The following is a 57,671-nucleotide window of genomic DNA, read 5'->3' on the forward strand; positions in this document are numbered from 1 at the left end:
TGCGCGAGCACCGCCCCGAGCCGTCCGCGCAGCCGGGACATCGCCGCCCGCACGGTGACCGTCCGGGTCGGGTCGCCGAACAGATCGTGGGCGAGCTGCGCCGCCGTGCGCCCCTCGGGGTGCGCGGCGAGCACCAGCAGCAGTTCGGCGTGGCGGGCGCTGAGCCCGTGCGTCCAGACGCCGGAGGGGCCCGAGAACGTCAGCGACCAGTGGTGCGGATGCATGACGTCCAGCACCAGGTGGCCGGATCCGGCGGGCGCCGCCGGGGCGCCGTCCTCGCCGTCGAGCACCCGCAGCAGATGGCCGCCGGGCAGCGGCTCCACCGCGCAGGTGCCGAGCGAGGGCAGCCAGACCGGCCCGTACGGTGCCTCCCGCGCCGCCTTCGGCAGCGGCAGCCGGTGGTCCCGCGGGCTGAACCCGGTCACGGCGGCGACCCAGCCGTGCCGGTCCACCACGGCGGCCTTGCCCGGGATGCGGGCGAGGACGGGCGCGGCGAGGGCGCGCAGCGCGTCCAGTTCGCGGCTGTGGGCCCGCCGCAGTTCGCCCTCGGCCCACCGGGCCGTCGCCGTGACCAGGGAGAGCACGGTGGGGTGGGCGGTGGGGGCAGGCCCGCTGATGTCGATGACGCCGAGCAGCTGCCCGTCCCGGGGGTCGTGCAGCGGCGCGGCGGCGCAGCTCCAGGTGTGGAAGGCGCTGACGAAGTGTTCCGCGGAGTGCACCCGCACGGGCGCCCGGACGGCGAGCGCGGTGCCGATGCCGCTGGTCCCGGCGGTCTCCTCGGCCCAGTGCGCGCCTTCGGTGAGGGCGATGCCCTCCGCGTGCCGCCGGACGCCTCGGTGGCCGTCGATCCAGAGCACCCGGCCGTCGGCATCCGCGATGATCATGATGTGGCAGGCCGCCTCCGCCGCCTCCAGCAGCCCGCTGTGCAGGGTGGGCAGCACATCGGCCAGCCGGGTCGCCCGCCGGCGCCGCTCCAGTTCGTCCAGGCTGAGCAGCCCCCGGAGGTGGCCGCGGTCCGGGTCCAGACCCAGCCGCAGCATCCGGTCCCAGGACTGGCCGATCACCGGGCGCGCGGGCAGCGGGAGCCTGCCGCGGCTCAGCGCGGCCTCCCGCATCACCGCCATCAGCCGGGCCGACTCGGCGGGGCTCAGTGCGGCCAGTGAGTCGCAGGAACGCGTGGCTTCAGTTCGCATGCAGTGCGGCCTTTCGTTCCGCCGCGGGGCCCGCCACGCCGGCGGGCGGCGGCGTCCGCCTGACGCCGCATGCCATGGTGCAGCCTCACGTCCGTGCCGAACAGGGCTTCCGGCCGCCGATTGTAGTGAAGCCGGACGTCCCTCACGGACCTGAGGCGTGCGGGCGGGATCAGCCGTCGGCCGGGGGCAGGGACTGCTCCGCCCAGATCGTCTTGCCGGTGCCGGTCTGCCGGGTGCCCCAGCTCTGGGTCAGCTGAGCCACCAGCAGCAGCCCGCGGCCGCCCTCGTCGAAGGTGCGGGCCCGGCGCAGATGCGGCGCGGTGCCGCTGCCGTCGGACACCTCGCAGATCAGCGTGCGGTCGTGGATCAGCCGCAGCTGGATGGGGGCCTTGGCGTGCCGGATGGCGTTCGTGATCAGCTCGCTGACCACCAGCTCGGTGGTGAACACGGCCTCGTCCAGGCCCCACGCCTCCAGCTGTGCGGAGGCGTCCCGGCGGGCCTGCCCCACCACGGAGGGGTCGGCCGGCAGGTCCCAGGTGGCCACGTGGCCGGCGTCCAGGGCGCGGGTGCGGGCGAGCAGCAGCGCCACGTCGTCCGCCGGGCGGCCGGGCAGCATCTTGCTGAGCACGATGTCGCAGGTGGCTTCCAGCGACTCGGTGGGCTGGGCCAGCGCGGAGCGCAGCGTGTCCAGCGCCCGGTCGACGTCCTGGTCGCGGGACTCGAGCAGACCGTCGGTGTACAGGGCGAGCAGACTGCCCTCCGCCAGCTCCACCTCCACCGTCTCGAACGGCAGACTGCCCAGCCCCAGGGGCGGGCCGCCGGGCAGATCGAGCAGGTCCACCGAGCCGTCGGGGGCCACCACCGCGGGCGGCGGATGCCCCGCCCGGGCGATCGAACAGAGCCGGGAGACCGGGTCGTACACCGCGTACAGGCAGGTGGCGCCGATGTCCCCGCTGGTGGCCCCCGCGCCCGCCGGGCCCTGGGCGCTCTCCGCCTCCGCCGAGAGATGGTTGACCATGTCGTCCAGGTGGGTCAGCAGCTCATCGGGGGCCAGATCGACATCGGCGAGGGTACGGACCGCCGTGCGCAGCCGTCCCATGGTCGCCGACGCCTGCACCCCGTGGCCGACCACATCGCCCACCACCAGCGCGACCCGCGCCCCGGACAGCGGGATCACATCGAACCAGTCGCCGCCCACCCCGGCCTGCGGGCCCGCGGGCAGATAGCGGGAGGCGACGTCGACGGCCGCGCTGCGCGGCAGGGTCCGCGGCAGCAGGCTGCGCTGCAGGGCCAGCGCGGTGTTCCGCTCCCGGGTGTAGCGGCGGGCGTTGTCGATGCAGACCGCCGCCCGCGCCGTCATCTCCTCGGCGAGCAGCAGGTCGTCCTCCTCGAACGGCTCGGGGCGCTGGTGTCGGGAGAACGTCGCCACGCCGAGCGTGGTGCCGCGGGCGCGCAGCGGGATCGCCATCGTGGAGTGGAAGCCGAACTGATGGATCGACGCGGCCCGGTCCGGGGCCTCCGCCGCCCACCGGGAAACCGCCGGGTCCGTCACCCGGTTCAGCAGCCCCCGCTCCAGCTTCAGGCATTCGGCGGCGGGGGAGAAGTCGGGGTACGCGGCCACCTTCCCCACCTCCACCACAGCCTCCGGGGTGCCCGCGAACACCGACCGGGCGGCGACCCGCCGCAGCATCACATGGCCGCTGAGGGGGCCCGGGCGCGGTTCGCTCCCGCCGTGCACCGAGGGCAGCAGATCGAGGGTGACGAAGTCGGCCAGCTCCGGGACCGCCACATCGGCCAGCTCCTGCGCGGTGCGGTCGATGTCCAGGGTGGAGCCGATCCGGATGCTCGCCTCGTTGAGCAGCAGCAGCCGCCTGCGGGTGGTGTGCTGCGGGGTCCGGTCGTGCGCGGACAGCATCACGGCCGCCACCCGGCCCTCACCGTCCCGCAGCGGGGCCAGCGAGGTCGACCAGGCGACCGGACGGTCGCGCCCGGGCATCCGCAGGAACAGCTCGATGTGCTGCTCCTCGCCGGTCTCCAGCACCCGGAGCATCCGCTCCTCGGTCTCCTCCGCCTCGGGCCCGGGGGTGATCTCCGGCACCCGCAGCCCGCGGATCTCCTCCTGGGTGAGGCCCAGTACCCGCTCCATGTCCTGGTTCGCCCACCGCAGCCGCAGCCCGGTGTCGTACACCGCCATCGTGCACGGCCCCTGGGCGAAGCAGCGCTTGAGCAACTCCTCGTCCGCCAGCGGCCGTTCCGGCCGGGGCAGCGGGGAGACGACGAGCCATTCGGTGGCCCCGCCGGGCGCGGTGACGCGGTGTGCCAGCAGCCCGGCCGTGACCCGGGAGCCGTCGCGGCTCAGCAGCGTCACCCGGCCGCGGAACCGGTCGGGCGGATTCAGCGTGCGCAGGGTTTCGGCCACCGACCGCGGATTTGCCTCGTCGGCGAGCAGACCGGCCGCCGACCTGCCCACGATCTCCTCGGACCGGTATCCGAGCAGCCCTTCGGCCCCCTCGTTCCACTGGGTGACGATGCCGTGCTCGTCGACAGTGGCCCTGGCTGTGGACGCCTCGTCGATGAGGTCGTCCGACCGGACGGGCTGCTCGCGCGGCGGCGTGTCCGGTCGCGTCATGTGGTCATCTCACCTTGCCCTCGGACTTCCGCCATGGGCAGATGACGGCCTCCACCGCCGCGGCCCTGGCGGGGAGTGAACCCATTTGGTCGCGCGTTCAAGTATGCCATCGGTGGCCGAATATCGGCATACGCGGAACGGGATCGACGATAACGCTCAGCAGCCGGTCGCCACCCTACCGCCCGCCCCCTCCGATGGGCCGACCGGCTGACGCCGGCCGGCCGGGGTGCGGCCCAGGATCGACCGAGGGGGAGTGAGCGGGGCAAAGAGAGGAACTGGAGGGAGGGAGAGAACGGACGAAAGGCGAGACCACCTCATGAGCAGGGCAGCGAGCAACGGAGCCGACGACACGGCCCACGACGGCGACGGAACGGGGCCGCACCCGGGCGCCACCTCCCGCGGCCACCCCCACAGCTCGCACTGGGGCGCCTTCGAGGCCGCCCTCCGCCCGGACGGCGGCCTCGACGTCACCCCCGACCCCCGCGACCCCCACCCCGCCGCGCTGCTGCGCAACGTGCCCGCCGCGCTCGGCCCCCGCGACCGGGTGCTCACCCCCTACGTACGCCGCGGCTGGCTGGAACACGGCCCCGGCCCCGACCCGGCCCGCGGCACCGACGGCCATGTGCCCGTCCCCTGGGACGAGGTGATCCCGCTGCTGGCCCGCGAACTCGACCGGGTCCGCACCACCCACGGGAACCGGGCCATCTTCGGCGGGTCGTACGGCTGGGGCAGCGCGGGCCGCTTCCACCACGCGCAGAGCCAGATCCACCGGTTCCTCAACTGCCTCGGCGGCTACACCCGCTCCGTCAACTCCTACAGCCTCGGCGCGGCCCACCCCCTGCTGCGCCATGTGGTGGGCGACGACGCCCCGATCAGCAACCCCACCCCGCTGTCCGTGCTGGCCGAGCACACCGGCCTCTTCCTCTGCTTCGGCGGGATGCCGGCCAAGAACACGCAGGTCAACGCGGGCGGCATCAGCCGCCACCGGGCCGCGGGGCTGCTGAGCGCGGCCCGCGACCGGGGCGCCCGCTTCGTCCTGGTGAGCCCCCTGCGCGACGACCTCGCCGCCGAACTGGACGCCGAGTGGCTGGCCCCCGTCCCCGGCACCGACACCGCGCTGATGCTGGCGCTGTGCCATGTGCTGATCGAGGAGGGCCGGTACGACGCGGACTTCTGCCGCCGCCACTGCGAGGGCTTCGACACCTTCGCCGGTCACGTCCTCGGCCGGGACGGCTCCGCCGCCAAGACCCCGCACTGGGCCGAGGAGATCTGCGGCATCCCCGCCGCCCGGATCGCCGCCCTCGCACGCGAGCTGACCGAACACCGCACCATGATCTCCCTCAGCTGGTCGCTCCAGCGAGCCCACCGCGGCGAGCAGCCGCTGTGGGCGGGCATCGCGCTGGCCTGCCTGCTCGGCCAGATCGGGCTGCCCGGCGGCGGCTTCGGCCACGGCTACGGCGCCACCGGCGGCACCGGCGCCGGAACGCTCCCGTACAAGCTGCCCACCCTGGACCAGGGCACCAACCCGGTCCCCGACTTCATCCCCGTCGCCCGGATCGCCGATCTGCTGCTGCACCCGGGCGAGGAGTTCGAGTACGACGGCGGGCGCCACACCTATCCCGACATCCGGCTCGTCCACTGGGCCGGCGGCAACCCCTTCCACCACCACCAGGATCTCGGCCGCCTGCGGCGGGCCTTCGCCCGCCCCGACACGGTCGTGGTCCACGAGCCGCACTGGACGGCCACCGCCCGCCACGCCGACTTCGTGCTGCCCGCCACCACCACCCTGGAGCGCGACGACATCGGCGGCGCCAAACAGGACACCGCGCTCATCGCCATGCACCGCGTCGCCGACCCGGTGGGCGAGGCCCGCGACGACTACCGGATCCTCAGCGACCTGGCCACCGAACTCGGCACCGGCCACGCCTTCACCCAGGGCCGCGACGCGCGCGGCTGGCTGGAACACCTCTACGAGAGCTGGCGCCGGGGCCTGCCGCCGGAGTACGCGCCCGAGGAGGACTTCAAGACCTTCTGGAGCGCGGGCCGCGTCCCGCTGCGCGCCCTGCGCGAACAGCGCATTCTGTACGCCGGGTTCCGCGCCGACCCCGAGGGCGCGGCGCTGCCCACGCCGAGCGGCCGCATCGAGCTGTACTCGGCCACCATCGCCTCGTACGGCTACGACGACTGCCCCGGCCACCCCGCGTGGCTGCCGCCGGAGCCACGGGACGCCGATGACGCCGACGACCCGGGCGCGTACCCCCTGTACCTGATCGCCAACAACCCGCCCACCCGGCTGCACAGCCAGCTCGACCAGGGCGAACTCAGCACCGCCTCCAAGGTCCGCGGCCGCGAACCGGTCCGGATGCACCCCGGCGACGCCGCCGCGCGCGGCGTACGCGACGGCGACGTGGTGCGGATCCGCAGCACCGTGGGCAGCTGCCTGGCGGGGGCCGTGCTCAGCGACGTGGTGCGGCCCGGCGTGGTCCAGCTCTCCACCGGCGCCTGGTTCGACCCCTCGGCGCCCGAGGTGGCCACCTGCGTCCACGGCAACCCCAACGCGCTGACCCGCGACATCGGCACCTCCCGGCTCGCCCAGGGCTGCACCGGCCAGCTCGGCCGGGTCGAGGTCGAACGCCACGACGGACCGCTGCCCGCCGTCCGTGCCCACGACCTGTCACATTGAGCGGGCATGGACGAAGCACTCCCGGGGAATCGGAGCGGTCTTGTTGCCATCTTGCGGACAAAAGGCAGATCGGGGTCGTCCCGGCGCTAAGTTAGTCGGTCTGGTGGTCGTCATCCGAGGCTCGGTGTGCCCAGTGGCGGTTGTAGTGCTGTGCGTACTCGCTGACGACGAGGTGGAGGTGTCGTTGTCCGGTGACAGGATGCGGTCGACTTCGCGGTGGCATGATCCGATCCAGCGTTCTGCGATGACGTTCATCCGGGGAACCTGGGGCAGTGTCGGAATGACGTGCACATCGATGGCCTGAAAGACGGCGTCGAAGCTGTTCGGTGAAGTAGGCGATGCGGTTCCGGACGAGGAACCTGACCGGCTCGGTCATGTCGCCGAGGTCCATGAGGCAGTTTCGGGCTCGCTGAGTACCTGTTTTCGGAGGTTGGCCTTGCCCCTGGTTCTCCCACACCCGTTCCGGCACGCTGCCACCACAGCAACCGGACCCACACGAAAGCAGGCACACATGCGCAAGACACGCACCGCCCTCACCGTCCTCGCCCTCTCGCCCGCGACGCTGACAGGCACGACCACCGGCGCCGCCGCCACCGACAACTTCTCAACCAGCCGTGCGGCCGCGGCTCCGTGCACCGTGCCCGACGCGTTCTGCGCCACCAGCGGCAGCGGCGACCAGCTCGTCCTGCACTGCGGCGAGTCCGCATTAGTGCCTTGGAGCGGCGTCGGATACTGGCCTGTCCACCGGGAAAAATAATGTGCCAAGCGGCGCAATGCGCCGTCAGCCCGCCGCGTCGACGGCCGGGGCCGTCCCGCCCGGCGCCGGTTTCACCTCGTACGCATGCGGCAGATCGCGGCGCCGCCGCATCGGTCCCAGCGCCAGGATCAGCCAGCAGGGGGCCAGCACCCCCGTCATGATCCAGATGGTGGGGCGCGGTCCGAGCGTGTCGCCGAGGAGTCCGCCGAGCAGCGAACCGAGCGGGATGGTGCTGTGGTTGAGCATCATCGTCGTCGCGACCACCCGGCCCAGCAGCTCGGGCGGGCAGTAGCGCTGCCGGAAGCTGCCCAGCACCACGTTGCACACCGCGACGCCCGTCCCCACCGTGAACCAGCCGACCGCGAAGAGCAGCAGCCCGGCCCCGGGCGTGGTCAGCGGCATCAGCAGGGCGAACGGGCTGGTGACCGCCTGCAGGACGAGCATGCCGCGGGCGGATCCGAAGCGGCGGCCGATGGCCGTGGCGAGCAGGGCGCCGAGGATGCCGCCGAGGCTGCCGGACATGATCAGGACACCGACCGTCGCCTCGGACACCCCCACCGTGCGCACGAGGAACACGATCTGCACCGCCTGATATCCCATCAGCGCCATGTTGAGCACGGCCCCGTACGTGACCATCGGCCGCAGATACGGGTCATGGCGGACGAAGCGCAGCCCCTCGCCGATCCGGCGGCGCAGCGTGGCCGTTGCGTCGGGGGCCGGCGGGGCCGGTTCCCGGACCCGGATCATCAGCAGGCACACCGCCGAGACCATGAAGGTCAGGGCGTCGATCAGCAGTCCGGCGACCGCGCCGAACGCCTGGGCGATCAGCCCGGCGGTGCCGCTGCCGACCACGCGCGTACCGGCCTCGCTGCTCTGGAGCTTGGCGTTTCCCTCCAGCAGATCGCGCTCGTCCAGCACCGCGGGAATGTACGCGTGGTACGCGGTCTTGAAGAACACCGCCGACACCCCGCACATCACCGCCACCGCGAGCAGCTGGGCCAGCGTCAGCACATCGCACCAGGCCGCCACCGGGACACTCACATACAGCGCCGCCGACACCAGATCGCAGGCGATCAGCAGCGGCCGCCGCCGGACCCGGTCCACCCAGGCCCCCGCCGGGAGCCCGATCAGCAGCCACGGCAGCCACACCGCGGCGGCGAGCAGGCCGACTTCGAACGCGCCGGCCCGCAGCTCCACCACCGCGACCAGGGGCAGCGCCACCGTGGTGATGCTGGCGCCCAGCCCGCTGGTGGTCTCGCCCAGCCAGAGCAGCCGGAAGTCCCGTTGCCTCAGCACCCCGAGGCGCCGTCCGGCCCCCGGGGTATCACTCGTCGTGTTCATGGCCTCTTGATACGGGTCCGGGCAGGGCCCGTCACCTCATTTGATCGTGGCGGCACGGGCCCAACTGCCCTGCCCGGCCCGCCGGAAGAGCCCGAACCCGGCGGTGGCCACGAGGAGGTACGCGGGCACCAGCAGCACCGCGTCCGGTGCCGTCGCCTCGACGGGCCAGCCCGTGTGGCGTCCGCCGCCGTCCAGCGCGATCCGGTTGACGGTCAGAAACGTCAGATGGGTGCCGATGGCGGCCCACAGGGGTGCCTGCCGCACCGCTGTCCTCGCCGCGACCAGCGTCAGCCCGAAGACGGTCAGCAGGATCAGGTAGTCCACCGGGTGCTGCCCGTCCGGTGCCCAGCCGACCGGCCCCGGTTCGCCGCCGAGGAGCCGTACGGTCGCGGCCTCCACCACCGTGGAGGCGCCGGGCACCAGCAGGAACACGCCCGTTGTGCCGAGCGCCGCCACCGCGCCGCCGAACCGCTGCCGCAGTGAGAACCAGGCGTAGCCGCGCAGCGTCGTCTCCTCCGGCAGCGCCTCGAGCAGCAGCGCCACCACCGCGTTGGAGAGGAGGAAGCGGGCGAGGTCGAGGGGGTCGGCCTCGGACCAGCGCAGCATGCCCGCCGCCGTTCCCGCCCCCAGCACCAGGGCGGCCGCCCCGGCCGTCACCCCCGCCCCGGTCAGGAACGCCCGCGCGCTCGCCCGCGCGCCGCCGAACCCCAGCGATGTCAGCGGCCGCCCCGCCCGCCGCGTCAGCAGCCACACCACGGGTACGGCCACACCGCTCACCAGCGCGGCCGGTGCCGCCCGACCCAGGAAACCGCTCACCTGGGCCGTCGCGCCCACCCCGGTTCCCACCCCCAGGGCCACGGCCATCACCAGCCCGCCGAGGAGGGCCCGGCCGAGGGCGAGGGCGGTCGAGGGGGCGGGCGGGGCAGGGTGAAGCCGGGGCATACGGGGATCCTCGAGCGCTGCGTCGGGCCGTGGACGATGTCCCCGTCATCCTCATGCCCCACGCCGCCCGGGGCCTCGTGATCGATGATGAAAGGCCGGTACATCCTTCGATGTATAAAGCGGCTGCGTACGCGCCCCTTTCGCGAGGTGCCGATCCTCCGGGCGGACGGCCTCGCTTTCTTACGTCTGTATGAAACCGAGGGGGTCGATGCGTGACGTCTGTCGATGGCCGGGGTCTGGTGGGACACCTAGATTCCACTGAACCGCAACCCGCCCCACACCCGCCTTCACCGGGCTCAGGTCCTGTTCGGGGCCCCTTTTCGTGTCACCGATCGGGGACACGGCTCACCACCGGTGACGCCTTCCGCGCGCCCCCACAGGGGTGCGTCCGCGCGCGCCGGCTCCCGCCGTCATGAAAGACGAGGAACGATCATGAGCGCCCAGAAGCCGATCACCACGGACGCCCGCGCCCCCGGTGGCGCCGAGTCGCCACCGGGCGAGGCCCCGCCCGGTGCCACCGGATCCGGCTCCGGTGCGGGCGAGGGCCTGCAGGCCGGGCTGAAGAACCGCCATCTGTCGATGATCGCCATCGGCGGGGTCATCGGGGCCGGGCTGTTCGTCGGCTCCGGTGCGGGGATCGCCGCGGCGGGGCCCGGCATTCTGCTCTCGTACGCCCTGGTGGGCGCCCTGGTCGTGCTGGTGATGCGGATGCTCGGCGAGATGGCCGCCGCCGATCCGGTCTCCGGTTCGTTCTCGTCGTACGCGGACCGGGCGCTCGGCCGCTGGGCGGGGTTCACGATCGGCTGGCTGTACTGGTTCTTCTGGGTCGTGGTGCTGGCGGTGGAGGCCACCGCGGGGGCGGCCATTCTCACCGGCTGGGTGCCCGCGGTGCCGCAGTGGGCATGGGCGCTCATCGTGATGGTGGTGCTGACCGCCACGAACCTGTTCTCCGTCGGCTCCTACGGGGAGTTCGAGTTCTGGTTCGCGGGCATCAAGGTGGTCGCGATCGCCGTGTTCATCGTGGTCGGCGGGCTCGCGATGTTCGGACTGCTGCCGGGTGGCTCCGACGGTGCGGTCGGTGCCGCGAATCTGACCGGTCATGGCGGTTTCCTGCCGAACGGTCCCGGCGCGGTGCTCACCGGCGTGCTGATGGTCGTGTTCTCGTTCATGGGCAGTGAGATCGTCACGCTCGCGGCGGCGGAGTCCGCCAATCCGCGCAAGGCGGTCGCCCGCGCCACCAACAGTGTGATCTGGCGGATCGCGGTCTTCTACCTCGGTTCGATCCTCATAGTGGTGACCCTGCTGCCGTGGGACTCCCCCGCGGTGAAGAAGAGCCCGTACGTGGCCGTGCTGGACCACATCGGCATCGCCCACGCCGGTCAGCTGATGGACGTGATCGTGCTGACCGCCGTGCTCTCCTGTCTCAACTCCGGTCTGTACACGGCCTCCCGGATGGCGTTCTCGCTCGGCGGGCGCGGAGACGCGCCGAAGAGCTTCAGCCGCACCACCGGGCGCGGTGTACCGGCCACGGCGATCCTCGCCTCGGTCGTCTTCGGATTCGTCGCGGTGTTCTTCAACTACGCCTACCCCGACACCGTGTTCCAGTTCCTGCTGAACTCCTCGGGCGCGGTGGCGCTCTTCGTCTGGCTGGTGATCTGTTTCTCCCAGCTGCGGATGCGCCGGGTCCTGGAGCGCGAGTCCCCGGAGCGGCTGACGGTGAAGATGTGGGCGTACCCGTATCTGACCTGGGTCACCATCGGCATGATCGTCTTCGTGGTCGGCTACATGTTCACCGACCCGACCGGCCGTGAGCAGATGGTTCTGTCGCTGCTCGCCGCGGCCGTCGTGCTCGGTGTCGCGCTGGTGCGCGAGGTGCGGCGCAAGCGGACCGAAAAGGATCTGGCGCGGCGGTAAAAGACCATGTGCACGCAGGATGGGCGGAGTGGCTCATTCCGCCCATGATGCGGCCATGGAAGTAAAACTGACGCGTCGTCACTTTCTGGGGCTGGCGGCCCTCCAGACGGCCGCCGCCCTCGGAGTCACCCGAATCGGCCTCACCCCGGCGGCCGCCGCCGAGAGCGCCGACTACGCCCCCGCCCTCGTCATCGGATCCGGCTACGGCGCGGCGGTCGCCGCGCTGCGGCTGGGCGAGGCGGGCATCCGCACCCTCGTCATCGAGATGGGCCGGCTGTGGGAGGCGCCGGGCCCCGACGGGGCGGTGTTCTGCTCGATGACCGCCCCCGACCAGCGCTCCATGTGGTTCAAGCGCAGAACCGAGGCGCCGCTGTCCACGTTCCTGTGGCTGGACGTCATCAACAAGGACATCACCCCCTATCCCGGTGTCCTGGACCGGGTACGGCACCCGAACATGTCCGTCTACGTCGGCCGCGGGGTCGGCGGCGGATCACTGGTCAACGGCGGTATCGCGGTCACCCCGCCCCGCGCGTACTTCCAGGAGATACTGCCGGGCGTCGACGCGGACGCGATGTACGGCACGTACTTCCCGCGTGCCAATCGCATGCTCGGCACCTCCCCCGTCCCCACCGACTGGTTCGAGACCACGGAGTGGTACCAGTACACCCGGGTCGCCCGGGCCCAGGCGGCCGCGGCGGGGCTGAGGACCGTCTTCGTGCCCAGCGTCTACGACTTCGACTACATGCGGCGCGAGGCCGCCGGGACCGCCACCAAGTCCGCGCTCGCCCAGGAGGTCATCTACGGCAACAACCACGGCAAACGCAGCCTCGACAAGACCTATCTCGCGGCCGCCCTCGGCACCGGGAACGTCACCATCGACACGCTCAGCCGCGCCCGGGCGGTGCGGCGGGCCGCCGACGGCACGTATGTCGTCACCGTCGACCGCCTCGACACCACCGGCGCGGTCACCGCGACGGACGAGATCGGCTGCCGCTCCCTCTTCCTCGGCGCGGGCAGCCTCGGGACGACCGAACTCCTGCTGCGCGCCCGCGAGACCGGCGCGCTGCCGGGGCTGAACGCGGAGGTCGGCCGGGGCTGGGGCGGCAACGGCAACGTCATGCTGGGCCGTGCCAACCACATCTGGAACCCCACCGGGGCCCATCAGTCCACGATCCCGGTGATGGCCGTCGACGACTGGTCCAATACCGCCAATCCGGTGTTCGCCGAGATCGCCCCGCTGCCGGCCGGCACCGAGACCTGGGCCAGCCTCTACCTGGCGATCACCAAGAACCCCGAGCGCGGCACCTTCACCTACGACGCCGCCAAGGACGCCGCCGTCCTGAACTGGACCGCCGGGCAGAGCGCCCCGGGCATCGCCGCCGCGAAGTCCCTCTTCGACCGGGTCAACGCGGCCAACGCCACCATCTACCGCTACGACCTCTTCGGCGACACCCGCGCCTTCGCCGCCGACTTCTGCTACCACCCGCTGGGCGGCTGCGTGCTGGGCCGCGCCACGGACGCGTACGGCCGGGTCGCCGGTTACCAGCGGCTCTATGTGACCGACGGATCCCTCATCCCGGGGTCCCTCGGCGTCAACCCCTTCGTGACGATCACGGCCCTGGCGGAACGCACCATGGCCCGTGTCATCGCCGAGGACAACGTGGGCCGCTAGCGGCGGACACCACGCGTACGCCGGGACGCCCCGTACCGCGCCCCGGCGCATCACCTCATCCGTCCGGCGTCAGGTGCTCAGCAGGGAGTCGTCCTGGACGCGAGCGCCGGGGAGCCGGTGGCGGGCCGCGATCAGGGCGGTGTCCACATCCCGGGTCCCGGTGGCGACGCACAGGGTGTAGGCGACATCGTCCATGCGCTGCCGCACCTCCGGGCTGCCCACGTCGGCGTGCAGAGCGTGCAGGGTCTCGTACTGCTCGATGAGATTGCGCAACACGGCGGGGTGGGCCATCAGCATGGGGGCTCTCCTCGGGTGATGAGACTGCCGGAGATCGGCTGGTCGGGCATGCGTGTACCCGACACACGAGCCCTCATGCACGGAAATCGCCGGCCCGCCGCGGGCTCAGGTCTCCGCGGGCTCAGGTCTCCGCGGGTGTGGCGGGCCTCCCGGCGGTGGCGGGCGCGGCCGCCTCGGCGTCGGCCGGACGCTGCCCGGGGAGGAAGGCGGCGAGGACGAAGGCGAGGAGCGCGGCCCCGGCGCCGACGGCCATGACCACCCGGAAGCCGTTCTGGGCGGGGAGGGCGACGGAGCCGAGCGTGATGGTCATCTCGGCCAGGACGACGCCCGCCACCGCGCTGGAGACCGAGGTGCCGATGGACCGCATCAGGGTGTTGAGGCTGTTGGCCGCGGCCGTCTCCGACACCGGCACGGCCGCCATGACGAGCGCGGGCATGGCGCCGTAGGCGAGCCCGATCCCGGCGCCGATGATGCTGGAGACGAGGACGAGGTGCCAGATGGCGGACATCAGCGCGATGTTGAGCCCGTAGCCCGCGGCGACCACGACGGCGCCGAGCATCAGCGTCACCTTGGGGCCCTTGGCCTTCGAGACGCGTGCCGACAGCGGCGCCATGGCCATCATCACCAGACCGGACGGCGCCAGGACCAGGCCGACGGTCAGCATCGTCTCCCCGAGGCCGTAACCGGTGGCCTCCGGCAGCTGGAGCAGCTGCGGCAGCAGCAGGGACATCGCGAACATGGAGAAGCCGAACGCCGCGGAGGCGAGGTTGGTGAGCAGCACCTGACGCCGCGCGGTGGTGCGCAGGTCCACCAGCGGCCGCGCGGAGCGCAGCTCCCACCGGCCCCACAGCGCCAGCGTGACCGCCGAGGCGAGGAACAGCCCGAGGGTCAGGCCGCTGGTCCAGCCCCAGGTGGCGCCCTTGGAGATGGCCAGCAGCAGGCACACCAGCGCGATCGACAGACCGGCCGCCCCCGCCACGTCGAAGCGTCCGCCGCTGCGCACCGCGGACTCCGGTACGAGCTTCGCCACGAGCGCGGTGGCGACCGCCCCGAGACCGGCCGCGGTCCAGAACAGCACATGCCAGTCGGCGCGTTCGGCCAGCAGCGCGGCGGCGGGCAGCCCCAGGGCGCCGCCGACCCCGAGGGAGGCGCTCATCAGCGCGGTCGCCGCGCCCAGCCGCTCCGCGGGCAGTTCGTCGCGCATGATGCTGATGCCGAGCGGTATGACCCCGGCCGCCAGGCCCTGCAGGGCCCGTCCGACGACCATGGGGGCCAGGGAGTCGCTGAGGGCGCCGACGGCCGACCCGACGACCAGCATGGACAGGCTGACCAGGAGCATGCGCCGCTTGCCGTACATGTCGCCCAGCCGTCCCATCACCGGCGTCGCGACGGCGCCCGCCAGCAGGGTGGCGGTGATGGCCCAGGTGGCGTCCGCCGCCGAGGCGTGCAGCAGGGCGGGCAGCTCGGGGACCAGCGGGATCACCAGGGTCTGCATCAGCGAGACCACGATCCCGGCGAGGGCCAGCACCGCCACGACGGTGTTCGGGCGCGGGGCGTTCACCGGTGGCGGGCCGGAGGCCCCGGCGGCAGGTCTGGGAAGGGCGTCGGGCATGGCGGGGCCTTTCGTCTGTGCGTGCGAGGGGTGCTTCGGCGAGCGCCGTGATGAGCGCGTCGGCCAAATTTAAATCAGATGCTTGACTTAATGTACCGGATCGGGTTGCCTGATCACCGGACGACGCCTGGACCGGGGGAGAACGCGGCGGCCGCCGATGACGCCGCGTCACTCAGCAGAGGGAGAAGCCGGCATGACACTCGCGGAGTTTCCGATGGCCAGGGCGGCGGGCTGCCCGTTCGACCCGCCGCCCGCCCTGCGGGCCACGACGGAGGAGGGGCCGCTGGCGCGGGTCGGCCTGTGGGACGGCAGCACTCCGTGGCTGGTGACCCGGCACGCCGAGCAGCGGGCCCTGCTGGGCGACCCGAGGGTCAGCGCCGACATCACCCGGCCCGGCTATCCGAGCCAGGCCCCGATCCCCAAGGGCTCCGTCCCCATCAGCTTCATCCTGATGGACGACCCCGAACACGCCCGGCTGCGGCGGATGGTGACGGCCCCGTTCGCCATCAAGCGGGTGGCCGCGATGCGCCCGGCCGTGCAGAAGATCGTGGACGACCTCATCGACGAGATGCTGGCCGGACCGGCGCCGGTCGACCTGGTGCAGGCGTTCGCCCTGCCGGTGCCCTCGCTGGTGATCTGCGAGCTGCTCGGCGTGCCGTACGCGGATCACGACTTCTTCCAGGACAACAGCAAGGTCCTGATCAACCGTGAGGTGGAGCCCGAGCAGCGGACGGCCGCCCATGGAGCGCTGCTCGGCTACCTGGACGGCCTGATGGGCGAGAAGATCTCCCACCCCGTGGACGATCTGCTGTCCGGGCTGGCCAGGCGGGTCACGGCGGGCGAGCTGACCCGTGAGGAGGCGGCCCAGATGGGTGTGCTGCTCCTGCTCGCGGGCCACGAGACCACCGCGAACATGATCGCGCTGGGCACCCTGGCCCTGCTGGAGAACCCCGGCCAGCTCGCCCTGCTGCGCGAGACGGACGATCCGAAGCTGGTCGCCTCGGCGGTGGAGGAGCTGCTGCGCTACCTCAACATCACCCACAGCGGGCGGCGCCGGGTGGCGCTGGCGGACATCGAGGTCGGCGGCCAGGTCATCCGGGCCGGTGAGGGCATCATCCTGGCCAACGACATCGCCAACCGCGACCCCGAGGTCTTCCCGGACCCCGACCGGCTGGACATCCGGCGTGACGCCCGCCGCCATGTGGCCTTCGGCTTCGGGGTGCACCAGTGCCTGGGCCAGCCGCTGGCCCGGATGGAGCTGCAGGTCGTCTACAGCACGCTCTACCGCCGTATCCCCACCCTCCGGCTGGCCACCGAGCTGGAGAAGATCCCCTTCAAGCACGACGGGTCCGTCTACGGCGTCTACGAACTGCCCGTGGCCTGGTGACCCGTCCCGGCCCGGGACATGCTGGAGCCTCCCGGCGGCGCGGCTTCGACCGCGTGGATCACGCCGCCGGGAGGAGCTGTGGGGCGCCGGGCGATACCGCCCGGAGGGTCATCCGATGGCGGTGCGGACCGCCGTGGGGGCGTGCTCGGGGCTGGTGGCCGGCTCCTCGAACTCGTTGACGTTGTCGAGTTCGGTGCCCATGGCCACGTTGGTGACGCGCTCCAGGATGATCTCGACGACGACCGGGACCCGGAATTCGGCCATCAGCTTCTTGGCCTCCTCCAGCGCGGGCGCGATGCGGTCGGGTTCGAAGACCCGGATGGCCTTGCAGCCGAGCCCTTCGGCCACCTTGACGTGGTCGACGCCGTAGCCGCCGACCTCGGGGGCGTTGACGTTGTCGAAGGAGAGCTGGACGCAGTAGTCCATGTCGAAACCGCGCTGGGCCTGCCGGATCAGCCCCAGGTAGGCGTTGTTGACCACGACATGGAGGTAGGGGATCTGGAACTGAGCCCCGACGGCGAGTTCTTCGATCATGAACTGGAAGTCGTAATCGCCGGAGAGGGCGACCACGGAGGCGCCCGGGTCGGCGGTGGCCACGCCCAGCGCGGCCGGGACGGTCCAGCCCAGCGGCCCGGCCTGACCGGCGTTGATCCAGTGCCGGGGGCGGTAGACGTGGAGCATCTGCGCGGCCTGGATCTGGGAGAGGCCGATCGTGGAGACATAGCGGGTGTCCGGCCCGAACGCCCGGTTCATCTCCTCGTAGACCCGCTGCGGCTTGACCGGCACCTGATCGAAGTGGGTCTTGCGCAGCATCGAGCCCTTGCGCCGGCGGCAGCTGTCGGCCCAGTCGGCGCGGTCCGCGAGACGGCCGGCCGCCTTGAGTTCCCTGGCGGCCTCGACGAACAGCTCCAGGGCGGCCCGGGCGTCGGAGACGATGCCGTAGTCGGGCGCGAACACCCGGCCGATCTGGGTGGGCTCGATGTCGACGTGGACGAACGTACGGCCCTGGGTGTAGGTGTCGACGCCGCCGGTGTGGCGGTTGGCCCAGCGGTTGCCGACGCCGAGGACGAAGTCCGACTCCAGCAGGGTCGCGTTGCCGTAGCGGTGCGAGGTCTGCAGGCCGACCATGCCCGCCATCAGCGGGTGGTCGTCCGGGATGGAGCCCCAGCCCATCAGCGTCGGCACCACCGGCACCCCGGTCAGCTCGGCGAACTCCACCAGCAGATCGGACGCATCGGCGTTGAAGATGCCGCCGCCCGCGACCAGCAGCGGCCGCTCGGCCGCCTGGAGCAGGCCCATCGCCTTGTCGATCTGCGCCCGGGTCGCCGCGGGCTTGTGGACCGGCAGCGGCTCATAGGTGTCCGGGTCGAACTCGATCTCGGCCATCTGGACGTCGATGGGCAGGTCGATCAGGACCGGTCCGGGGCGGCCGGACCGCATCAGGTGGAACGCCTGCTGGAACGCGCCCGGCACCTGGGCGGGCTCCAGCACGGTCATGGCCATCTTGGTCAGCGGCGCCGCGATCGAGGCGATGTCGACCGCCTGGAAGTCCTCCTTGTGCAGCTTGGCCACCGCCGCCTGGCCGGTGATGCACAGGATCGGGATCGAATCGGCGCTCGCCGAGTACAGACCGGTGATCATGTCGGTGCCCGCGGGGCCGCTGGTGCCCACACAGACCCCGATGTTCCCCGCCTCCGCCCGGGTGTAGCCCTCCGCCATGTGCGAGGCGCCCTCGACATGCCGGGCCAGGACGTGGGTGAGGCCGCCGTTGCTGCGCATCGCGGCATAGAAGGGGTTGATCGCCGCGCCGGGGAGACCGAAGACGTGAGTGGTGCCCTCACGCTTCAGGATCTCCACCGCCGCCTGAGCCGCTGTCATACGCGCCATGGGGTTCTCCTGTGGTTCCGGGGGATCAGTGGATGTCGCGGCCGGCCAGGCGCTCGACGCCGCGCAGCAGCGCGGAGTGGTCCAGGTCTCCGTCGCCGCAGGCACGGGCGGAGGCGACCAACTGGGCGACGACGGAGCCGACGGGCAGCGGTGCGCCGACCGCCCGGGCGGCGTCGGTGACGATGCCCATGTCCTTGTGGTGGAGGTCGATGCGGAAACCGGGCTGGAACGAACGGCTCAGCACCGCGTCCCGCTTGCGGGCCAGCACGGTCGAACCGGCCAGGCCGCCGCCCAGCACCTCCAGCGCGGCCTCGAGGTCCACCCCGGCGTTCTCCAGGAACACCACGGCCTCGGCCAGGGCCTGCAGGTGGACGGCGACCATCAGCTGGTTGGCGGCCTTGACCGTCTGACCGGCGCCGTGCGGGCCGACGTGCACGATGGTGGTCCCCAGCGCCTCGAACACCGGCCCCGCGTCGGCGAAGTCGTCCGGCTCGCCGCCGACCATGATGGACAGGACGCCCTCGATGGCGCCCGCCTCGCCGCCGGAGACCGGGGCGTCCAGCGTGCGGACACCCTTGGGCCGGGCGGCCGCCTCGACCTCCAGGGAGGTCTGCGGGGTGATGCTGCTCATGTCGATCAGCAGGGTGCCCGGCGCGGCGTGTTCCAGGACGCCGCCCTCGCCGAGGACGATCTCCTTCACCTGGGGGTCGGCCGGGACCATGGTGATGACGACCTCGGCGTCGCCCACCGCCTGCGCGATGCTGTCCGCGCCACGGCCACCGGCGGCGACGAGCGTGTCGACGGCCGCACGGCTGCGGTTGTAGCCGGTGACGGTGTGCCCGGCCTTGACCAGGTTGGCGGCCATCGGGCCGCCCATGATGCCCAGGCCGATGAAAGCGATCTTCCGCGGAGTGGCGGTCATAATTCCTCCTTCTTGAGGGCTTGGTGGCGGGGTCAGGCGTGGGCGGTGCTGCCGCGCCGCTCGCGCGGGAGCCAGCCGAAGCTGTCGGCGCTCGGGCCCTGGGCCTTGTACTCCAGGCCCACCCAGCCGTCGTAGCCCGCCGCCTCGAGCCCGGTGAGCAGCCCGTCGAGGTCCAGCCCGCCGCTGCCCGGCGCGCCCCTGCCGGGGGCGTCCGCGATCTGGACGTGGCCGATGCGCTTCGCGTGGGTGGCGATCACACCGGCCACGTCGTCACCGTTCACGGCCAGGTGGTACAGGTCGGCGAGGAAGCGGACATTGCGGGCGCCGGACGCGCGCTCCACCCGGTCGATGACCCCGATCGCGTCCGCCGCGGTGAGCAGCGGGTACGCGGGGGCGCCGCTGACCGGCTCCACCAGGACGGTGCCGCCGATGCGCTGCGCCGCCTCGGCCGCCAGCGCCAGGTTCTCGGCGGCCAGGGCGTCCTGCTCCGCCGGGTCGGCGCCCTCGACGCGGTTTCCGTACAGGGCGTTGAACGCGCGGCAGCCCAGCTGTTCGCCGATCGCCACGGTCACGTCGATGTTGTCGCGGAACTCGGCGCTGCGGGCGGGCCAGGACACCAGGCCGCGGTCGCCGCCCGGCATGTCCCCGGCGAAGAAGTTCAGCCCGGTCAGCTGGACCCCGGCGTCCCGCACGGCCCGGACGAAGCCGTCGACGTCCTTGTCCTCCGGCACCGCCACGGTGTGGGGCCACCAGAACTCGACCGCGTCGAACCCGGCGGCCTTCGCCGCGGCCGGGCGCTCCAGCAGCGGCAGCTCGGTGAAGAGGATCGACAGGTTGACCGTGTAGGGGAGATGGTGGGTGCTCATTTCTCACATCCCGGGAAGTGGTGTCGCTTGCAGGACTCGTACGCAGGAAAGGGGTCAGGCCCCGGTGGGGCTCGCGTCCCGGACCGCCGCGGCGACCGCGGGCGCGACGTCCGGGTCGACGGTGGGGCTCGCGTCCCGGACCGCCGCGGCGACCGCGGGCGCGACGTCCGGGTCGAAGACGCTGGGGACGATGTGTCCGGCGTGCAGCTCGGTGGCCGCCACCGTGTCGGCGATGGCGCGGGCCGCGGCGATGAGCATCGCGTCGGAGATCTCCCGGGCGCCCGCGTCGAGCAGGCCGCGGAAGATGCCGGGGAAGGCCAGGACGTTGTTGATCTGGTTGGGGTGGTCGCTGCGGCCGGTCGCGACGACGGTGGCGTGGCGCCGCGCCTGGACCGGATCGACCTCGGGGTCGGGGTTGGCCAGGGCGAAGACGATCGCGTCGTCCGCCATCGCCGCCACGTCCTCGCCGCTCAGGATGCCGGGCGCGGACACGCCGATGAAGACGTCCGCGCCGCGCAGGGCGTCCGTCACGCTGCCGGTGCGGTTTCCGGCGTTGGTGTCCTCCGCCAGCTGCCGGCGGGACGCGTCCAGTCCGGCCCGGTCGCGGTGGATGACACCGGACCGGTCGCAGGCCACGATGTCGCCGGCGCCCTCGGGGGCCAGCAGCCGGATGATGGCGGTCCCCGCCGCGCCCACCCCGCTCACCACGATCGTCGTATCGGCGAGCTTCTTGCCGACCACGCGCAGGGCGTTGGTGAGGGCGGCGAGGACGACGACCGCGGTGCCGTGCTGGTCGTCGTGGAAGACGGGGATGTCCAGCTTTTCGCGCAGCCGCCGTTCGATCTCGAAGCAGCGCGGTGCGGAGATGTCCTCGAGGTTGACGCCTCCGTACACCGGGGCGAGCAGCTCGACGGCCCGGACGATCTCGTCGGTGTCCTGGGTGTCCAGGCACACCGGCCACGCGTCCACGTCGGCGAACCGCTTGAACAGGGCGGCCTTGCCCTCCATGACGGGCAGGGCCGCCGCGGGGCCCAGGTTGCCCAGGCCGAGCACGGCCGATCCGTCGGTCACGACCGCGACGGTGTTGCGCTTCACGGTCAGGCGCCGGGCCTCGTCCGGGTCGGCGGCGATGGCCTGGCAGACGCGCGCGACTCCCGGTGTGTAGGCGCGGGAGAGGTCGTCACGGCCGCGCAGCTCGACCCGGGGGCTGACCTCCAGCTTGCCGCCGATGTGCATGAGGAACGTGGCGTCGCCGACCGTGCGCACCCCCACCCCGTCGAGTGCCGCCACCGTGTCGGTGATCACCTTGATGTGGTCGCTGTCGACGGCGTCGCAGGTCAGGTCGACCACGATGTGGTCGGCGCCGGTCTCGACGACATCGAGCGCGGTGAGCGCGCCCCCGGCGTCGCCCACCGCCGCGGCCAGCCGCCGGGTGGCGGTGGCGTCGGCGGGGGCCTCCGCACGCAGGGTGAGGGCGAATCCGGGACTCGGTGTGGGCATGGGCTGACCTCGCACGTCGGGGCGCCTCTGGAACGCCGGGCTGCTACGTCTCCACCACCCTCGTTACTTCCATGATGCGGATAGTGATTTTTGCTTAGTGGAATAACAACCCTTGTGGTCCGTCGGCGTCAACCCCCCGGCGGCGGTTGATGGCGATGCGTCCGCTTCGGCGGAATGTTTGATCGATCCGCTGGGCGTGAAGCGTTGACATGGGTTCGCGGCCGACCTATACATCTCCCAGTTGAAAAAAGTTTTCCGCGAAGTGGAATGGCCTGGATCGGGGAGAGGTGACCACCCCTCCTGATGGGCCGAGCCGTCTCCCGGTGGCATCACCCCGGCGGGACCGTCCCACGCTCGTGTCATCCCCAGAGGAGTCCCGCCCCGTCCGAGGAGTGCGGCCCGCCCCAGGAGGTTCTTGACGTGAAACCCATCCATCTGCTCGGCGCGATCCCGTTCATCGGGATCCTCGGGGGGATCTTCTTCGTGAACCGGGTGACGCCCTATGTCCTCGGTATGCCGTTCATCCTCTTCTGGCTGGTCCTGTGGGTCGTCCTGATATCGGCGACCATGGCCGTGATCTACCGGATCGACCCGGCCAACCGTGAGGAGACCACCTCGTGATCGCCCTCGCCGTCATCTTCGTCTTCCTCGCCGCCGCGCTGCTGCTGGGGCTGCGCGCCCGCCGCGGCAGGGACATGGACCTCGAACAGTGGTCGGTCGGCGGCCGCGGCTTCGGCACGATCTTCGTGTTCCTGCTGCTGGCCGGTGAGATCTACACGACCTTCACCTTCCTCGGCGCCTCGGGCTGGGCGTACGGCAAGGGCGCCCCGGCGTACTACATCCTCTGTTACGCCTCACTCGCCTATGTGCTGTCCTACTGGCTGCTCCCGGCCGTCTGGCGGTACGCCAAACAGCACCGGCTCATCTCCCAGTCCGACTTCTTCGTCGCCAAGTTCGACAGCCCGCTGCTCGGCGCCCTCGTGGCCCTCGTCGGCGTCATCGCGATGGTGCCGTACCTCGTCCTGCAGCTGAAGGGGCTCGGGATCATCGTGTCCGTCTCCTCCGACGGCCGCATCCCCTCCCACTGGGCCATCGTGATCGGCACCATCGCCCTGACCGTCTACGTCACCATCTCGGGCATTCACGGTTCGGCGTGGACCGCTGTCATGAAGGACGTCACCATCCTCGCGGTCGTCCTGATCCTCGGCATCTACCTGCCGATCCACTACTTCGGCGGCTTCGAGGACATGTTCCGCGCGGTCGACAAGCACCAGGCGGGCTTCCTCACCCTGCCCACCAGCGGTATGAGCACCTCGTGGTTCGCCTCCACCGTGCTGCTCTCGGCGCTCGGCTTCTACATGTGGCCGCACACCTTCAGCGCCGCCTACAGCGCCCAGAACGAACGTGTCTTCCGCCGCAACGCCATCTTCATGCCGCTCTACCAGCTCATCCTGCTCTTCGTCTTCTTCGCCGGATTCACCGCCATCCTCGTCGTGCCCGGCCTCAAGGGCGCCGACGCGGACCTCTCGCTGCTGCGCATCACCACCGCCACCTTCCCCCCGTGGTTCGTGGGCATCGTCGGCGGCGCGGGACTGCTCACCGCGCTGGTTCCCGGATCGCTGCTGCTGATGACCTCCGCGACCTGCCTGGCGAAGAACGTCTACCGCCTCGCCCGCCCGCGCAGCAGCGACACGCAGGTGACCCGTCTGGCCCAGTGGCTGGTCCCCGCGCTCGCGCTGGTCTCCCTCTACTTCACCTTCAACGGCGGCAGTTCGATCGTGTCCCTGCTGCTCATGGGCTACGCCCTGGTGACCCAGCTCTTCCCCGCCCTGCTCGCGAGCCTGGCCAAGCGGCAGCTGGTGTCCAAGCAGGGGGCGGCCGCGGGCATCGTCGTCGGAGTGGTCACGGTCGCCGCCGTCACCCTCTCCGGTGCCACGGTCGGCAGCCTGCTGCCGGGCCTCCCGCAGGCGATCAAGGATCTCAACGTGGGCGTCATCGCGCTGGTCCTCAACGTCGTGGTGATGGTGGCCGTCTCCGCCGTCACCCGCCCCGCGGGGCGCCCCAGTCCCGCCCCGCGGATCCAGCCAGAGGCCGCGGCCGGCGCCGGCTGAGCCACTTCGCCCAGATGCCACCACCCCCGGCCGCGCCGGGGGTGGTGGCATGTGTACGACCCCTCGTACGCCACGGGGCTCACCAGCTGCTCTTGGTCACCCCGGGAAGCTCGCCCGCGTGCGCCATCTCGCGCAGCCGGATGCGGGACAGGCCGAAGGCGCGCAGATGGCCACGGGGGCGGCCGTCGACGGAGTCCCGGTTGCGTACGCGGGTGGCGCTGGCGTCGCGCGGCTGGCGGCGCAGCTCCCGCTCGGCGGCGAGGCGTTCCTCCTCCGGGGTGTGGGGAGCGGCGATGAGCGCCTTCAGCTGGGCGCGGCGCTTGGCGTAGCGGGCGACGATGGCGCGCCGCCGCTCATTCTTGGCGATCTTGCTCTTCTTCGCCATCAGACCTTTCCTCCCCGGGCGCGGATGCGGGCCACGGCGGCTTCGACGCCGATGTTGTCGACGGTCTTGACGGCCCTGGCGCTGAGGGTGAGCCGGATATGGCGCCCCTCGCTGGGCAGCCAGTAGCGCTTGCGCTGGATGTTGGGGTCGAACCGGCGCTTGGTGCGGCGGTGGGAGTGGGAGACATGGTTGCCGAAGCCGGGCCGTCGGCCGGTGAGTTGGCAGTGGGCGGACATGGGTCCTCTCCGTGGTCATGGTCGTCGTGTTCGGGGATGTGGGTGCCACCGTAGCAGCTAGATGAAAATGATAACCAAAATCTAGCTCTCGAATCCGCCTCACCCACGGTCGAATTCATTCGGCCGGACGGCCCCTCGCGCGGGTGCGCGGCCCGGACGTCAGAAGACTGAAACCATGCCCATGAGGACCGTCGCCGGGCCCACCGGCCATGTCGTGGTCGTCGGGGCGGGTCTGTCCGGGCTCGCCGCCACCCTGCACCTGCTCGGCGCCGGACGCCGGGTGACCCTGGTGGAACGCGCCACCCGGCCCGGCGGCCGGGCGGGCCGGCTGGAGCGGGGCGGCTACCACTTCGACACCGGCCCCACCGTGCTCACCATGCCGGACCTGCTGGCCGAGCCACTGGCCGCCGTGGGGGAGGAGCCGGCCGACCGGCTCGACCTGGTCGCGCTGCACCCCGCCTACCGGGCCACGTTCGCCGACGGCAGCAGCCTCGACGTCCACACCGGCGCGGACGCCATGGAGGAATCCGTACGCGCCTTCGCCGGGCCACGGGAAGCGGCCGGATACCGGCGGCTGCGGACCTGGCTGGAAGCCCTCCACCGCGTGCAGATCACCCGCTTCATCGACGCCAACTTCGACTCGCCGCTCCAGCTGCTCCACCCCGACCTGGCCCGGCTGGCCGCGCTCGGCGGCTTCGGACGGCTCGACCCGGGCATCGGCCGCTTCCTCCGGGACGAGCGGCTGCGCCGGGTGTTCTCCTTCCAGGCCCTCTACGCGGGCGTGCCACCGGCCCGCGCCCTGGCCGCGTACGCCGTCATCGCCTACATGGACACCGTCGCGGGCGTGTACTTCCCCCGGGGCGGCCTGCACGCCGTACCCCGCGCGCTGGCCGCCGCGGCCACCGACGCCGGTGCCGACCTGCGGTACGGCCAGCGGGTCACCCGGCTGGAGCGGCGGGCCGGGCGGATCACCGCCGTCATCACCACACACGGCCGTGTGCCCTGCGACGCCGTCGTCCTCAGCTGCGAGCTGACCGAGGCCTACCGGCTGCTGGGCCGCGCCCCGCGCCGCCCGCTGCGGGCGCGGCGCTCACCATCGGCCGTCGTCCTGCACACCGGCACCGACCGCACCTGGCCGCACCTGGCCCACCACACCCTCTCCTTCGGCGCCGCGTGGCGCACCACGTTCGAGGAACTGACCGTCTCCGGGCGGCTGATGAGCGACCCCTCGCTCCTCATCACCCGGCCCACCACCCACGACCCCGCCCTCGCCCCGCCCGGCCGCCACATCCACTACATCCTCGCGCCCTGCCCCAACACCGACATCGGCCCCGGCGCCGCCGAGTGGCGCACCCTCGGACCGCGCTACCGGGACCACGTCCTCACCGAGCTGGAGCGCCGAGGCCTGGCCGGACTCGGGGCGGCCGTCGAAGAGGAATGCCTGGTCACCCCGGCCGACTGGGCGGCCCAGGGGCACGCGGCGGGCAGCCCGTTCTCGCTCGCCCACACCTTCGGCCAGACCGGGCCGTTCCGCCCGGCCAACCTCGTACGCGGAACGGAGAACGTGGTGCTGGCGGGCTGCGGCACCACCCCCGGGGTGGGCGTCCCGACCGTGCTGATCTCCGGAAAGCTGGCCGCCGCCCGCATCACCGGCCACCCCCGCCCCGGCCCCCGCCACGTCCACCTCGACGGCCCCCGCCGCGTCCGGCCGCGGGCCCTCCACCGGCAAGGATCCCCATGACCCGACACGAACTCGACGCCGCGGGCATCCACGACCCGGCGCTGCGCGCCGACTATCTGCGGTGCCGACAGCTCAACGCCCGCCACGGCAGGACGTACTTCCTGGCCACCCGGCTGCTGCCCGCGGCCCGGCGCCCCGCCGTGCACGCGCTCTACGGATTCGCCCGCTGGGCCGACGACATCGTGGACGACCTCGAAGGCTCCGCCGGTCCCGCGCCACGCGAGGCATGCCTGGCACGGCTCGCCGACGAGCTGTCCCGGGCCCTGCGCACCGGCCGCGCCCACGAGCCGGTCGTACGGGCGCTGGCGCACACCGCCGCCACGTACCGCATCGACCACCGGCACTTCACCGACTTCATGGCCTCGATGCGGAGCGATCTGACCGTCACCGACTACCCCACCTTCGCGCACCTGCGCCACTACATGCACGGTTCGGCCGCGGTGATCGGCCTTCAGATGCTGCCCGTCCTCGGCCACGTCGTGCCCCGCGAGGACGCCGAGCCGCACGCGGCGGCGCTCGGTGTCGCCTTCCAGCTCACCAACTTCCTGCGGGACGTGGGGGAGGACCTGGACCGCGGCCGGATCTATCTGCCCGCCGACCTGCTGACCGCACACGGAGTGGACCGGGCGCGCCTGCGGTGGTCCCGCCGCACCGGGCGGCGGGACCACCGCATCACCGCCGCCCTGCGCGACTTCGCCGCCCTGACCCGCGGCTACTACCGCCGGGCGCTGCCCGGCATCCCGATGCTCGACCCGGTGGCCCGCCCCTGCATCCGTACCGCGTACGTGCTCTACGGAGGCATCGTCACCGCCGTCGAGCGCGACGGCTACGCGGTGCTGCACCGGCGGTCGGCGGTGCGGCGGCGGGTACGGGCCGCGGTCGCGCTCGACGGACTGGTCCGGGTCGGCGCCGCCCGGCTGCTGGCCGCCCGTACCGTACGCACCGCCCCGCCCGGCCGGCCGCTCCCCGCCGAGGAGGCCGCATGACACCGGTCGTACCGCGCCGTCTTCCGCTGTCCCTGCGCCGCGGCGGTGTTCCCTGGGAGCGGCAGCGGCCCACCTGGCGGGAGGCCAGGCCCGCCCTGATCGCCGCGGCCCTGAAACGGGCCCAGGACCGCCCGTCGGGCAACTGGTACGTGCTCGGCGCGTCCGCCGCCGTCACCCGGGGCCGCCCCTTCGGCCGCACCATCGCCGGCAGCGAGGTGGTGGCCTGGCGGGACGCCGCCGGACGCCTCACCGCCGGCCCCGGCGCCTGCCCGCACCTCGGGGCGCCGCTGAAGGACGCGGCGGTCAGCCGCGGCGGGCTCGTCTGCCACTGGCACGGCCTCGCCCTGCCCGGGGACGCCACCGCGGGCTGGTCCCCGCTGCCCGCCCACGACGACGGCGTGCTCGCCTGGGTACGGCTCGACGCGGCCGGTGGCGAGGAGCCGCTGGAACGCCCCGTACAGCCGCTCCGCCCGGCGGCCGGGGCCACGGTCGCCGCCGTCCACGACGTCACCGGCACCTGCGAGCCCGCCGATGTCATCGCCAACCGCCTCGACCCGTGGCACGGCGGGTGGCTCCACCCGTACTCCTTCGTCGATCTCACCGTCGAGGAGCCGGACGGCGAGGACGCCCTCGCCGTCCGGGTGTCCTTCAAAGTGGCCGGGCGGGTGGTCGTCCCCGTCCGCGCCGTCTTCGCCGCGCCCGGGCCCCGCACCGTCGTCATGCGCATCACCGACGGCGAGGGCCGCGGCTCCGTCGTCGAAACCCACGCCACCCCGCTGGCCTCCGACCACCGCGGCCGCCCCCGCACCGCCGTCATCGAGGCCGTCCTCGCCACGTCCGACCGCCCCGGCTTCGCCGTCGCCCGCGCGGCCGCACCCCTGCTGCGCCCCCTGATGCGCGCGGCCGCCGCGCGTCTGTGGCGCGACGACCTCGCCTACGCCGAACGCCGCTGGGCCCTGCGGGAGGCCGGGCGCTTCCCGGGCTGACCGACGGTGGGCACGGCGGACGGACGGTCGGCCAGCCGGTGCACACCGCGCAGCACTGCCATGCGGCCGTGGCGGGGGACCGTCCACAGCCGCTGGCCGCGCACGCCCCAGCGGGCGAGCAGCGCGTTGGCGGCCAGGAACCCGCTGGTGGCCGCCCGTTCCATCAGCGCGACCGGCAGATCGGTGCGGACCAGGTCCCCGGCCAGCACCACCGCCGGATCGGGCGTGCGCACCGTGGGCCGGTCGCGGTAGCCGCCGACCGGGAAGGCCGGGCAGTCGGCGCGCCATTCGTGGCGGACGTCGACCAGCTCGGCATCCCGGGTCTCGGGGTAGACCCGGGCCAGCTCGGCCCGCAACCGGCGCTCCACGGCGGGCCGGTCGGCGGCCGGGCCGACGGCGTACGCGTGCAGCTCCAGCACCGAGCCGCCGGTGGCCGCCGCCCAGCGGGCGGCTTCGCCCTCCCACCGGGACACCACGCTGACGTTGTCGAGCGGGCCGTAGCCGCTCGTGCCGAGGAACCCGGGGCGGCCGGGGTCCGTGGGCGCGCCGAGCCACAGGCGGGAGACCAGGAACGGCGGCGCGGTCCGCAGGGCCGCGATCCGGTCCCGCCACTTCGGGTCGCCGAGGCCGGGGGAGTCCGCCACCAGCGTGCGCAGGCCCGCCGTGTCCAGGGCGAGCACCACCCCGTCGTACGCCTCCCCGTCCACCGCCACCCGCCCGCCGTCCAGCGGGCACACCGACTCCACGGCGGCACCCAGCCGCACGTGTGTGCCGTGGCCCTCCAGATAGCGCCGCAGCGGATCCCACAGTGCGTACGGGAACGGCTCGCGCACCACGTCGAACAGCAGCCCCTCGCTGGACCCGAGGAAGTAGATGTGGAACATCACCGCCAGCTCCGCCGCGGACAGCTCGCCCGGATCCGTGAAGAAGCTGCGGGAGAACACCTCGAACGCCAGGTGCCGGGCCGCCGCCGGGAAGCGGACCGCGTCCAGGAACTCCGCCGCGCTCAGCGCGTCCAGCCGCTCGTGGATCCACGGCAGCCGGACGTCGAACAGCGGCAGCGCGGCCACCGGGTCCATGCGCGCCAGGTCCCGCCAGCCGAACGACGGACTGCGCGCGGCGAAGCCGAGCGCGGACCACGGCGGGGTGCGCGGGACGCCCGCGAAACCGTCCCGCAGACCCGAGGCGTGCCACAACGGATAGTCGGGCAGCCCGGTGAGCAGGCTCAAGCCCGGGTCGATCCGCCGCAGCAGCCCTCGCAGGTTGTAGTACTGCCGGAAGAAGGCGTGGAACCCGCGGCACATCGTCGCCGCCGATCCGTCCGCGAGCGTCGTCGGCCATCCGGCCAGCCGCCCGCCGAGCATCGCGCCGCGCTCGTACAGCACCACCGCGACCCCGCGTTCGGCCAGCGCGGTCGCCGCCGCGAGCCCCGCGATCCCGCCGCCCACGACCGCGACCCGTGGCGCACCTCCGGCCGGGACCCGGGCGCGGCCCGCCGTCACGGGCAGCACCTCGGCCCGCCGGTCCCGCCCCCGGCGGGCCGCCACCGCGCGCTTCACCGCTCCCGCCTCAGTGGCGCCCGGCCGGTGGCGGTGACGGTGGCGGTGTGCGCGATGCCGGTCCGCCGCCGGAGCCAGGGCAGTTCGGCCACCGTCCGCAGCATGGGTGCCACCGGGGTCCGTAACCCCACCATGACATCCTCCGCCAACCCGGTGCGGCCGTCGAGGAAGCGCAGCAGCCGCTCGGCGGGTACGTGGCGGAAGAGGCCGGTGAAGACATCCGCGCCGGTCACCCGGCCGGTGGCCACGGCGCGCAGCATCGCCGCGTCCATGGCGAGCGCGCGGGCCGGGTAGGGGGCGGGCGGCACCGGGCGGCGGCCCGCGGCGAAGGCCGCCGCCACCGCGCGGGACTGCCGCTGCACCGCGGCGAAGGTGTAGCCGGTGGCCGGTCGGGTGGCGCCGCCCGCGGTGCCGATGCGGAACACATGGGCGCCCGCGTGGCGGGGGAAGCGGCCGTCGGTCATCGGGATGACGCCCTGCTCGGCGGAGAGCACCCGGAAGGGCGGCAGCCGCAGCACGGCCCCGGTGTAGTGGCGCAGGGCCGCGTCGTACGCGGCGTCGGCCGGCACCGCGGGCGAGAACTCGGTGTACTCCACCAGCGCCTCACGGTCGCTCAGCGGCAGCACATAGCCGAAGGACAGGCCCCGCTCCGGCTGCGGGGTGCGGAAGTCCATCAGCTCGGCCACCGCGGGGTCCAGGGCGGGGGTGGCGCAGCGGATGAACCAGCCCCGGAAGTGCTGGAGCAGCGTCGTACGGGCCGGTGGCAGGGCGGCCGCCGGGCGGGAGTCGAAGGCCCACCGGGTGCGCCAGGCCACCGGGTGGCCGTCGGCGCGGACACCGCGCACCAGGGCGCCGCCCGCGTCGTCGCACACCTCGTCCACCATCGCCTCGACCCGCCGCACCGAGGGCGCCGTGCCGAGGCGGGCGGCCACCCAGCGCTCGAAGTCGCGCGACCGCAGCATCTTGTAGACGTAGGGCGCGATCTCGCGTTTCAGCGGGCGGCCGTCGGCCCCGTGCACCCCGACCCGGCCCCAGCGGGCGGCCAGTGCCCCGTCGAACTCACCGCCCGGCTCCTCCCACCAGCACCACGTCCGCTCCGGTGGCCGCAGCCGCCCCTCCGGCGCCTCGACCAGCAGCACCCGGGGCGGGGAGGGCAGGGTGGCGAGCCGGTAGGCCAGCGTCAGACCGGCCGCTCCCGCGCCGACGACGGCCACCTCCGCGTCCCACGCCACCGCCGAGTCTCCCCACCGCTCCGCCGGGCGAGGGTTCTAGCGCCGGACGCTTCGGTGGCGGCGCATCATGAGCACACCTCCGGCCGTGACGGCCAGGACCGCGCCACCGAGGAGGGTCGGCTTGTTCTCGCCGACCGCGGCGGGCCCGAAACCGGCGTGGACCCCGCCGGTGGGGCGGCTGCGCTCGACCGCGACCGTATCGGTGATCTTGATGCTCGGCGGACACTTCACGACCACGTCGTGGCCGCCGGACGCGGCTTCCTCGGGAATCCGGAAGTGGCCGGTGAGTACGCCAGTGTGGTTGTCGTCGAACAGGTGGAACTCGTCTCCGCCCGCGGTGCCCTTGCCGTAGGTCACGTCCGAGCCGCAGGCGGTCGTGCTGACGGTGACCGTGGACCCCGGGGCGCCGTTCCTCGGGCTGATGAGGAGCTCCGAGTCATCGGCGGCGGCAGCGGCCGGGCCCTGCAACGCGAGGGCACAGAGCGCCAGGCCGATGCCTGCGCCGGCGGGTACGTAACGCATGAAAATCCTCCAACGGAGCAGTGGCCGACCCGATCACGCGGCACCTGTGAGGTGTTCCGCTCACGAGCCAACCGACAGTCCGCCACCCCTGCAACACGAGGCGTCACCCAACCGCGCCACGGCCACCACTCCACTTGATCGTTTACGCAGGTCACCGGAGCGCCGTCCGGCGCGGAGCGGAAGCGACCGGAGAGGAGCGAATGGGCTATCCGCGCGCTGTCGCCAGGCGAATCAGGTCGCGGGCCAGTTGCGCAGCAGGGCGTCGAGCGCGTCCAGGGCCCGGGACCAGGACTCCTCCGAATCGGGGGAGCTGTGGCTGAACCCGCCCGCCAACTCCAGGCTGACGTAGCCGTGGAAGACGCTGCCGAGCAGCCGGACCGCATGTGTCTGGTCCGGCTCCGCCAGGTCGTAGCCGCGCAGGATCGCCCGCGTCATCTGGGCGTGCCTGCCGCCCGCGCTGGCGGCCGCCGTCTCCGGGTCGAGCCGGAACTGGGCGGCGGCGTAGCGGCCGGGATGCTCGCGGGCGTAGTCGCGGTAGACGTGTCCGAAGGCGGTCAGGGCGTCCTTCCCGGCCCGCCCGGCCAGGGCGTCGGCGGCCCGGTCGGCGAGTTCCTCCAGGGCGAGCAGGGCGATCCTGGTCTTGAGGTCGCGGGAGTTCTTCAGATGCGAGTACAGGCTCGCCACCTTGACGTCGAACCGCCTGGCCAGCTCCGACACGGTGACCTGCTCGAAGCCGACCTCGTCGGCCAGCTCCGCCCCGGCCCGGGTCAGACGCTCCGCGGTCAGCCCTGCGTACCCCATGCCCCTCCCTCTCCGTCGACAGCATCACGCCGACCGAGGCCATTATTCATTTGCCTAAGACCTTTAGGCAACTTAGCCTCCCGGTCATGAAGCCGCTGACCGAGCAAGAGATCCGCTCCGCCTTCGTCAACTGCACCAAGGGCGAGGCGAAACGCCTGTCCGTACCCCGCGATCTGGCCGACCGGCCCTGGGACGACCTGGACTACCTCGGCTGGCGAGATCCCCAGGCCTACGACCGCGCCTACCTCGTCACCACGCTGGACGGCCGCCCGACGGCTCTCGCGCTGCGCTGCCCCACGCCCGCCTCCTGGCAGACCCAGCGCGGCATGTGCTCGCTGTGCCTCACCTCCCACGCGGGCGGCGTCCCCCTGATGGTCGCGCCGAAGGCGGGGAAGGCCAGGCAGCGGGGCAACTCGGTGGGCACCTACATATGCGGCGACCTCGCCTGCTCGCTGTACGTACGCGGCAAGAAGGACGCGGGCGCGGGCGCCCGGCTCCATGAGTCGCTCACCCTGGAGGAGAAGATCGAGCGGACCGTGGCCAACGTCGCCGAGTTCCTCGCCAAGGTGACCGCCTGACCCCGGGAGGTCCCGGAACCCCTCGGCTCCAGGGCGAATCTGACGGATCGGTGACATGATCCACCCCGCTGCCCCGGTCCGGTCGCGTGGCTATAACCTTCCGTCGAACGCGTCCGACATGACAGAGGAGTTCCATGCGACGCAATACGCGTAGACGGTCGAAGACCGCGAGACGGGCGATCGTCGCCACCGCCGCGTTAGCCCTGGGGGCGGGTGGACTGGTGACGGTCAACATGTACGCCTCGGCCGACGCGGGCGGATCGCAGCAGAGTGACAGCCGCGACCGGGCGTTGTCCGCCCGCGCCTCCACCATCGACTGCCCCGACGTCGGCCAGCGCCTGAGCGCGGTGCCCCAGCGGGCCAGGGCCGAGGTGGACCGGGAGCTCGCCCTGCTGGACAAGCAGGTCGCCGAGGCGTACCAGCGGCTGGCCGGTTCCCAGCGGGCGATCCAGCAGGACGCCAACTTCGCGCAGAACGCGATCATGGGTCCGCTGAAGGACAAGCGCACCGCGACCATCGACCGCATCTCGATCGCCATCGGCAGAGTGGCCGCCACTCCGCAGGGCCTCGGCGGGCTCGCCACCTGCACGTTGAAGGAGCAGTCCGGCGGCGGCCAGGGCGGGAACCAGGGCGGCGGCGGTCAGGGCGGCGGTCAGGGCGGCGGTCAGGGTGGCGATCAGGGCCAGAAGGGCAACGGCCCGGTGGCCGCGGACTTCGTGGACATCACCAGCGTCCAGCCCAATGTGCGCACCCCGCGCCCCGCTGGGAACGCCTCCAAGGGCCTGTTCACCACCACGTGCGGCGTCAACGCCAACAAGCTCTACAACACCGACAACGTCATCGTGGCACCCGGCGTGTCCAACGGGGCGCATCACACCCACGACTACGTCGGCAACCAGGCCAACAACGCGTTCGCCGACAACAACACCTTCGCCGGTGGCCGCACCAGCTGCCAGAACCAGGGCGACAAGTCGACCTACTACTGGCCGGTGCTGCGACTGCAGGACGGCACCCGTGAGTTCGACGCGGACAAGCAGGGCGGCGGCGCCGAGGGCAACACCGGCCGCATCCTGACGGCCAAGAAGGTCACCCTGGAGTACATGGGCAACCCGCGCGGCAAGGTCGTGGCGATGCCCAGGTTCCTGCGCATCATCACCGGCGACGCGAAGGCCTTCAGCAACGGGACGGCGAACGCCAACGCCTCCTGGAGCTGCACCGGGTTCGAGAACCGTCAGCTGAAGGACAAGTACCCGATCTGCCCGCAGGGCAGCGACGTGGTGCGTACGGCGAAGTTCCAGAGCTGCTGGGACGGCAAGAACGCCGACAGCGCCAACCACCGCTCCCACGTGGCGTTCACGGACGCCGACGGCCGCTGCCCGAAGGGCTTCGTGGCGATTCCGCAGCTCGTGCAGCGCCTGGTGTACGACGTGGACGCGCCCAGCCTGAAGGACAACGGGAAGACCCGGCCGTTCTTCGCCGTGGACGGCTTCCCCGAGCAGTTGCACAAGCCGGTCACCGACCACGGGGACTTCATCAACGTCTTCGACGAGCGCGTGATGAACCAGATGGTGCGGTGCATCAACACCGGACGCACCTGCCGCTGAGACACGGCGAAGCCCTGCCGTCGGCCCTTTTTCGGGCCGCCGGCAGGGCTTCGCCCCCTTTTCAGTGCGTGCGCACCGTACGGGCGTACGCCTCGGACAGCGCCGTTGTCACCTTGCCGACGCCGTACCGGTGGCCGTCCACCGCGCTGACCGGCTGGACCTCGTACGCGGTGCCGGTGAGGAAGACCTCGTCGGCGTCGGCGAGGGCGTCCGGCTCCAGCGGGCGCTCATGGACGGGGATGCCGAGGTCGTGGGCGAGACCGATGACGGTCTGGCGGGTGATGCCGTTGAGGAACGTGTCGGGGACGGGGGTGTGCAGGGCGCCGTCGATGACGAGGAAGAGGTTGGCGCCGGTGGCTTCGGCCAGCAGCCCCCGGTGGTCGAGCAGCAGGGCGTCGTCGTAACCGGCGGCTTCGGCCTCGTCGCGGGCGAGCGTGCAGATGTTGTACAGCGAGGCCGCCTTGGCCTGCACCGGCGCGGTGTCGGGCGCCGGGCGGCGCCAGCGGGAGGTGCCCAGGCGGATGCCCTCCACCTGCGTCGCGTCGCCGAAGAGGTTCGGCCACTCCCAGGTGGCGATGGCGACGTGGACGCGGTTGCCCGTACCGGCGACGCTGAGCTGCTTGCCGCCCCGCCACGCCACGGGCCGGACGTATCCGTCCGTGATGCCCTGCCTGCGGACCAGTTCGCGTGAGGCGTCGGCGAGTTCGGGCACGCCGAAGGGGATGGCGAAGCCCAGTTCGCGCGCGGAGGTGTGCAGGCGCTCGGTGTGCTCGGTGAGTTTGAAGATCGCGCCACCGTAGACGCGCATCCCCTCGAAGACGCCACCGCCGTAGTGCAGGCCGTGGGAGAGGACGTGCAGCTTCGCGTCGCGCCAGGGCACGAAGGCGCCGTCGTACCAGATGACGCCGTCACGGTCGTCGAAGGGGAGGGAGGTCATCGGTCACTGCCTTCCGGGGCGTACTCGATGCGGATGGCGGTCTCCAGCGTGCGGTGGAATTCCTCGGCCTCGGCGGTGGTGGCGTGCCGGGACAGGACGAACGCCGGGTATCCGGTGAAGTCCGGATAGGGACGCACCACGTCGCCGGGGAAGAGCATCTGCACGACATGGTCCACCCGGGGGTCGGCGCGCAGCTCGTCCAGGCCGTGGATGGCGGTGATCCGCCCCGAACCGCCGCACGGCACGATGTAGTTGGCCGCCGCGCCCGTGGCGGAGGGGGTGCGGCCGGCGCCGAAGGAGCATGGCGGCAGCCCGGCGGCGATCCGCAGCGCGTCCGCGGCGAAGTCCAGCCCGGTGACGTTCCGGACGATGTACTCCGAGACCCCCGAACCGCCGATGCGGGCCCCCAGCTCCAGCAGGTACGGCCGGTCGCCGCGCAGCCGCAGTTCGGTGTGGGTGGGGCCGTCGGCGATGCCGAGCGCGGTGTGCGCGGCGGTGACCTCGCGCCGGATGGCGTCCCGCACCGCCTCGGGCAGGACGGCGGGCGCGCGGTAGACGCTCTCCTCGAAGTACGGACCCTGGGGTTCGCCCTTGTAGCCGATACCGCACACCGTCACCTCCCCTCGGTGGGCGAGGGATTCCACGGCGAACTCGGGCCCGTCGAGATACTCCTCCACGATCAGGCCCCCGGCCCGGCCCAGCTTGTCCCGGCAGATCTGCGCCACCTCCTCGACCACGGCCCGCAGCTCCTCCGGGCGTTCCGCCTTGGTGACGCCGAGGCTGGAGAAGCCGTGCGCGGGCTTGACCACGACGGGAAAGTCCAGGTGCGCGGCCTCCTCCCAGGCGGAGGGGGCTTTCAGGCCGACGAAGCGGGGCACGTTGAGCCCTGCCGCGGCCAGCCGCTCCCGCATCACCCGCTTGTCCTGCGCGCCGAGCGCCGCGTCCCGCCCGATACCGGGCAGCCCGAGGAGTTCGGCGGCCTCCGCCACGAACGGCACGGCCGGGTCGTACAGGGTGCCGATGCCCTGGAACGGGGTGGTCTCGTGCAGCTGCCGCAGCGTGGCCAGGGCCCCCGCGCGGTCCCCTTCGACGTCCAGCCGCAGCACGTCGGCCACGGCCGGGGGCAGCCGGTCCGCGCTCACGGTCTCGTCGGGGCGGGGTACCAGGATGAGGCGGATACCGGCGCGCTCGGCGCTGTCGAAGACCCAGGGCAGCGTCGTCCGCTGGTACACCAGGACGACGCTGGGCTGCTGTGTGCTCACGATGTCTTCCGTTCCAGTGGGATTCCGGCCTCCGGGCCGGTGTCGTCGGTCGTGCCGGGCCCGTCGGCCGGGGGACGGGCCCGGCGGGAGCCGCCCACCGTCAGCCACACCCCGGCCGAGCAGGCGACGATGAGGACGAGCACGATCGGACCGGGCGGGCCCGCCCACCCCAGCGCCCATTCACCGAGCCGGATCAGGAACGGCACCACCAGCGCCACGGCGGAGGTGAACAGCGGGCCCTTGCGCAGGATGAGTTCGTGCGAGATGAGGAAGACCGGGGCGGTGAGCCCCGCGCCGAGCAGCGCCACCCCGCCCCAGTCGGCCGCCGTGACGCCGCCCATCGGCACGAAGAGCGCGGTCGTCAGCCCCAGCATGACCGCGCCCGCCCCCGTGATGGCGGGCAGCGCGGCCAGCGGTGAGATGTCGGCCATGCGCTGCCGGTAGACGTAGCCGTAGAGGGCGTACGTGAACGTGCCGCCCAGCGCCAGCAGGGCACCGGCCAGCAGGGTGCCCCCGCCCGTCGCGCCCTCGCCGCCCGACCCGTCCGCCACCGCGTAACCGCACGCCGCGGCCACCGCGAGCAGGGTGCCGCACACCTTGCGGACCGTGCCGCGCTCGCCGAAGGCGACGATGCCGATGACGAAGGTCACGCACGGCAACAGCGAGACGATCAGGCCCACCCGGGAGGCGCCGATCCGGCCGATGCCGAGCAACGTACCGGAGTAGTACGCGAAGAACCCGAGGAACGCCAGCAGCAGAAACCCGCCCGGGCGGCCGAACCCCTTCCGGACGTCCGGCCAGCTGCGCGGGCGGAGCACGGCGATCACCGAGATGGCCAGGAAGCTGGCCGCCGTCCGGCCGCTCGCCACGGCGAGCGCGGGCACACCGTCCACCAGACGGGCGGACATCAGCCAGCCCGCGGCGAGCAGCAGCACCATGAGCACCGACAGCGCGGGCACCACCAGCGGTTCGCCACGCCGCCGCGGCGCCGGGCGGCCCGTCACCACTGCGCGAGCGAGAACGTCAGCGGTGGCAGCCGGTCCAGGCTCTGCCTGGCCCGCAGCAGCACCCGCTGGTCCTCGGTGAACCGGTAGCGCTGCTTGGGCTCCCCGGCGGGCAGGTACCTGCGCACCAGTTCCTTGGCGGCGGCCCGGTACTCGTCGTCGCTGGTGACCTCGGCCTCCATCTTCTCGACCATGGTGACGTAGTCCCGCAGCGCGGCCACGGTGGCGTCCCGGTCCAGCCGCAGCAGCCCGCCGTCGTCCGGGGAGCCGGTCAGCGCGCCGCGCTCACGCAGCCAGGAGTAGAGGAAGACACCGGTTCCGGAGTCGAAGTTGCGGGTCGCGTCGTCGGCCTGCGGATAGCGGAAGACACGTTCCAGCAAGATCATGGCGATCTGCTCCTCGGCGTACGGGATCCCGCCGTCGGCGCAGGCCAGCGCGGTCTTCGCGTCCACCTTGATCTCTTCGAGCAGGCCGACGAACCAGTTCATCTTGAGCGAGATGTGCTCGTCGAACGGCCACAGGCCCTGGTAGTGCATGCGGTCGTGCAGATAGCCCCAGATGGCGCGGGCCTCGAAACACACCTCCGGGTCCAGGCCGGTGGAGGCGCGGGGCACCGAGTCCGGGGTGAGGACGGCCGCCGCCCCCGGGAGGGCGTAGGTCTCGTGGATGGCGCGCATCTTGTTGTAGAAGAACATGGCGTACGGCTGATCGGTGATCTTGTCGTGCGCGGCCACGTTCTCCGGGAAGAACACCAGGCAGTTGCCCTGCGCGAAGCCGGCGCTGCCCGCTACGAGGATCAGGGACTGGCAGTTGTTCTTGGGATGCGGATGGGTGACGGCCAGGTCCGGCAGCGCGGCGGGCTCCTTGCGCAGCGCGTAGAAGCAGTCCAGCCGCTTGCCGACGGGCGGTGCGCTGTTGGTGCTCTGCAGCGGCGCGAGGAAGAAGACCATGCTCCCGTCCTCGGGCGGGCGCAGCGCGTCCCGGGAGCGGGCGAAGTGGGGCGGGGTGTCCAGCCCGGCCTCCAGCCATCCGGCGACATCGGCGTCCAGCGCGTCGGCCTGGTGCCCCAGCCCGTTGCGCCGGTACCAGGCGCACGCCTCGTCCGAGATCAGGGTGAGCAGCGCACGGTCGTCCGCCGTGGGGGCGGTGACCGTGCCGTCGTCGGCCTGGCGGGTCCGGAAGCGGTCGACCCGCGGTATGAGTGATTCCGTCAGTGTCCGCGCCTCGGCCAGGTACGCGGGGTCCATGGGTGCTCGGGAGGTCACAGTGCCACCGCTCCCGCCGTCAGCGGCTCCCCGGCCCCGGCGTCCACGGTCAGGACCTGGTGGACGGTGAAGACCATGGGGACCGGGCCGAAGTCGCGCAGGACCCGCAGTCCGTGCCGCTCGGCGGCGACGAGCGTGGTGATGCAGCCCTCGACCTTGCCGGCGGCGCAGTCGATGGCGGCCTGGGAGTTGCTGAGCACCTCATGGACCTCGGCCGTGCCGGGGACGAGGCCCCTGGGCGCCGGATGTGAGGCGACGGTGGCCGGTGCCGGCGTTCCGGCGGAGGCGAGCACCATGTTGTGCGTCGGCATGACGAAGCTGTCGACCATCCGCAAGCGGTGGAGGTTGCCGAAGACCAGGGTGTGCAGGGCCGGGTAGACGGCGCAGGCGGTCAGGGCGTGCTGCCCGTCGGCCGGGACGGCTTCCAGCGCCGCCTCGATGGAGGAATGCAGATGGACTGTTCCCTCGACGCCGCGTCTGCGCAGCCATTCGTGTGAGGCGGCTTCCAAGTTGGTCCCCTGCGGGCCGAGTGTGTGCAGGTGGCGGACGTGATCCGGCCCGGCATGGATATGCCGCATGATCCCCCCATGTTTTGTGTTCTCGATCGCTTCGGCGGCGTTCCCCGGAAGCTGAGAGGATAAAAACAGGAGTAAACGGCAACAAACAAGAGCCTTCTGTAAAACATTCCAGATGGCGAGATTCGATGCCTGATGGATGGCGTTATTCGGCCAACTGGTCGACGGCGTAACGGAATGCGACGCTCCGTCTCCTTCGCGCCCCGCTCCGCCCCACTGTCCCCTCCGCCGCCCCCGGTCGTACGTCCGTCAGCGGCGTTGTCAGTGGGCGCACGTATGTTCATTCGTGCCGCACCGCCGTGGTGCGGAAGTACCCCTGTGCACAGAGGAGATGACGCGTTGTCAGCCTGGGAGAGGTCGAGCACGGCGCGGGTGGTCCCACCCGCGCGGCCGCGCAAGCTCGCCAAGGTCCCGTTCGTCGAGCTGGCCGACGGACGTTTGCAGGGCGTGGTGTCCAGCGGCTCGGACATCGGCCGGGTCTACGTCTCGTCGGTCGCGTCCGGCACCTACGCGTTCGCCTGCAGCACCAACAACAACCGCCCCTGCGGCGGCGCGCACGGCTCGTACTGCAAGCACATCATGGCCCTGATCAGCGAGGCGGTGCTGCAGTACGGCGCCGGGCGCGTCGCCCGCTATCTGAAGGTCGAGGCCGCGGACGGCGAGCCCACCGCGCTGACCATCACCGCCGACATGGCCGACACCTTCCCCTCGCAGGCGGGATCCCAGGCCGCCGCGGCGGTCTTCAGCCGGTTCCTGCGCCACCTGACCTACCTGGAACTCGCCCCGGTCACCACGCCGTTGCCGGATATGCAGTGGTTCCCGTCGACCAGGGCGGTGGCGTGATGCGCGCCGATCTGCTCGCCGAGCCCATCGCCGACCTCGACGAAGCCCTGGCGGCCGTCGACGCCTTCGACCAGGCACTCGTCGCCGGTCTGCTCCGCCCCCAGCCGGGCCGGGCCACCGGTACGGCGGATCTCGCCGAGGCCGTCGCGGGCACGCCGCTGGCCGCCAGGGTCGCCGAGGCGGCCGAGAAGACGGCGGCCGGAGCCGCGGGCGAAGACCACTTCGTCGCCCTCGCCGCCGCCCGCACCGCACTGCTCGGGTCCGTCCATGACGCACTGCTGGCCCGGGCCCGGGAGGCGATCGCGCGGCCGGGTGGTGAGGAGATCGCCCCGGCCCCGGCGCCCGGTGGGCAGGAAGCGGTGAACCTGCTGGTCGCCGCCCGCTCCTGGCTGTCCGATCTGGCGCGCTCCGGATGGCAGGGCATCGACCACGACGTGGTCTCCGCATCGGCGCGCATCGTCTCCGAGATGCTTCCGGACCCGGCCCTGCGGCGCCTGGCGACGCTCCTCGACGGCTTCGCCACCGAACTCGCCGCGTCCTGCCCGGGCGCCGCCCTGGACCGCGTTCCGGCGCGCCGATGGGCCGACCTGTGGGCGCGGGCGCTGCTGCTGACGCTGCCCGGCGCGGCCGCCGCACCCGTGACCGGCGCGGTCACCGGCCGCCTCCTGCCCCTCGGCGTCGATGTGCGGGAACACGCGACCGCGGCACAGGCCCAGGTCCACGCGGTGTTCGAGCCCGCTGACGGCAGCACGCCCCGCCTGGTGCGGGCCAGTGTGTCGGCGCCCAAGCCCGACACGGTCGTCGGAGTCGGCATCTGGCAGCTGCTCCGGCCCCATATGTCGCTCCTGGCGGCCGTCAGCGAGGGCCGCGCGATGGACCTCACCGACATGCCGGTCACCGCCGAGGGCGACCTGCTCTGGAGCGACGAGCACGCACGCCAGGGCGAACCCGCCGACCCCTTCGCCACCGCCCGCGTCGCCCTGCCCACGGCCACCGACGCGCCGACCGCGCCCCTGGACCGGCATCCGGCGCGCATCGCCGTACCCGTCTTCCTGGAGGGCTACGCCTGCCAGAAGGACGACGACGCGCTGGCGTTCACCATCGCCGGACACCCTCTCGCCGTCGACACCGACCGCATTCCGGCCGCCGGTCCGCTCACCCCCGAGGCCGTCGCGGGGTCGAGCGCCTGCGTCGGACTGCTCCGCTGGGACGCCGGGGCGTATCGCGTCCAGCCCCTGGCCGTGGAGAAGACCGTGCGGAAGAAGGCCGTCGCCCTGCACGCCGGGGGATGGGCCGGGGGCACGACCGACAAGGCCGGAGTCAAGGCCGAGAAGGCCGCCACCGACGCCGTGGCCGCGCTGCGGGAGCGGGCCGGGAGGCTGCTGCGGAAATGACGGAGCACACCACCGAACACACCACCCCGGACCCGGCCGAGGCCACCCCGGACACGGCCCACGACAACCGCCGGCAGGTCCTGTACTGGCGGCTGCTGGCCCGCCTCTTCGACCCCGAGGAGCAGGCCACCCTGGAATCGGCGAGCCTCGCCGTCGTGGAGGACATCGGGCTGCCGTCCGCCCTGCTGGACCCGCAGGCCTCCGTCGACTCGATCGTGCAGCGCCACCCCGAGCTGGCCGACGAGTTCGACGGTCTGATGACCCCCGAGCCCGGCGGGAACGGAGCGCGCGACCGGGCCGTCGAAGTACGGCGCGCGGCGCTCGCCTCGAAGGTTCTGCTCAACGTCTTCGCCTGCGGCTCCGGCACGGTCACCGCCGGACAGCTGGCGCGCTGGCAGTCCGACGCGGGCTGGCTGGAGCGCGCCCTCGGCTGCGAGCCCGGTGAGCTGCGCGGGGGCCGCTCCGGCGGGACTCCCGGCGGAAGGGCGGCGGGGCCGGGCGTCAGCCCGACCGGCACCGGCGGCCCGGGCACCACGCCCGACCTCAGCCGGCTGATTCCGGAGATCGGCCCGGAGCTGGGCGCACTGGAGGCCGACCTCGTCAAGCGGATGCATCTGCGCGAGGTGCTGGCCGACTCCGGGCTCGCCGCGCAGCTGACACCGAGCATGTCGCTCATCGAGCAGCTGCTGCGGGACAAGGACAACCTCTCGGGCGTGGCCCTGGCCAACGCCAAGGCGCTGATCCGCCGGTTCGTCGACGAGGTCGCCGAAGTGCTGCGCACCCAGGTGGAGAAGACCACGGTCGGCGCCCTGGACCGCTCCGTCCCGCCCAAGCGGGTGTTCCGCAACCTCGACCTCGACCGCACGATCTGGAAGAACCTCACCAACTGGAGCCCGGAGGAGGAGCGGCTGTACGTCGACCGCCTCTACTACCGGCACACCGCCCGCAAGACGACGCCGCAGCGGCTGATCGTCGTCGTGGACCAGTCGGGATCGATGGTCGACTCGATGGTGAACTGCACCATCCTGGCGTCCATCTTCGCCGGGCTCCCCAAGGTGGACGTCCATCTCATCGCGTACGACACACAGGCGCTCGACCTGACGCCGTGGGTGCACGACCCCTTCGAATCCCTGCTGCGCACCAACCTCGGGGGCGGCACCGACGGCACGGTCGCCATGGCCCTGGCCCAGCCGAAGATCGCCGAGCCCCGCAACACCGTCGTGGTGTGGATCTCCGACTTCTACGAATGGCAGAGCGAGCCGCTGTTCGAGAGCATGGCCGCCATTCACCGATCGGGAGCCAAGTTCATCCCGGTCGGCTCGGTGACCAGCTCCGGACGCGGCAGTGTCAACCCGTGGTTCCGGGAGCGCTTCAAGGATCTCGGTGCGCCGGTGCTCTCCGGCCACATCCGCAAGCTCGTCCACGAGCTCAAGACGTTTCTCGCCTAGTCCCGTTTACTTACTTGCTCAGAAAGGCCCTGTGATGTCCGACCTGTTGCGCGCCCCCGCCGAGATCAAGTACGCCGAGGAGCTGGACTGGCTGGAGTCCGTCGACGACAGCCCCAAGCCCTTCTCCTGGCGCCTGTCCCCGAAGATGATCCGCCTGTTCATCCTGGGCTCCGAGCGCTCCGACGGCCTGGACCGGGAAATCGCCCAGAAGTGGTTCGGCGACCGCAGCTTCGTCGAGCGCTCCATCGTCACGCTGGCCTCCGACCGCGGCCTGCTGCTCATCGGAGACCCCGGCACCGGAAAGAGCTGGCTGGCAGAGCTGCTGTCCGCCGCGATCTCCCGCAATTCCACGCTGGTGGTGCAGGGCACGGCAGGCACCACCGAGGACCACATCAAGTACTCCTGGAACGTGTCCATGGTGATCGCCAAGGGCCAGTCGCGGGAGTCGATGATCCCCTCGCCGATCATGACCGCCATGGAGACCGGCGCGATCGGCCGCTTCGAGGAACTCACCCGCTCCACCAGCGACGTCCAGGACGCGCTGATCTCGATCCTCTCCGAGAAGTACATCTCCGTCCCCGAACTGGACAGCGACAGCATCGTCTTCGCCAAGCCCGGTTTCTCGATCATCGCCACCGCCAACAGCCGCGACCGGGGCGTCAACGACCTGTCCTCGGCCCTCAAGCGCCGCTTCAACTTCGTCCGCATCCCGGTGATGACGAACAAGAAGAGCGAGGCGGAGATCGTCCGCTTCCGCACCGAGGAGCTGCTGCGCCGCCACCAGCTCGAGCTGGATGTGCCGCCGACGCTGCTCGACGTCCTGCTGCGGAGCTTCGCCGATCTGCGCGCCTCGGCGGCCGCGGCGGGAAGCGACGACGAGAAGCTGGAGTCCGCGCTGTCCACCGCCGAACAGATCGGTGTGCTCGAGGACGCGATCCTGCACAGCAACTTCTTCGGCGAGCGCGCCCTGACCGCCCACACCCTCGCCACCTCGCTCGTCGGGTCGCTGGCCCGGCGCGAGCCCGAGGACCTGGCCATCCTCAACAAGTATCTGCACGGTGTCGTCGAGCCGCGCAGCAAGGAAGAAGGCGGGTCCTGGCCGGAGTTCCTGGAGGGCGGCCGCGACGCGATCGCCACCCTGTCATGAGCCGCCCCGCCATGAGCCACCCTGTCATGAGCGGCAGCGCGCACCAGGAAACCTTCGAAGCCCTGCGCGCGCAGCTGCGGGAGGCCGCCGCGGCGTTCGCCGACGGGCCCGACGCCCTGGAGGACATCCTCCTCGGTCTCGTCGACGACGTCGACCGCGCGGCGGGCGAGCCACTGGAGATCTTCCCCGTCTGCCACCACTCGCCCGCCTCGGCGATCGCGATGGCCCGCCGTCTGCGCCAGAAGCAGCCGAAGGTCGTGTACCTGGAGCTGTGCGAGGACATGGCGCCGCTGCTGACCGAGCTGCGCAACTGCCGGCTCCCGGTGGCGGTCCAGGCGTTCGCGACCGACGTCGACGGCTTCCCGGCCGAATGGTCCCCGCTGTCGGTGGTCGCACCGGTCACCGAGGCCTCGGCCGAGTACCAGGCGATCGCCTACGCGCTGGACACCCCCGGAGTCGAGCTGGTCCTCGTCGACCGTTCCTCGGACCACGTCTTCCAGTGGGACACGCGCGGCACGCGCCCCGAGGAGCCCGGCGCCGACGCGGGGGAGCCGGGCGCGCCCGCCGCCGACGAAGAGGCCGCGCTGCACGGCGACGCGGTCGGCGTGGAGATCGGCGATCTGCGGCCGCGCTTCGCGCAGCTGGAGGAGCACCTGCTGCGGCACGGCAAGGTGCGGCACTGGTCGGAGTGGTGGCACCAGTACGTCGAGCTGCCGCTCGGCGACGGCGACCACGACACCTACCGCCAGGTCATGTTCCTGATCGGCAGCCTCTTCCGGCGCCTCGCGCCCGGCGACCCGCACCGGGTGCGCGTGGACGAGGACCGCGAGCGCCACATGTGGACCAGGATGCGCGAGCACCTGGCCGCGACCGGCACCGATCCCGCGGACTGCCTCTACGTCTGCGGCGCCTTCCACGCCGCCAGCCGCGTCGAGGAGTTCGGCGTCCACGGCGCAGACACCTACCGGATCAGCCCGCGTACCGCCACCACATGGCAGTACGGCCTGATCCCGTCCAGCCACGCCGCGATCGAGGCGCAGTTCGGCCTCGCCGCCGGCTCGGTGTCGATCGCCGCGACGGTCTGGGCGAAGAACGTCAAGCGCACCCGGGTGGAGCCGTACCGCCTGGCGGGACAGGCGGGTGCGAAGAAGACCAAGCCCCGGAAGCACACGGCCGCTCCCGCGCCCACCACCCCGGCACCGGCCTCCGACAAGCTGACCGGCTTCCTGCGGCAACCGCCCGTCCTGGACCGGCTGGACGAGACCGAACTGCTCGGCTGGTCGGTGGAGATCGTGCGCGCCGCCCGCCGGAACGGCTATCTCGCCTCCACCGCCGACGCCATCGCCGTGTTCGAGACGTCGATCCTGCTGGCCGGGATGCGCGACCGGGCCAAGCCCACCCCGTACGACTTCCAGGACGCGGCCGTCACCTGCATCGAGAAGGACACCGTGCCCGGCCGACGCGATGTGCGCCGCCTCGTGGAGATCATGATGGGCGGCGACCGGATCGGGAAGGTCGGCTACGACGCGCTGCCACCGCTGGCCCGCGACGTGCACGACCGGCTCGCGCCGCTGAACCTGAAGCTCCAGCAGCGCGGCGTGCAGCGGGCGCTGCTGGACATCGCCTCCCGGCCTGAGCTCCAGCAGTGCTCCGACGTGCTGTGGATCCTGCGCCATCTGATGCCGCACGGCACCGCGCGGCCGATCATGGGCGAGCGGACCCTCGGGGAGCGGCCGATCCAGGAGTCGTGGGACGTGGCGCTGGGCACCCATCAGCGGGCGCTCATCGAGCTGGGCTACGAGGGCGTCAGCATCGAGCAGGTCTTGGAGCAGCGCCTTCGCCGCACGGCGTACGACCCCCGGGCCACCGCGGCGACCGTCCTCGAAGCCGTCGAGGACGCGACGCTGTACCTGCGCGGCCGCCGTCTCGCCGATGAGCTGGGCACCCGCGCCCTGGAGGTGCTGTCCGCCGAGCGCAGCGTCGACGGGGCACCGGAGGTGCTGCGCCGGGTGCGGCGGCTGCTGGCGTACTACCGCACCAGCGAGCCGGTGCTGCCGCCGTGGATCGAGTCCTTCGTCAAGGCCGGATACGCGCACTACTGCACCCTGCTGCCGACGGCGTTCACCGACGACGACGCCACCGTCCGCCAGGTGGCGGCGATGCTGGGCTTCCTGTTCAGCATGGAGGGCCTGGCGCTGTCGCTGGGCTGCGACCGCACCCAGCTGGAGCTGGCCGTCGCCCAGTCGCATCCGCGGGACCCGTCGAAGACGGCGCTGCTGTGGGCGGCACAGCAGCAGCTCGGGCACCTCTCCCGCACCGACCTTCGGGCGAGGTGCGACGAGCTGCTGGCCAACCCCCTGGTGGTGCCCGCCTATCCGCGCTACCTCAGCGGCTTCGTCCACGCCCTGGAGCCCGTCCCGGGCCTCACCGGCTTCGTCGTGGAGGCGGTGTCGAACGCCTTCGGGCGGCTGCCGGACGCGGTGCTCCTGCCCTGGCTGCCGACCCTGATCACCACCCTGCGGTCGGGCGGCGCCGAACTGGCCCCCCTGCTGATCCGCGAGGCCGGACGGATCTTCCCCGGCCGTCTCGCGGCGCTGGACGCCTGGGTGCCGCCGTGGCAAGCGCAACCCGAGCCGGAGACGGCTCGCCCCGCGCCCCGCGCGGACGGCCACCGCCGTGGCGCGCTGCTCGCCGCCCACCCCGCGACCTGCGACGCGGTGGCGGACCTGCTGGGCTGCGACGGGACATGGGCGGCGGCGGACTCCCACCCGGCGGGCGCGGCACTGGCCGGTCGCCATCCGGACACGGCCGTGGCCCTGGAGGCGCTGCTGAGCGGCACCTGACCTCGACGCACCCGCATGCCGCCGGGCCCGGCGCCGTACCGCCGGGCCTCCGGCGCCCATGACCCCGATGTCACACTCCGGCGCTCTCCCTTGTCACACCTCCGGAAGCTTCGAAAGACCCGCGCGACCAGACATGCGCGCCACGGATACGACAACCACGGATACGACAAGAGGAGCACCCGCCATGGCCCGGATCTCGCTCACCCCGCCCCGCACCTTGCTCAACCGCGTCGGCGCCTGGTACTCCCGCCGCACCTACGGCAAGGTGCTCGACCCCGGCCTGGCCGTCGGCCACAACGCGCGGGTGCTGCTCGCCTACGTCCGGCAGGAGCGCGGCGCCGCCAGGTGGAACCGCCTCGACCCGAGCCTCAAGCACCTCGCCGTCATGGCCACGGCAGCCAAGATCAACTGCTCATGGTGCATGGACTTCGGCCACTGGGAGGCCGGCACCCTCGGACTGCCCATGGACAAGATCTCCAAGGTCGCGCAGTGGCGTGACCACCGGGAGGACTTCACCGCGCTGGAGCTGCTCGTCCTGGAGTACGCCGAGGCCATGACCGAGACCGCGCCCCGCGTCACCGACGAGCTGGCCGCCGCGCTGCTGGAACGGCTCGGCGAGGCCGCCTTCGTCGAACTCACCGCGATGGTCGCCCTGGAAAACTACCGCTCCCGCGTCAACAGCGCCTTCGGCCTGGTCAGCCAGGGCTTCTCGGACGCCTGCGCGGTACCGTCACGGGTGTGATCGACGCGACCACCTTCGAACAACACCGCCGGATGCTGTTCGGCGTCGCCTACCGCATGCTCGGCAGTGTCGCCGACGCCGAAGACCTGGTGCAGGACACATGGCTGCGCTGCAGTCAGGTGTCCACCGCCGTGGACAACCCGGCCGGCTATCTGACCCGTACGGTCACCAACCTCGCGCTCAACCGGCTCACCTCTGCCGCCGCCACCCGCGAGCGGTACGTCGGGCCCTGGCTGCCCGAACCGCTGATCACTCAGCCCGACGCCGCCGAGGGGGTGGAGCTGGCCGAGTCGGTCTCCCTCGCCATGCTCGTCGTCCTGGACAACCTCTCACCGCTGGAGCGGGCGGTCTTCGTCCTCAAGGAGGCCTTCGGCTTCTCGTACAAGGAGATCGCCGGAATGCTCGAGCGCGGCGAGGCGGCCGTACGGCAGGTCGGCCACCGGGCCAGGTCACACGTCCAGGCCCGGCGGCCGCGCTACGACACACCGGCCGAGGTGCGGCGGAAGGTCACCGACGAGTTCCTGGCCGCCTGTCTCGGCGGTGACCTGAACCGGATGATGGAGCTGCTCGCCCCCGATGTGACGGCGTGGAGCGACGGCGGCGGCAAGGTGAAGGCCGCCCTCCACCCGCAGCGCGGCGCGGACAAGGTCGCCCGCTTCCTGGCCGCCGTCCTCACCCAGCCGATGGACGACCCCCGGGTGCACGCGGTGGACGTGAACGGCCGGCCCGGGCTGCTGCTCACCGTCGCGGGCCGCTCGGACACCGTCGCCTGCGCGGAGGTCGCCGACGGCCGGATCACGGAGATCCGCATCATCCGCAACCCGGACAAGCTGCGGCACCTCTCCTAGGACTGCCGGCCGGTGGCGGTCAGGGCTCAGTCGACGAGGTCGAGGGCGGCGGTGAGAACGCTGTCGCTGTCGATGCCGTGGTACCGGTAGACCTCGTCGAGGGCGCCGCACTGGCCGAACCGGGTCACACCGAGCGTGGTGACGGGCACCTGATGCACGGTGGCGAGGAAGGCCAGGGTGTGCGGGTGGCCGTCGAGCACGGTGACCAGCGGGGTGGCCCGGTCGGCGGGGAAGACCCGGTCGAGGATCCAGTCCGGTTCCTCCGCCAGGCCGCGCCGGGCCTGGAGGGCACGGAACAGCAGGTCCGGGCTGGTCACGCACACCACGTCGGCGCCATGGCCGAGAGCGTCGAGCCGTTCGGCCGCGGCCAGTGCCTCGGGGACCAGGGCACCCATCGCCGCGATCGTCACCACCGGCTTGTCGTGGCGCCGCAACCGGTACGCGCCCGCGACCACCTGCCGGCGCCGTCGTTCCCGCGCGGCGGGGTCGGTGGGCACGGCGGCCAGGGACTGGTCCACCGGCCGGGTGGACAGCCGCAAGTAGGCCGAACTCCCCTGCGGGCGGCCGAGGTTGCCCAACGCGGTGAGCAGACACCATTCGGTGTCGATGGCGAAGGCGGGCTCGTAGGACACACATCCCGGCTGCTCTATGCCGAGCGAAGGGGTGGTGATCGACTGGTGTGCGCCGCCCTCCGGGGCGAGGGTGACACCGGACGGGGTGCCCACCAGAATGGACTGCCCGCCCGCGTACATGCCGAAGGACCACGGCTCGAGTGCTCGGTTGACGAAGGGGTCGTACACTACGCCGATGGGCAGCAGCGGCTGCCCCCAGCGGCTCCAGGTGGCGCCCAGCTCGCCCAGCAGCCCCACCAGGTTGGTCTCGGCGATGCCCAGCTCCACATGCTGGCCGGTCGGCTTCTCCCGCCAGTGCAGGATCGTCTCGGCGTCGTCGGCGAACCAGTCGGTGCCCTCCGTGGCCGACCACACCCCGACCTTGTTCAGCCAGCCGCCCAGGTTGGTGGTCGAGCTGACGTCCGGGCTGACGGTGACGATCCGGCCCGCCGCCTCCGGTGCCCGGCGGGTGAGGTCCAGCAGCGCCCTCCCGAGCGCCTGCTGGGTGTGGCCGGTCCCGGTGGGCGCCGGGCGGCCGAGGTCGGCCGGAACGGCGGGCGGCTGCCGCGGCTCACGCTCGGGCCGGTGCAGCCGCTGCGCGGCGGCCGCGCACAGGGACGCCTCCGCCGAGCCGTCGGGGAAGAGGGCCCAGGGGCGCTGCAGATCCGCCCCCAGCCGCTCGGCGAGCGGGCGCATCTGGTCGCCCGTCAGCAGCGAGGAGTGGTTCTGCGGATGCCCCTCGACGGGCAGCCCGTGACCCTTGACCGTGTACGCGAAGATCACGGTCGGCCGGGTGTCGTCGATGGTGCCGTACGCCTCCAGGAGGGCGCCGAGGTCATGGCCGCCCAGGTTGCGCAGCGCGGCAAGCAGCGTAGCGTCGTCCAGTCGCGCGATGAGCCCGGCGATGGGGCCCGCCGTGGAGCCGCTGCCGGGCAGCCGTTCGCGCAGCTGGCCGGCGGTGCAGCGCAGCAGGCGCTGGTACTCGGGGTTGCCCATGGCGTCGATGCGGGTGCGCAGGGCGTCGCCGCCGGGCCGGGTGAACAACTCGCGCAGCAGACAGCCGTACTTGAGCGTGAGCACCTGCCAGCCGGCGGCCGTGAACATGCCCTGCAGACGGCCGGCGGCGATGCCGGGCACCACGCGGTCCAGGGACTGCCGGTTCAGGTCGACGATCCACGTCACCTCGCCCAGGGAGGACACCACCGGGTCCTGGATCGCCTCCCAGATCGCCCCCTCGTCCAGCTCCGCGTCGCCGAGCAGGGAGTACTGCCGTCCCGTCCCGGCGCCTCCGAAGCGCCCTTCCACATAGCGCCGCGCGAGCGCACCCCACAGGGGAGCGGTGGCGCCGATACCGACCGAGCCGGTGGAGTAGTCCACGCGGTCGGGATCCTTGGACCGGCTGGGGTAGCTCTGCAGTCCGCCGAACGCGCGAAGCGTCGTCAGATAGGACTCGTCCAGCTCGCCGAGCAGGTAGTTGATGGCGTGCAGCACCGGTGAGGCATGGGGCTTGACCGACACCCGGTCCTCGGCCGTCAGCGTGTGGAACCACAGCGCCGTCATGATCGAGGTCATCGACGCGCTGGACGCCTGGTGGCCGCCGACCTTCAGCCCCGTGGGGTTCGGCCGTACCCGGTTGGCATGGTCGATCATGGCCGTGGACAGCCACAGCACCCGGCGCTCGACCGCTTCCAGCGTGCCGAGCGTGCCGAGGTGTTCCTTCCCGGCCGGGTCCTTGCCCGGGGCACCCGAGAAGGTCGCGTCCATGACCACATCAACCACCTCCGCCGCCTGGACCTGGTGTCCAGGAATACCGTGTGATGCGAGAAGTAGACAGAGCGCTCCCCTTCTGCGCAACATGTCTCCTTCCGACTGGGCACATTGCCCACTGCCCCGGGGGATGAGACGGTCCCGATTGATCAACGTGACCAATGACCCGGCGGCCGACGTCACCGACGTGAAGCCCCCTCCGTGGCGGAGCGCTCGGTTCCGTAACGAGCCGCGTTGCGATGTGATTGACGCGTCAGCCGGTATTGCGGGTTTCGCAACACGCCCCTAGGGTCGGCGGCATGCTGCACACTGCGGACGCGACGCGTCAGCGGGTGCGCGAAGTGCTGCGCGGATACCCGGGCAGCCAGCGCGCCTTCGCCGACGAGATGGGGCTCGACCCCACCAAGCTGTCCAAGTCGCTGAGCGGGGCCCGGCGGTTCACCCCCGCCGAACTGACCAGGATCGCCGAGATCGGCAACGTCACGGTGAACTGGCTGGTCAACGGCAGCGACGAGGCGGACACGGTGTCCGCCGTTCCGCAGCGCAGCGCGCGGCAACCGGTACGCGGCGGTGACACCAGCCGGTACCGGCAGATCCTCGACGCGGCCTGGCGCCTCATCGCCGAGCGCGGCTACCACGCGGTGCGGGTGGCGGACGTGGCGGAGGCCTGCGGCACGAGCGCCGCCACCATCCACTACTACTTCCCGGGCCGCGACGGCCTGCTCACCGAGGCACTGCGCCATTCGGTACAGCAGGCATTCGACCGCCAGGTCGCGGAACTGCACAGCATCGAGGCCGCGGACCAACGGCTGCTGCGCCTGGTCGAGCTGCAACTGCCCACACCGGGCGCGTTGCAGCGGGAATGGTCGATCTGGCTGCAGGTGTGGAACGAGACGGCGCTGCGCCCGGAGCTGCGGGCGCTGCACACCGATTCCTACGCCCGCTACCACGAGACGGTCGCCCGGACGATCGCCGAAGGCCAGGCCCAGGGCGTTTTCACCGACGCCGATCCCGAGGAGCTGGCGGTCTCCCTGACCGCCCTGATCGACGGTCTGGGCATCCAGGTGCTCACCGGCCGCCCCGGCCGGACCGTCGAGCGGATGCGTCGGATCCTCTACGACTTCGTACAACGCGAGATCCTCCGGAACTGACGTCAGGAACAGGAGCCGGGTATGGCCGACGCCTCCCATCCGACCGACGCCTCCAATACCACCGATGCTGACAAACCCACCCGGGTGGTCACGCCCTACGAGGGCACCGGCCATCGCGCATGGGACGACACCGCCGACATCCCCGCCCCCTTGACGTTGCACCGCACCACCGTCAGCCCGGTCTGGGTGGACTACAACGGCCACATGAGCGAGTCGTGTTACCTGCTGGTCTTCGGGGACAACGCGGACGCCTTCTTCCGCTACATCGGCATCGACGAGCGGTACCGTGCCAAGGGCCACTCGCTGTACACGGTGGAAACCCATCTGCACAACCGCCGCGAGGTGGCCGAGGGCGAGCCGATCCGGCTGACCCTCCGCGTCCTGGACCACGACGCCAAGCGGGTCCACGTCTTCCACGAAATGCACCACGGCACCACCGGCACCCTGCTGGCCACGGCCGAACAGATGCTGGTGCACGTCGACATGGAGCGGGGAAGGTCGTGCCCGATGCCCGCGGCACTGCTCCAGCGGCTGGCCGCGATCCAGCAGGCACACACGGCCCTGCCCCGACCCGAGGTCGTTGGCCGCCCGATGGGGATCCCCCGCCGCGGCTGAAGCCCCTTCGCTCCCGTCCCACCGCCCCCAGGAGCCGCCATGGATTTCGAACTCACCGACGAACAGCGCCTGATCGTGGAGACGGTGCGCACGTTCGTCACGACCGAGCTGGAGCCGCACGAGGACGAGGTCGAGCGGCTCGACGAAGTGCCGCCCGCGCTGGCCGAGCGGATCCGCCGAAAGGCCCTCGACGCCGGGCTCTACGCCGCCAACATGCCCGAAGAGCTGGGTGGCGGCGGCCTGGACGCCACCAGCATGACCCTCGTCGAACGCGAGCTGGGCCGCGCCGCATACGCCCTGCAGATGCTCGTCGCACGACCGAGCAACATCCTCCAGGCCTGCGAAGGCGAGCAACGCGAGCGCTACCTGCTCCCGGCCGTTCGCGGGGAACGCCATGACTGCCTGGCCATGACCGAACCCGGCGCCGGGTCCGACGTACGCTCGATGACCACGCGCGCGGTCCCGGACGGCGGCGACTACGTCATCAACGGCACCAAACACTTCATCAGCCACGCCGACGCGGCGGATTTCGTCATCCTCTTCGCCACCACGGGCGCCACCACGGGTGCCACCGCCGACGCCACCGCCGACGACACCGAGCGTGGGCGGAAGAACCCGATCACGGCGTTCCTGGTGGACCTGGACACCCCGGGCCTCACCGTCACCCGTGGCTCGGCGTGCGTATCGCACCGGGGCTACCACCAGTGCGAGCTGTCGTTCACGGACTGCCGTATCCCCGCGGGCCAGCGCCTCGGGGAAGAGGGACACGGCTTCGACCTGATGGGGGAGTGGCTGGGCGCCAGCCGGCTCAGCGTCGCCGCCACCAGCGTCGGCCGCGCCCGGCGCGTCCTGGACCTCGCCACCGGGTGGGCCGCCGAACGCAGCCAGTTCGGCCGGACGATCGGCCGGTTCCAGGGCGTCGGCTTCCCCCTGGCCGACATGGCCACCGAACTGGAAGCCGCGGAACTGCTGACCATGCGGGCGGCGTGGAAACTCGACCAGGGCACCATGACCGACCGGGACGCGGCGATGGCGAAGCTGTACGCCTCCGAGGCGCTGGGCCGGATCACCGACCGGGCGGTGCAGATCTTCGGCGGCATGGGGCTGATGGCGGAGCTGCCGATCGAACGGTTCTGGCGCGACGCCCGCGTGGAACGCATCTGGGACGGCACCAGCGAAATCCAGCGCCACATCATCTCCCGGTCCCTGCTGCGCCCCCTCGGATCGTGAGCCGGGGATGGGCACCCGGGACCATCTCCGGCGCCTGCTGAGCCCGCGCCACATCGCGGTGTTCGGCGGCGACACCGCGGCCGGGGCGATCCGGCAGTGCCGCCGCACGGGCTTCACCGGAACCATCTGGCCCGTCCACCCCAGGCGTACGAGCATCGAGGGCCTGCCCTGCTACCCGAACGCCTCCGCGTTGCCCGAGCCACCGGACGCCTCGTTCCTCGCCGTGCCGAGGGATGCCACCGTGGAGGTGCTGGCGGAACTCGCCGCACGCGACGCGGGCGGAGCGGTCTGCCACGCGGCGGGCTTCGCCGAGGACGGACCGACCGGTGCGCGGTGGCAGCGCGAGTTCGTCCGTGCCGCCGGCCGGATGGCGGTGATCGGGCCCAACTGCGTCGGGACGCTCGACTACCTCGACGGTGCCGCGCTCTGGGCCGACCAGCACGGCGGGCGGCGGGTTGACCGCGGCGTCGCCGTCATCACGCAGAGCGGCAACATCGGCCAGAACCTGACCATGCAGCGCAGATCGATGCCGCTGGCCCGGCTCATGACGGTCGGCAACGCCGCCGTGACCGGGGTGGCCGAGCTGGTGGAAGCCCTGCTGGACGATCCCCGGATCACCGCGATCGGCCTGCACCTGGAGGGCATCGACGATCCCGCGGGCCTGTCCCGGGCCGCCGTACGCGCGCTCCACCGGCGCGTCCCGATCGTCGTGCTGAAGACCGGCCGGTCGGAACTGGGCGGCCGGGCCAATCTGAGCCACACGAGTTCCCTGGCGGGGTCCGATGTGCTCTGCGACGCCTTCTTCCGGCGCCTGGGAATGGCCCGGGTGCACCAGGTCGCCACCTTTCTGGAGACGTTGAAGTATCTGCACGTCCACGGGGCGCGGCCCGGGGCGCGGATCGCCTCCGCGAGTTGTTCGGGAGGCGAGGCGTCGCTCCTGGCAGACCTCGCCCACGACCACGACGTCGCGCTGCCGCCGTTCCCCCACGACACCGCCCGGCGGCTGGACCAGGTGCTCGGCGAACGCGTATCGGTCGCCAACCCCTTGGACTACCACACCTACATCTGGGGCGACTTCGACGCACAGCGGGACTGCTTCCGCGCGTACCTCACCACCGGTTTCGACATGCATCTCCTGATGCTCGACTTCCCGCGGGCGGATCGCTGCTCCCCGGAGGCGTGGCAGACCACCCTGGACGCCTACCTGGCCGCACGCCGCCACGCCGGTGCGCCCGCCTGTGTGGTCAGTTCGCTGCCGGAGGGGCTGCCGGATCCGGTGCGCACCCGGCTGCTGGACGAAGGCGTCGCCCCGATGCAGGGAATCGCCGAATGTCTGGCGGCGATCGCGGCAGCGCGCCAGGTCGGACTGGCCCACGTGGCCGCCGATACGGTCCAGCCGCTCGAACCGGCCACCGAGCCGGGAGCCGAAGCGCTCCCGCTCGACGAGTGGCAGGGGAAGCGGGCCCTCGCCGAGTGGGGTGTGCCCGTACCGGCGGGCGCCATGGCCACCGCCGAGACGGCGGCCGAAGTGGCCCGGGACATCGGATTCCCCGTGGTGGTGAAGGCCGCGTCGGAGGCGATCGCGCACAAGAGCGACGTCGGCGGCGTCCACCTCGGGCTGACCGGGGAAGAGCACGTGCGCGACGCGGTGGCGGGCATGGCAGGGCTCTCGCGGCGCTTCCTGGTGGAGCGCATGGTCCGCGGTGCGGTGGCGGAACTGATCGTCGGGGTCCACCGGGACCCGCAGTTCGGTCCGGCGCTCACCATCGGCGCGGGCGGCACCATGGTCGAACTGCTCGACGACGCGGTGACCCTGCTGCTGCCCGTACGGCGGGACGAGATCCACGCCGCCCTGCGGAGCCTGCGTATCTGGCCCCTGCTGAACGGCTTCCGCGGACAACCACCGGGTGACGTCGAAGCGGTCGTCGGGACGGTGACGGCCGTGGCCGACTACGCGCGCGGCCACGCGCACACACTCGTGGAGCTCGACATCAACCCCCTGCTGGTACTTCCCGGCCACGGCGGCGTGGTGGCCGCCGATGTGCTGATCCGGCTGGGTACCGACGAACGAGGAGGACTGGATGGCTGACCCGGTACGCATGGAGGCCGACGGCGGCATCCTGGTGGTGACCCTGGACCGCCCCAAGGCGAACGCGATCGACGTGGCCACGAGCCGCGCGCTCCACTCGGCCTTCGACAGGCTGGCCCGGGACGAGTCGCTGCGCGTGGCGGTGCTCATAGGCGCCGGGCAGCGGTTCTTCTCGGCGGGATGGGATCTCAAGGCCGCGGCGTCGGGCGAAGCGATCGACGCCGATCACGGTCCCGGCGGCTTCGCCGGTCTCACCGAACTCTTCGCCCTCGACAAGCCCGTCATCGCTGCCGTCAACGGCCTCGCCCTCGGCGGCGGCTTCGAACTCGCCCTGGCCGCCGACCTGATCGTCGCCGCCGGCCACGCGGAGTTCGCCCTGCCGGAGGTCACGCTCGGCATGATCCCCGACTCCGGCGGGGTGCTGCGGCTTCCCCGGCGCCTCCCGGCGGCGGTGGCCACCGACCTCCTGCTCACCGGGCGCCGGATGCCCGCCCACGAGGCGGAACGATGGGGACTGGTCAACCGTGTCGTCGACGGGCCCGAACTCCCGGAGGCGGCCCTGCGGTTGGCGCGCGACATCTGCGCCGGGGCGCCACTGGCGGTGGCGGCCATCAAGGAAATCCTGCGGACCACGGCCGGTTCCACCATCGAGGAAGGCTATGAGCGACTGCGCCACGGCGACCTGCCCGCATACCGCGCCATGCTGACATCCGGCGACGCGGAGGAGGGCCCGCGGGCCTTCGCCGAAAAGCGCCACCCGCGATGGACCGGCCGCTGACTCGGCGGCCGCCATGGCCTGGGCCACGCGGTCCGCGCGCCCGGAAACCCCCTCAGCCGTCGTTCGGCGGAGCCGTCTGAGGATGTCGTCCCGATGGTTCTGATAACCGGCCACCGTGGCCTCCTTGTCATCGTCCCCGGCTCATCGGTCCGCGGCCTGGAAGCCACGGAGCCGGAGGCTGTTCCCGACCACGAACACGGAGGAGAAGGCCATGGCGGCTCCGGCGATCATCGGGTTGAGGAGTCCGGAGGCGGCGAGGGGGAGGGCGGCGACGTTGTAGGCGAAGGCCCAGAAGAGGTTGGACTTGATGGTGCCCAGGGTCTTGCGGGACAGCCGGATGGCGTCGGCCGCGGCCCTGAGGTCGCCGCGCACCAGGGTCAGGTCTCCGGCCTCGATGGCGGCGTCGGTGCCGGTGCCCATCGCGAGGCCGAGGTCGGCCTGGGCGAGGGCCGCGGCGTCGTTGACGCCGTCGCCGACCATCGCCACCGAACGGCCCTCGGACTGCAGCCGCTTGACCACGTCCACCTTGTCCTGCGGCATGACCTCGGCGATCACATGCTCGGAGTCCACGCCCACCTCGGCGGCCACCGCCTCGGCGACGGTCTTGTTGTCGCCGGTCAGCAGGATCGGGGTGAGACCGAGGCGCCGCAGCCGCCTGATCGCTTCCGCGCTGGTGTCCTTGACCGCGTCGGCCACCTCCAGGACCGCACGGGCCTCGCCGTCCCACGCCACCGCGATGGCGGTACGTCCGGCGGCTTCCGCCTCCGCCTTGGCCCGCT

47 protein-coding genes (2 of these 47 cut by a window edge) are annotated in these 57,671 nt (G+C 72.2%); 24 read left to right on the forward strand and 23 right to left on the reverse strand.

Annotated elements, in window-relative coordinates; all coding sequences use genetic code 11:
- Positions 1–1,193, reverse strand: partial view of a GAF domain-containing protein gene (locus ACFZCY_RS38070; protein ID WP_391184156.1) — the 5' portion only. The gene continues 112 nt to the left of window position 1, outside the view; only the first 1,193 of its 1,305 coding nucleotides appear in the window; the start codon lies at positions 1,191–1,193; its stop codon lies beyond the left edge, outside the window.
- 169 nt (positions 1,194–1,362) lie between these two features.
- The gene (locus ACFZCY_RS38075; RefSeq protein WP_391184159.1) at positions 1,363–3,822 is read right to left on the reverse strand and encodes a SpoIIE family protein phosphatase; all 2,460 of its coding nucleotides are present in this window, start codon (positions 3,820–3,822) and stop codon (positions 1,363–1,365) included.
- 316 nt (positions 3,823–4,138) lie between these two features.
- Here ACFZCY_RS38075 and ACFZCY_RS38080 point away from each other — a divergent pair, with 316 nt between their 5' ends.
- Positions 4,139–6,505, forward strand: coding sequence for a molybdopterin-dependent oxidoreductase (locus tag ACFZCY_RS38080; RefSeq protein WP_391184162.1), 2,367 nt, complete (start codon positions 4,139–4,141; stop codon positions 6,503–6,505).
- A 511-nt stretch (positions 6,506–7,016) separates the two neighbouring features.
- Positions 7,017–7,262 carry a hypothetical protein gene (locus ACFZCY_RS38085; RefSeq protein ID WP_391184165.1) on the forward strand — a complete coding sequence of 82 codons (246 nt, stop codon included), beginning with the start codon at positions 7,017–7,019 and terminating at the stop codon, positions 7,260–7,262.
- 24 nt (positions 7,263–7,286) lie between these two features.
- Here ACFZCY_RS38085 and ACFZCY_RS38090 read toward each other — a convergent pair whose 3' ends face one another.
- Both ACFZCY_RS38090 and ACFZCY_RS38095 read right to left on the reverse strand, forming a co-directional pair.
- Entirely contained in the window at positions 7,287–8,603 is a 1,317-nt protein-coding gene (locus tag ACFZCY_RS38090; protein ID WP_391184168.1) for an MFS transporter, read from the reverse strand.
- A gap of 36 nt (positions 8,604–8,639) precedes the next feature.
- Complete coding sequence (locus ACFZCY_RS38095; RefSeq protein ID WP_391184171.1) at positions 8,640–9,545, reverse strand: type II CAAX prenyl endopeptidase Rce1 family protein; 906 nt, start codon at positions 9,543–9,545, stop codon at positions 8,640–8,642.
- Positions 9,546–9,977: 432 nt separating this feature from the next.
- Here ACFZCY_RS38095 and ACFZCY_RS38100 point away from each other — a divergent pair, with 432 nt between their 5' ends.
- Together ACFZCY_RS38100 and ACFZCY_RS38105 are read left to right on the forward strand one after the other, a co-directional pair.
- Positions 9,978–11,459: an amino acid permease gene (locus ACFZCY_RS38100; RefSeq protein WP_391184174.1), complete on the forward strand. Its 1,482-nt coding sequence runs from the start codon at positions 9,978–9,980 to the stop codon at positions 11,457–11,459.
- A gap of 55 nt (positions 11,460–11,514) precedes the next feature.
- The gene (locus tag ACFZCY_RS38105) at positions 11,515–13,131 is read left to right on the forward strand and encodes a GMC oxidoreductase (RefSeq protein WP_391184177.1); all 1,617 of its coding nucleotides are present in this window, start codon (positions 11,515–11,517) and stop codon (positions 13,129–13,131) included.
- Positions 13,132–13,200: 69 nt separating this feature from the next.
- Here the strand turns inward: ACFZCY_RS38105 and ACFZCY_RS38110 are convergent, their stop codons facing one another.
- Positions 13,201–13,428 carry a DUF5133 domain-containing protein gene (locus ACFZCY_RS38110; protein WP_123104156.1) on the reverse strand — a complete coding sequence of 76 codons (228 nt, stop codon included), beginning with the start codon at positions 13,426–13,428 and terminating at the stop codon, positions 13,201–13,203.
- 121 nt (positions 13,429–13,549) lie between these two features.
- Positions 13,550–15,040 (reverse strand): MFS transporter, encoded by a 1,491-nt coding sequence (locus ACFZCY_RS38115; RefSeq protein WP_391184180.1) that lies wholly within the window; start codon positions 15,038–15,040, stop codon positions 13,550–13,552.
- Between the two features lie 193 nt (positions 15,041–15,233).
- Here ACFZCY_RS38115 and ACFZCY_RS38120 point away from each other — a divergent pair, with 193 nt between their 5' ends.
- Entirely contained in the window at positions 15,234–16,427 is a 1,194-nt protein-coding gene (locus tag ACFZCY_RS38120) for a cytochrome P450 (protein WP_391184183.1), read from the forward strand.
- 108 nt (positions 16,428–16,535) lie between these two features.
- Here the strand turns inward: ACFZCY_RS38120 and gcl are convergent, their stop codons facing one another.
- The 4 genes from gcl to ACFZCY_RS38140 are packed head-to-tail and all read right to left on the reverse strand — an operon-like array spanning position 16,536 to position 21,602.
- Positions 16,536–18,314, reverse strand: coding sequence for a glyoxylate carboligase (gene gcl / locus ACFZCY_RS38125; protein ID WP_391184185.1), 1,779 nt, complete (start codon positions 18,312–18,314; stop codon positions 16,536–16,538).
- A 25-nt stretch (positions 18,315–18,339) separates the two neighbouring features.
- Positions 18,340–19,236: a 2-hydroxy-3-oxopropionate reductase gene (locus tag ACFZCY_RS38130; RefSeq protein ID WP_391184188.1), complete on the reverse strand. Its 897-nt coding sequence runs from the start codon at positions 19,234–19,236 to the stop codon at positions 18,340–18,342.
- A gap of 32 nt (positions 19,237–19,268) precedes the next feature.
- A complete protein-coding gene (locus tag ACFZCY_RS38135; RefSeq protein WP_391184191.1) occupies positions 19,269–20,102 on the reverse strand; it encodes a TIM barrel protein in 834 nt (277 codons plus the stop codon).
- Positions 20,103–20,156: 54 nt separating this feature from the next.
- Positions 20,157–21,602, reverse strand: a complete 1,446-nt coding sequence (locus tag ACFZCY_RS38140) for a malic enzyme-like NAD(P)-binding protein (protein ID WP_391184193.1) — start codon at positions 21,600–21,602, stop codon at positions 20,157–20,159.
- A gap of 420 nt (positions 21,603–22,022) precedes the next feature.
- Between ACFZCY_RS38140 and ACFZCY_RS38145 the strand changes: the two genes are divergently transcribed.
- Both ACFZCY_RS38145 and ACFZCY_RS38150 read left to right on the forward strand, forming a co-directional pair.
- Positions 22,023–22,223 carry a DUF3311 domain-containing protein gene (locus ACFZCY_RS38145; protein WP_391184195.1) on the forward strand — a complete coding sequence of 67 codons (201 nt, stop codon included), beginning with the start codon at positions 22,023–22,025 and terminating at the stop codon, positions 22,221–22,223.
- Positions 22,220–23,713 (forward strand): sodium:solute symporter, encoded by a 1,494-nt coding sequence (locus tag ACFZCY_RS38150; protein WP_391184198.1) that lies wholly within the window; start codon positions 22,220–22,222, stop codon positions 23,711–23,713. The genes ACFZCY_RS38145 and ACFZCY_RS38150 overlap by 4 nt, the downstream gene beginning before the upstream one ends.
- 79 nt (positions 23,714–23,792) lie before the next feature.
- Here ACFZCY_RS38150 and rpsN read toward each other — a convergent pair whose 3' ends face one another.
- Complete coding sequence (gene rpsN, locus ACFZCY_RS38155) at positions 23,793–24,098, reverse strand: 30S ribosomal protein S14 (protein WP_391184200.1); 306 nt, start codon at positions 24,096–24,098, stop codon at positions 23,793–23,795.
- Positions 24,098–24,334: a 50S ribosomal protein L28 gene (rpmB, locus tag ACFZCY_RS38160; protein ID WP_391184203.1), complete on the reverse strand. Its 237-nt coding sequence runs from the start codon at positions 24,332–24,334 to the stop codon at positions 24,098–24,100. The genes rpsN and rpmB overlap by 1 nt, the downstream gene beginning before the upstream one ends.
- 181 nt (positions 24,335–24,515) lie before the next feature.
- On the opposite strand from rpmB, the gene crtI reads away from it, so the two are divergent.
- The 3 genes from crtI to ACFZCY_RS38175 are packed head-to-tail and all read left to right on the forward strand — an operon-like array spanning position 24,516 to position 28,047.
- Positions 24,516–26,075, forward strand: coding sequence for a phytoene desaturase family protein (gene crtI, locus ACFZCY_RS38165; protein ID WP_391184308.1), 1,560 nt, complete (start codon positions 24,516–24,518; stop codon positions 26,073–26,075).
- Positions 26,072–27,061, forward strand: coding sequence for a squalene/phytoene synthase family protein (locus ACFZCY_RS38170; protein ID WP_391184205.1), 990 nt, complete (start codon positions 26,072–26,074; stop codon positions 27,059–27,061). The genes crtI and ACFZCY_RS38170 overlap by 4 nt, the downstream gene beginning before the upstream one ends.
- Positions 27,058–28,047, forward strand: a complete 990-nt coding sequence (locus ACFZCY_RS38175; protein WP_391184208.1) for a DUF5914 domain-containing protein — start codon at positions 27,058–27,060, stop codon at positions 28,045–28,047. The genes ACFZCY_RS38170 and ACFZCY_RS38175 overlap by 4 nt, the downstream gene beginning before the upstream one ends.
- Here the strand turns inward: ACFZCY_RS38175 and ACFZCY_RS38180 are convergent.
- The 4 genes from ACFZCY_RS38180 to ACFZCY_RS38195 all read right to left on the reverse strand — a co-directional run bounded on the left by ACFZCY_RS38180 (position 27,996) and on the right by ACFZCY_RS38195 (position 32,161).
- Positions 27,996–29,606 (reverse strand): FAD-dependent oxidoreductase, encoded by a 1,611-nt coding sequence (locus ACFZCY_RS38180; RefSeq protein ID WP_391184211.1) that lies wholly within the window; start codon positions 29,604–29,606, stop codon positions 27,996–27,998. The genes ACFZCY_RS38175 and ACFZCY_RS38180 overlap by 52 nt on opposite strands.
- Positions 29,603–30,838, reverse strand: coding sequence for a lycopene cyclase family protein (locus ACFZCY_RS38185; RefSeq protein ID WP_391184213.1), 1,236 nt, complete (start codon positions 30,836–30,838; stop codon positions 29,603–29,605). Before ACFZCY_RS38185 ends, ACFZCY_RS38180 begins: the two co-directional genes overlap by 4 nt.
- Positions 30,839–30,874: 36 nt before the next feature.
- Positions 30,875–31,360: a sortase gene (locus tag ACFZCY_RS38190; RefSeq protein WP_391184215.1), complete on the reverse strand. Its 486-nt coding sequence runs from the start codon at positions 31,358–31,360 to the stop codon at positions 30,875–30,877.
- Between the two features lie 231 nt (positions 31,361–31,591).
- Positions 31,592–32,161: a WHG domain-containing protein gene (locus ACFZCY_RS38195; RefSeq protein WP_391184219.1), complete on the reverse strand. Its 570-nt coding sequence runs from the start codon at positions 32,159–32,161 to the stop codon at positions 31,592–31,594.
- 86 nt (positions 32,162–32,247) lie between these two features.
- On the opposite strand from ACFZCY_RS38195, the gene ACFZCY_RS38200 reads away from it, so the two are divergent.
- Together ACFZCY_RS38200 and ACFZCY_RS38205 are read left to right on the forward strand one after the other, a co-directional pair.
- Complete coding sequence (locus ACFZCY_RS38200) at positions 32,248–32,739, forward strand: FBP domain-containing protein (RefSeq protein ID WP_391184222.1); 492 nt, start codon at positions 32,248–32,250, stop codon at positions 32,737–32,739.
- A gap of 134 nt (positions 32,740–32,873) precedes the next feature.
- Complete coding sequence (locus ACFZCY_RS38205; RefSeq protein ID WP_391184225.1) at positions 32,874–34,343, forward strand: DUF1996 domain-containing protein; 1,470 nt, start codon at positions 32,874–32,876, stop codon at positions 34,341–34,343.
- A 61-nt stretch (positions 34,344–34,404) separates the two neighbouring features.
- On the opposite strand, the gene ACFZCY_RS38210 is transcribed toward ACFZCY_RS38205, so the two are convergent.
- From ACFZCY_RS38210 to ACFZCY_RS38230, 5 genes are read right to left on the reverse strand one after another with little or no spacing between them, the layout of a single operon-like run.
- Entirely contained in the window at positions 34,405–35,280 is an 876-nt protein-coding gene (locus ACFZCY_RS38210) for a branched-chain amino acid aminotransferase (RefSeq protein WP_391184228.1), read from the reverse strand.
- Positions 35,277–36,542 carry an ATP-grasp domain-containing protein gene (locus tag ACFZCY_RS38215; protein WP_391184231.1) on the reverse strand — a complete coding sequence of 422 codons (1,266 nt, stop codon included), beginning with the start codon at positions 36,540–36,542 and terminating at the stop codon, positions 35,277–35,279. Before ACFZCY_RS38215 ends, ACFZCY_RS38210 begins: the two co-directional genes overlap by 4 nt.
- Complete coding sequence (locus ACFZCY_RS38220; protein WP_391184233.1) at positions 36,539–37,549, reverse strand: EamA family transporter; 1,011 nt, start codon at positions 37,547–37,549, stop codon at positions 36,539–36,541. Before ACFZCY_RS38220 ends, ACFZCY_RS38215 begins: the two co-directional genes overlap by 4 nt.
- The gene (locus ACFZCY_RS38225) at positions 37,543–38,811 is read right to left on the reverse strand and encodes a DUF6421 family protein (protein ID WP_391184236.1); all 1,269 of its coding nucleotides are present in this window, start codon (positions 38,809–38,811) and stop codon (positions 37,543–37,545) included. The genes ACFZCY_RS38220 and ACFZCY_RS38225 overlap by 7 nt, the downstream gene beginning before the upstream one ends.
- On the reverse strand, positions 38,808–39,389 hold the full coding sequence (locus ACFZCY_RS38230) for a bacilysin biosynthesis protein BacA (RefSeq protein ID WP_391184239.1): 582 nt from the start codon (positions 39,387–39,389) through the stop codon (positions 38,808–38,810). Before ACFZCY_RS38230 ends, ACFZCY_RS38225 begins: the two co-directional genes overlap by 4 nt.
- 336 nt (positions 39,390–39,725) lie before the next feature.
- Here ACFZCY_RS38230 and ACFZCY_RS38235 point away from each other — a divergent pair, with 336 nt between their 5' ends.
- The 7 genes from ACFZCY_RS38235 to ACFZCY_RS38265 all read left to right on the forward strand — a co-directional run bounded on the left by ACFZCY_RS38235 (position 39,726) and on the right by ACFZCY_RS38265 (position 48,651).
- Positions 39,726–40,229 (forward strand): hypothetical protein, encoded by a 504-nt coding sequence (locus ACFZCY_RS38235; RefSeq protein ID WP_391184242.1) that lies wholly within the window; start codon positions 39,726–39,728, stop codon positions 40,227–40,229.
- Positions 40,199–41,623 (forward strand): hypothetical protein, encoded by a 1,425-nt coding sequence (locus ACFZCY_RS38240; protein WP_391184245.1) that lies wholly within the window; start codon positions 40,199–40,201, stop codon positions 41,621–41,623. Before ACFZCY_RS38235 ends, ACFZCY_RS38240 begins: the two co-directional genes overlap by 31 nt.
- The gene (locus ACFZCY_RS38245) at positions 41,620–43,071 is read left to right on the forward strand and encodes a VWA domain-containing protein (RefSeq protein ID WP_391184248.1); all 1,452 of its coding nucleotides are present in this window, start codon (positions 41,620–41,622) and stop codon (positions 43,069–43,071) included. The genes ACFZCY_RS38240 and ACFZCY_RS38245 overlap by 4 nt, the downstream gene beginning before the upstream one ends.
- Before the next feature lie 34 nt (positions 43,072–43,105).
- Positions 43,106–44,218: an AAA family ATPase gene (locus tag ACFZCY_RS38250; RefSeq protein ID WP_391184251.1), complete on the forward strand. Its 1,113-nt coding sequence runs from the start codon at positions 43,106–43,108 to the stop codon at positions 44,216–44,218.
- An 11-nt stretch (positions 44,219–44,229) separates the two neighbouring features.
- Positions 44,230–47,061: a hypothetical protein gene (locus ACFZCY_RS38255; protein ID WP_391184254.1), complete on the forward strand. Its 2,832-nt coding sequence runs from the start codon at positions 44,230–44,232 to the stop codon at positions 47,059–47,061.
- 184 nt (positions 47,062–47,245) lie between these two features.
- Entirely contained in the window at positions 47,246–47,803 is a 558-nt protein-coding gene (locus tag ACFZCY_RS38260; protein ID WP_391184256.1) for a carboxymuconolactone decarboxylase family protein, read from the forward strand.
- Positions 47,800–48,651: an RNA polymerase sigma-70 factor gene (locus ACFZCY_RS38265; protein WP_391184259.1), complete on the forward strand. Its 852-nt coding sequence runs from the start codon at positions 47,800–47,802 to the stop codon at positions 48,649–48,651. The genes ACFZCY_RS38260 and ACFZCY_RS38265 overlap by 4 nt, the downstream gene beginning before the upstream one ends.
- A 26-nt stretch (positions 48,652–48,677) precedes the next feature.
- On the opposite strand, the gene ACFZCY_RS38270 is transcribed toward ACFZCY_RS38265, so the two are convergent.
- Entirely contained in the window at positions 48,678–51,032 is a 2,355-nt protein-coding gene (locus tag ACFZCY_RS38270; RefSeq protein WP_391184262.1) for a pyruvate dehydrogenase, read from the reverse strand.
- A 296-nt stretch (positions 51,033–51,328) separates the two neighbouring features.
- Between ACFZCY_RS38270 and ACFZCY_RS38275 the strand changes: the two genes are divergently transcribed.
- From ACFZCY_RS38275 to ACFZCY_RS38295, 5 genes are read left to right on the forward strand one after another with little or no spacing between them, the layout of a single operon-like run.
- A complete protein-coding gene (locus ACFZCY_RS38275; protein WP_391184264.1) occupies positions 51,329–52,180 on the forward strand; it encodes a TetR family transcriptional regulator C-terminal domain-containing protein in 852 nt (283 codons plus the stop codon).
- A gap of 21 nt (positions 52,181–52,201) precedes the next feature.
- Positions 52,202–52,795: a thioesterase family protein gene (locus ACFZCY_RS38280; protein WP_391184267.1), complete on the forward strand. Its 594-nt coding sequence runs from the start codon at positions 52,202–52,204 to the stop codon at positions 52,793–52,795.
- 39 nt (positions 52,796–52,834) lie between these two features.
- Entirely contained in the window at positions 52,835–54,025 is a 1,191-nt protein-coding gene (locus ACFZCY_RS38285) for an acyl-CoA dehydrogenase family protein (protein WP_391184268.1), read from the forward strand.
- A 7-nt stretch (positions 54,026–54,032) separates the two neighbouring features.
- On the forward strand, positions 54,033–56,114 hold the full coding sequence (locus ACFZCY_RS38290; protein ID WP_391184271.1) for an acetate--CoA ligase family protein: 2,082 nt from the start codon (positions 54,033–54,035) through the stop codon (positions 56,112–56,114).
- Positions 56,107–56,892, forward strand: coding sequence for an enoyl-CoA hydratase-related protein (locus ACFZCY_RS38295; RefSeq protein ID WP_391184273.1), 786 nt, complete (start codon positions 56,107–56,109; stop codon positions 56,890–56,892). Before ACFZCY_RS38290 ends, ACFZCY_RS38295 begins: the two co-directional genes overlap by 8 nt.
- A 141-nt stretch (positions 56,893–57,033) precedes the next feature.
- Here the strand turns inward: ACFZCY_RS38295 and ACFZCY_RS38300 are convergent, their stop codons facing one another.
- Positions 57,034–57,671, reverse strand: partial view of a heavy metal translocating P-type ATPase gene (locus ACFZCY_RS38300; RefSeq protein WP_391184275.1) — the 3' end only. The gene runs 1,633 nt beyond the window's last position; 638 of the gene's 2,271 nt are visible here — the last part of the coding sequence; its start codon lies beyond the right edge, outside the window; it ends in the stop codon at positions 57,034–57,036.

Origin of the sequence: Streptomyces sp. NPDC007983, from assembly GCF_042958345.1 — a bacterium.
Taxonomy (GTDB): domain Bacteria; phylum Actinomycetota; class Actinomycetes; order Streptomycetales; family Streptomycetaceae; genus Streptomyces.

Bases quoted from the DNA above. Each gene is read 5' to 3' on its own strand.
- ACFZCY_RS38090 (WP_391184168.1), bottom strand. From the start codon at position 8,603: ATGAACACGACGAGTGATACCCCGGGGGCCGGACGGCGCCTCGGGGTG.
- ACFZCY_RS38275 (WP_391184264.1), top strand. From the start codon at position 51,329: ATGCTGCACACTGCGGACGCGACGCGTCAGCGGGTGCGCGAAGTGCTG.
- ACFZCY_RS38175 (WP_391184208.1), top strand. From the start codon at position 27,058: ATGACACCGGTCGTACCGCGCCGTCTTCCGCTGTCCCTGCGCCGCGGC.
- ACFZCY_RS38295 (WP_391184273.1), top strand. From the start codon at position 56,107: ATGGCTGACCCGGTACGCATGGAGGCCGACGGCGGCATCCTGGTGGTG.
- ACFZCY_RS38115 (WP_391184180.1), bottom strand. From the start codon at position 15,040: ATGCCCGACGCCCTTCCCAGACCTGCCGCCGGGGCCTCCGGCCCGCCA.
- ACFZCY_RS38195 (WP_391184219.1), bottom strand. From the start codon at position 32,161: ATGGGGTACGCAGGGCTGACCGCGGAGCGTCTGACCCGGGCCGGGGCG.
- ACFZCY_RS38205 (WP_391184225.1), top strand. From the start codon at position 32,874: ATGCGACGCAATACGCGTAGACGGTCGAAGACCGCGAGACGGGCGATC.
- ACFZCY_RS38250 (WP_391184251.1), top strand. From the start codon at position 43,106: ATGTCCGACCTGTTGCGCGCCCCCGCCGAGATCAAGTACGCCGAGGAG.
- ACFZCY_RS38130 (WP_391184188.1), bottom strand. From the start codon at position 19,236: ATGACCGCCACTCCGCGGAAGATCGCTTTCATCGGCCTGGGCATCATG.
- ACFZCY_RS38190 (WP_391184215.1), bottom strand. From the start codon at position 31,360: ATGCGTTACGTACCCGCCGGCGCAGGCATCGGCCTGGCGCTCTGTGCC.
- ACFZCY_RS38290 (WP_391184271.1), top strand. From the start codon at position 54,033: ATGGGCACCCGGGACCATCTCCGGCGCCTGCTGAGCCCGCGCCACATC.
- ACFZCY_RS38120 (WP_391184183.1), top strand. From the start codon at position 15,234: ATGACACTCGCGGAGTTTCCGATGGCCAGGGCGGCGGGCTGCCCGTTC.
- ACFZCY_RS38140 (WP_391184193.1), bottom strand. From the start codon at position 21,602: ATGCCCACACCGAGTCCCGGATTCGCCCTCACCCTGCGTGCGGAGGCC.
- ACFZCY_RS38105 (WP_391184177.1), top strand. From the start codon at position 11,515: ATGGAAGTAAAACTGACGCGTCGTCACTTTCTGGGGCTGGCGGCCCTC.
- ACFZCY_RS38110 (WP_123104156.1), bottom strand. From the start codon at position 13,428: ATGCTGATGGCCCACCCCGCCGTGTTGCGCAATCTCATCGAGCAGTAC.
- gcl (WP_391184185.1), bottom strand. From the start codon at position 18,314: ATGGCGCGTATGACAGCGGCTCAGGCGGCGGTGGAGATCCTGAAGCGT.
- ACFZCY_RS38285 (WP_391184268.1), top strand. From the start codon at position 52,835: ATGGATTTCGAACTCACCGACGAACAGCGCCTGATCGTGGAGACGGTG.
- ACFZCY_RS38075 (WP_391184159.1), bottom strand. From the start codon at position 3,822: ATGACGCGACCGGACACGCCGCCGCGCGAGCAGCCCGTCCGGTCGGAC.
- ACFZCY_RS38135 (WP_391184191.1), bottom strand. From the start codon at position 20,102: ATGAGCACCCACCATCTCCCCTACACGGTCAACCTGTCGATCCTCTTC.
- ACFZCY_RS38080 (WP_391184162.1), top strand. From the start codon at position 4,139: ATGAGCAGGGCAGCGAGCAACGGAGCCGACGACACGGCCCACGACGGC.
- ACFZCY_RS38255 (WP_391184254.1), top strand. From the start codon at position 44,230: ATGAGCCACCCTGTCATGAGCGGCAGCGCGCACCAGGAAACCTTCGAA.
- ACFZCY_RS38170 (WP_391184205.1), top strand. From the start codon at position 26,072: ATGACCCGACACGAACTCGACGCCGCGGGCATCCACGACCCGGCGCTG.
- ACFZCY_RS38200 (WP_391184222.1), top strand. From the start codon at position 32,248: ATGAAGCCGCTGACCGAGCAAGAGATCCGCTCCGCCTTCGTCAACTGC.
- ACFZCY_RS38260 (WP_391184256.1), top strand. From the start codon at position 47,246: ATGGCCCGGATCTCGCTCACCCCGCCCCGCACCTTGCTCAACCGCGTC.
- ACFZCY_RS38245 (WP_391184248.1), top strand. From the start codon at position 41,620: ATGACGGAGCACACCACCGAACACACCACCCCGGACCCGGCCGAGGCC.
- crtI (WP_391184308.1), top strand. From the start codon at position 24,516: ATGAGGACCGTCGCCGGGCCCACCGGCCATGTCGTGGTCGTCGGGGCG.
- ACFZCY_RS38095 (WP_391184171.1), bottom strand. From the start codon at position 9,545: ATGCCCCGGCTTCACCCTGCCCCGCCCGCCCCCTCGACCGCCCTCGCC.
- ACFZCY_RS38210 (WP_391184228.1), bottom strand. From the start codon at position 35,280: ATGACCTCCCTCCCCTTCGACGACCGTGACGGCGTCATCTGGTACGAC.
- ACFZCY_RS38085 (WP_391184165.1), top strand. From the start codon at position 7,017: ATGCGCAAGACACGCACCGCCCTCACCGTCCTCGCCCTCTCGCCCGCG.
- ACFZCY_RS38100 (WP_391184174.1), top strand. From the start codon at position 9,978: ATGAGCGCCCAGAAGCCGATCACCACGGACGCCCGCGCCCCCGGTGGC.
- rpmB (WP_391184203.1), bottom strand. From the start codon at position 24,334: ATGTCCGCCCACTGCCAACTCACCGGCCGACGGCCCGGCTTCGGCAAC.
- ACFZCY_RS38230 (WP_391184239.1), bottom strand. From the start codon at position 39,389: ATGCGGCATATCCATGCCGGGCCGGATCACGTCCGCCACCTGCACACA.
- ACFZCY_RS38280 (WP_391184267.1), top strand. From the start codon at position 52,202: ATGGCCGACGCCTCCCATCCGACCGACGCCTCCAATACCACCGATGCT.
- rpsN (WP_391184200.1), bottom strand. From the start codon at position 24,098: ATGGCGAAGAAGAGCAAGATCGCCAAGAATGAGCGGCGGCGCGCCATC.